The following is a 56,269-nucleotide window of genomic DNA, read 5'->3' as shown; positions in this document are numbered from 1 at the left end:
CGCCCCGCCCACATCAAGGACCGCATCCGCGCGCTCGGCCCCACCGTGCGCCCGGACCTGACCCTCAAGCCCGCCGACCCGCAGGCCGGCAGCTGGGTGATCTGAACCATGTACAAGTATGACGAATATGACGCCGGAATCGTCGCCGCGCGCGTCGAGGAATTCCGCGACCAGGTCCAGCGCCGCCTCGCCGGCCACATGACCGAGGACCAGTTCAAGCCGCTCCGGCTGATGAACGGGCTCTACCTCCAGCTGCACGCCTATATGCTGCGCGTGGCTGTGCCCTATGGCACGCTGAACAGCCGCCAGATGCACCTGCTCGCGCACATCGCCCGCAAGTACGACCGCGGCTATGGGCACTTCACCACCCGCCAGAACCTCCAGTACAACTGGATCAAGCTGGAGGACGCGCCCGACATCCTCGCGGAGCTGGCGTCGGTGGAGATGCATGCCATCCAGACCAGCGGCAACTGCATCCGCAACATCAGCTCGGACCAGTTTGCCGGCGCCGCCGCCGACGAGATCACCGATCCGCGCCCCTGGGCCGAGCTGCTCCGCCAGTGGAGCACGTTCCATCCGGAGTTCAGCTACCTGCCGCGCAAGTTCAAGATCGCGGTAATCGCCAGCGATACCGATCGCGCGGCGATGCGGCTGCACGACATCGGCATCCAGATCGTCCGCAACGACGGGGGCGAGCTGGGCGCGCGCATCTATGCCGGTGGCGGCATGGGCCGCACCCCGATGATCGCCTCGCTGATCAAGGAGTTCGTACCCTTCGCCGACTTCGTCAGCTATCTGGAGGCGTGCCTGCGCGTCTACAATCGCCATGGTCGGCGCGACAATATCTACAAGGCACGGATCAAGATTCTCATCCATGCGCTGGGGGCCGAGGAATTTGCACGCCAGGTGGAGGAGGAGTTCCAGGCGGTGAAGGCTCTTGGCATCGATCCGCCCCAGGCCGAGTTCGACCGCATCGCCGCGCATTTCGCGCCGCCGGCGTTCGAAGCCGATGCTCCCGACACCGTGGATCGGAGCGACCCGGATTTCGCCGTCTGGCTCGACCAAAACGTCCACGCGCACCAGGCGCCGGGCTATGCCGTCGTCACGATCAGCCTCAAGCCGATCGGCGGCATCCCTGGCGACGCCTCGGCCGACCAGATCGACGTCATGGCCGATCTCGCCGAACGATACAGTTTCGACGAGCTGCGGGTCACCCATGCCCAGAATATCGTGCTGCCGCACGTTCGTAAGGCGGACCTCTATACTGTCTGGCAGGCGCTGCGGGAAGCGGGGCTGGCCGAGGCCAATCTCGACCTGATCAGCGACATCATCGCCTGCCCGGGGCTCGATTATTGCAGCCTCGCCAATGCCCGCTCGATCCCGCTCGCGCAGAAGATCAGCGAACGCTTCGCCGAACCGGCGCGCCAGCGCGATCTCGGCGAGCTGAAGCTCAAGATCTCGGGCTGCATCAACGCCTGCGGCCACCACCATGCCGGCCATATCGGCATCCTCGGCGTCGACCGGAAAGGCACCGAGAACTACCAGCTGCTGCTCGGCGGCTCGGGTGCGGAAGATGTCAGCCTGGCCGACATTACCGGCCCCGGCTTCAGCGAGGACGGCGTGGTCGACGCGATCGAGCGTGCGACGGACCTCTATGTCCGCGAACGCACGCCCGGCGAACGCTTCGTCGACACCTATCGCCGCATCGGCATGGCACCGTTCAAGGAGGCCATTTATGGTTGAGTTCCTGCGCTACCGCGACGACGAGGCGCATGACGAGCCGGCCGTCACGCTCGACAGCTTCTTCGGCCAGTCCAACGCTACCGCCGTCCGGATCGAGTCCGGCGAGGATGCCCGCGCGCTCCTCCCCCATCTCGATCGCATCGCGCTGGTCGAGGTGAGCTTCCCCAGCTTTCGCGACGGCCGCGGCTATTCCACCGCGCGGATTCTGCGCGAGGCAGGGTACAAGGGCGAGCTGCGCGCGCAGGGCGACGTGCTGGTCGACCAGATCCCGCTGATGCGCCGCTGCGGCTTCGACAGCTTCGCACCCGATGCGCCGATCGACGAGGCCACGCTGGAAGCCGCGCTCGACCGCTACGACGTCCGCTACCAGGCGGCGGCGGACACCATCGTGCCGGTGTGGAAACTGCGCCATGGCTGAACCCGCGCGCCAGATCGACCGGATCGACGTGATGCCCCGCTTCACCGAGGCGGATGCGGTGCGGCTCAACACGCGCTTCCTCGGCGTGCCGACGCTGGAGATGCTGCGTACGGTGCTTTCCGAGAAGCTGACCGGCGAGACGGCGATCGTCTCCTCGTTCGGCGCGGAGTCGGCAGCGCTGCTGCATCTCGTCGCCAGCGTCGATCGCTCGGTGCCGGTGCTGTTCCTCGATACCGGCAAGCATTTCCCCGAGACGCTCGCCTATCGCGACCTGCTGGTCGAGCGGCTCGGCCTGACCGACTTCCGCAACCTCCGCCCCGACCCCGAGCTGCTGGCCAAGCGCGACGGCACCGAGCTTCGCTGGTCCTATGATCCGGACGGCTGCTGCGAAATCCGCAAGGTGCTGCCGCTCGAGGCCGGCCTGGCCGGCTTCGACGCGACGATCACCGGACGCAAGGCGTTCCAGGCGAGCACCCGCACCGCCCTGCCGCGCTTCGAGCTCGACGGCGACCGGCTCAAGATCAATCCGCTGGCGGACTGGACCAAGGCCGATCTCGACACCTATTTCACCGCGCACGACCTGCCGGTGCATCCGCTGGTAGCACAAGGCTACCCCTCGATCGGCTGCGCGCCGTGCACCAGCAAGGTCAAGCCCGGCGAAGACCCCCGCGCCGGCCGCTGGCGCGGCTGGGACAAGACCGAGTGCGGCATCCACACGCCGACCAGCGACGACGACGCCAACCAGCCGGTGTTCTAATACCGGAGGTGTTGGCGCGGTTTGATCCTGCCTCATCCAGTCATCCCGGCGGAAGCCGGGATCCATTCAGCCCTCCGTCTCAGCAAGCGCCGATAGCGAGACCGCAATGGACCCCGGCTTTCGCCGGGGTGACGATTTGGGAGCAGCGATAGGTTCTTATTTGTGCAACGTGTTCGATCTCGCCTCAGAACCCGCCGTGCAGCCGCAGCGCCAGCACGTTCGCCGGGCCGCGATCGCGATTGTAACCGGGATTGGCGACGAACTGATAATCGAACGTCACGTCGAATCCCTTGCGCGGCTGCCAGTCATAATAGGCCTCGGCGATGGCCTCGCTGCCCGGGTGCGGCAGCTTGCCGTCGCCGACCAGCACGCCCAGCCCACCAGCATCGAGATAGCGCTGATGGTCGCGCGAGATGCCGTTGACGATGCCGACCAGCCCGATGCGGTCGTTCGTGCGCCCCCAGCCCGCGCCGTTCAGCGATGTGCCGAGCTGCGCGGTGCGATCAATGTCGGTGAAGTCATAGGGCTCGATCGCGCCGTCGGCGAACCCTGCGCGCGCGAACAGCCCCAGCGTCGAGGTCACCGCCTGCTCGACGTTCACGTCCGCGCCCATGCGGGTGGTGCGCTGGCGGACGAGCGAGGTGTCCGCCGCCTGCCCCTGCGCCGCGCCAAGCGCCAGCGCATCGTCGAACCGCCCGAAGCGCCCGCGATTGCGGAAGGCGGTGATGCGGATCGCGCCGGGCTGGCCGCCGAGCAGGTGGCGATGCTCGACCTCGATATCGACCTGATATTGTCGGAAGTCGCGCTCCAGCGTCTCGCCATTGGGCACCTTCGAGAGGTTGAACAGTCCGGCACGCAGTGTCCATGCGCCCTGATACCATTCCGTCGCCACGCCGGTCGAATAGCCCCAGGCATCGGCGGCATAGTCGAAGCTGCCGGTATCCACCGCCGACCAGTTGAGGAAGTCGCTCCGCGGATCATGCGCATAGCGGTTGGTATCGAACACGTCGCCGATACCGAACTTGCCGAGCGTCAGCACTAGCCGGTTCGCCGCCTGGGTGCCGCCCAGCACGTTCATCGCCGGCGCCACCGCGCTCGCCTCGCCGTCCAGCCCGATCGTCTGGCGGAAGAACAGCCGCTGGAGCCGCAGATAGGGCTCGTCCTTGCCGACCTTGTAGGCCTCGGCGCTGGGAAAGCCCGCCACGCCCAGCGTGTTCGAGAGGCCGAAGCCCTGGTCGATCTCCGGGTTCACCCACAGTTCGCCGCCCGCCCAGGGCCGCACCCCGGCATAGAGCGTCACGTCGATCGTCTCGCGCACCTGCTCGGGCGTCAGGCTGTTCGGCCCGCGATAGGGATCGTCGAAGCCGCCCACGCCCTGCACCACCATCGTCGCCTGGCCGTGCACCGCAAAGGCCTGCGGGTCGCCCGTGTCCTGCGCCTGCGCTGCGACCGGGAGCAGGAAGAACAGCACAGCCGCAGCGGCGGCCGACTTGGGGAACGCAGAAACCATGACGTGCATCCTGGAAGGGGAACGGCCGCCCGACTCGACGGCGGCGCCCCTATAGCCTAGGCCGAAGCCTCGGTCGCGATGGCGCAGATCGGTCCCTTTGGAGCGCAGACGCGGACATGCAGACCAGCCTCGCCGACCGCGCCGCCGACCTTCTCAGGGTGCCGGTCTCGGGCGCGGCCGCGCTTTCCGGCGGCGACCTCTCCGCGGTGCATCGGCTACGGCTGGCCAATGGCGGCAGCGCGATTGCCAAGCAGGGGCCGCTGGTTTCGGAAGAAGCGGACATGCTGGCAGCCATCGCCGCGACCGGGGCGCCCGCCCCTGCGGTGCTTGCGGTAGGCGAAGACCTGCTGCTGATCGCGGAAATGCCGAACGACGGCCATCTCGGCACCAGCTGGGACAACCTCGTCACGGTGTTGCAAACCCTGCATGCGGCACCGGGCCGCGCCTATGGCTGGCTGGCGGATTACGCTTTCGGTCGCGTCGCCATTCCCAACGGCGCGACGAGCGACTGGCCGAGTTTTTGGGCCGAGCGGCGGCTGCGGACGCATCTGTCGCACGTCCCCGCGCCCCTCGCGCGTCGACTCGATCGGCTGGCCGATCGCCTCCCGAACCTGCTACCGATGCACCCCGCGCCGTCGCTGCTGCACGGCGACCTGTGGGGCGGCAATGTGCTGACCTCCGGCGGCCGGGTGACCGCGCTGATCGATCCCGCCTGCTATCATGGCGACCGCGAAGTCGATGCCGCCATGCTCACCCTGTTCGACGCGCCGCCCGCCCGCTTCTTCGATGCGCTCGCGCTGGCGCCCGGATGGCAGGAACGGCAGCCGATCTACCGGCTATGGCCGTTGCTCGTGCATCTGCGGCTGTTCGGCAGCAGCTATGCCGGCGCGGTGGAAACAGCGCTGGCCGCGGTCGAGTAATTCAGCCAAACAGCCGCGCCAGGCTGCGCTCCAACATGACCAGCTGCCACAGCGTGCGGCCATGCTCCGCGCGGCCGGCCCGGTGGTCTTCGGCGAGCCGCGCGATCGTGCGCGGCTCGAACCAGCCGCTCTGGAGGAGCAGCGGCGCGCGGGCGAGCGCCGCCGCCTCGTCGGCCAGCGCATGGCGGAACCAGGCGCTGATCGGGGTGACGAAGCCCATCTTGGGGCGATAGAGAATCTCGCGCGGCAGCCAGGGCTCCAGCGCCTTCTTCATCAACCACTTGCCTTGCCCCCCGCGGATGCGGAGCGACGGCGGCAGGCTCGCCTCGAACTCGACCAGCCGGTGGTCGAGCAGCGGCTCGCGCGCCTCCAGCCCCACCGCCATGCTGGTGCGGTCTACCTTGGTGAGAATGTCGCCGGGCAGCCAGTGGCGGATATCGGCATATTGGGCGCGATCGATCGCGTCGCGCGCGGGCGCCTGCCGCATCGTCTCGACATAGCGCGCCTCGGCGCGATAGCCGTCGAGCGCCGCCCGTGCCGTGTCGCTGTAGAGCTGGTCGCGCAACGCCGGCGTGGTGACGCCGACCGCCCTGGCATAGGCCTCCGCCCCACCCTCGGCGAGAGCGAGCAGCGTCGTCTTCGCGCGAAATGGCCGCGGTGCCCAGTCCGCCTTGGGATAGAGCGCGCCGAGCTGGCCGAACACCCGCGCCCGAACGTCCGACGGCAGCAGGCCGCGGACCCGCTCCTCGGCGGCGAAGAAGCGGTGGCGGCGGTATCCGGCCAGCGCCTCGTCGGCCCCGTCGCCCGAAAGCGCGACGGTCACGCTCTCGCGCGCCAGCTGGCAGACGCGGTAGGTGGGCAGCGCCGATGCATCGGCAAAGGGCTCGTCGAAGGCGGCAACCAGCGTATCGATCAGGCCGTAATCCTCATGCCCGACCGTGCGGGCGCGATGGCTGGTGGCGAAGCGCTGGGCGACCTTCGCGGCATGCGCGGTTTCGTCCAGCCCGGCCTCGTCGAAGCCGATCGTGCACGTCTTCACCGCCGCCTTGCTGCGCTCGGCCATCAGCGCGACCACCGCCGAGCTGTCGACGCCGCCCGAGAGGAACGCGCCCAAGGGCACGTCGGCAATCATTCGCGAGCGCACGGCGGTGCGCATCCGCTCGATCAGCTCGGCCTTGAGCTCTCGCGTGCGGCCGGCGGCACGGCGGGTGAAGTCGATGTCCCACCAGCGCACCGGCTGCGGTGCTGAGCGGGCGCGCTGGAGCAGCAGGAAATGCCCCGCCGGCAGCTTCTGCACGCCCGCGACGATGCAGGCGTCGTCGGGGACATAGCCCAGCGCCAGATAATCCTCGACCGCGCGGAAATCGGCGGCGCGGCGGAGCAGCGGGTGGGCAAGCAGGCCCTTCAGCTCCGAGGCAAAGGCGATCGCGCCATCGGCCAGCTCGGCATAATGGAGTGGCTTCACCCCAAAGCGGTCGCGGGCGAGGAACAGGCTCTGGCTGGTCGCGTCGTAGAGCGCGAAGGCGAACATGCCGTTCATCCGAGCAAGCAGGTCAGGCCCCCAGGCGCGCCAGCCGTGGAGCAGCACCTCGGTATCGCTGTCGGTGGCGAAGCGGGCGCCCAGCGCCTCCAGCTCGGCGCGGACCTCGCGGAAATTGTAGATCTCGCCGTTGAAGGTGACGGCAAGGCTCTGGTCTGGCAGCGCCATCGGCTGCACGCCGCCTTCGAGGTCGATGACCGCCAGCCGGCGATGGCCGAGCCCCACGCCCGCCACGCACCACACCCCCGAACCGTCGGGGCCGCGATGCGCCTGGGCGTCGCTCATCGCGACGATGCGGGCGGGATCGATCGGCTTGGGAAGGCAGGGATAGAAGAGGCCGGCGATGCCGCACATCAGCGCATGCCCTCGCGGTCGTCCATCCGTCCCCTATCGTCGCCGTTCATGATCCGCATCGTAGCGGCCCGGTACCAAGCGATCGCCGCGCACGCCACCCCGCTGGTGGCGCTGGCGTGCAGGAGCCTCGAGCAGCGCGTCGAGCGGTGCCAGCCGCGCGTCCCAGCTGTAGCGGGCAATCACCCGCGCACGGGCGGCGGCGCCGAGTGCCGTGGCGGTATCGGGGGCGTCCAGCAAGCGCAGCACGGCGTCGCCGAATGCGTCTGCGCCCTCGGCGACGCAGAGCGTTCCGGCATGATCGATCCCCTCGGCGGCAGCCGGCGAGGCGACGACGGCGCGCGCCATCGCCATGCCTTCGAGCACCTTGTTCTGAATGCCCCGCGCCAGCTGCAGCGGCGCGACCACCAACGCTGCGGCGGCAAGCCAATCGCGAACGTCCGGCACGGTGCCGGTCACGAGTATGCCGGGCCGCTCCGCCAACGCCTGGACGGCCTGCGTCGGCGCACGGCCCACGATCGCAAAGCGCGCCGCCGAATGGGCCAATCGGACGCGTGGGAACACCTTGTCGGCGAACCAGGTGACCGCCTCGACATTCGGCCGGTAATCCATCTGGCCGGTGAAAACGAGCAGCGGCCCCGCCCCGCCAGTCGGTTCGAAACGGCTGGCGGGATCGTAGAAGACCGTGTCGATGCCGTTCTCGATCGCATATACGTGGGAGGCGTTCGTGCGCGCCCGGAACAGCGCCGCCTCGGCCTCGCTGACGAACAGGCTGGCATCGGCCGCCCCGGCGACGCGGCGCTCATGGGCGAGCAGCAGCGACGCCTCACGCCGGTGGACCCAGGCCATCGGTCCACGCCCGCCCTCGGCATAGGCGGCGAACTTGGCCGAATCCATGTCGACGAAGTCCATGATCACCCGCTGCCGGGGTGCCGGCGGCAGATATTGCGCCATCTGGCTGGAAAAGAGGAAGATCGTCTCGATCGGCTCCGCCGCCAGCAGCGCATCCATGGCGCGGCGCGCCGCCGGATCGGCAAAGGCGACGAGCGACACCGGCCGCCGCTGCAGCAGCGCCCGCGCCCCCGTCCAGACGGTCGGCGCGTCCCGCCAGACGATCGTGCGCGTCGCGGCATAGGCCGCAAGGCCGTCCTGGTGCCTCAGGTCGTCGGGGTCATCGGCGAAGGCGACCAGATGAAGGCGATGGTTCCGGGCGAGATGGCGCAGCAGGTGATAGGCGCGGATCTTGTCGCCGCGATCCGGCGGAAAGGGCATGCGATGGGCGAGGAACAGAAGGTCGCCCATCAGCCGAGCCCGCGCGAGAGCAGCGGCCCGATGCGATTGGCCGCCCAGAGCGGCAGCCGCTTCCACGCGGCGATCTGCAGCCGGTACTTCGGATCGAGCGGGTTGATGCTGCGCGGTGCCGCGCCCTCGGCGTGGCGGGAGAAATAGACCAACGGCTCGGGCACGAAGCCCCAGTTCTTCTTGAACGCTGCCGCGCCGGTGCCGGCCTTGGAGCGCCCGAAATCGAAGCGCGAACAGCCGCGCGCGCGGGCATGCGCCATCAGCGCGAAATACATCCGGTCGTTGGCGCGCAGCCCCCGCGCCGCTTCCGCCCCGCCGCCCCAATAGGGATAGACGGTACCGCGCCAATAGAGGCTCAGCACGCTCGCCACCGCGCGGCGTTCGTGCCGCACGGTGAGGATATCCGCCTCCGCCCCGAACGCCTCCAGCACCGCCGCGAACAGCGCCGCCGGGAAGACCGGCGTGCCGAGATTGCGGACGCTTTCCGCATAGACGCGGTAATGCGTGCGCCGGGCCGCACGATCGGCACCCACCTCCACCGTCAGATCCGCAGCGAGCGCCTTGCGCAGTTCGGCGCGCTGCTTGCGGGGCACGGCGAGCAGTTCGGCCTCGTTATCGGCCGCGAGCCGGCGGACGAAGCCCAGATAGGTCGTGTGGTCGCGGACCCAGTCCTCCCCCGGACAGGGCCCGCCGCGCAGGTCGAGGCTCGGGCAGCGCAGGCGCGCGGCGAGGCTCCAGGCGGCCTGCCCGAGCGCGGCGACGGCAAGCCCCTGCTCGGCAAGAATGCCGCCAGCGACGCCGAAGCCGGTCGATACCAGCGCCCGGCCGAACAGCGGCGAGGTGATCGCCGTCAGCGGCAGCACCCCAACGATCCGCCCGCCAGCGCCCTCCGCCACCAGATAGTGGCTGCGCTGACGACAACCCTTCGCCACCGCCATGCTCCATTCGGGCAGATGGAAGGGCGTGGCATCCGCCTGCGCATCGACCCAGGCGGCAAGACGCCCGCGCTCGCTCGCATCGTGCAGGTCGGCGGTGCGGACGGACAGGGTCACGCCAGCCGCTCCGCCGCCTGTGCCGCGATCGCATCCACCCGGCCCCAGTCGTGGCGCGCCAGCAGCGTCCGCAGCTTGCCCTCCATCGCGCCCAGCCGGGCATAATGGCGCAATCGCGACTTGAACGGTGCGGCACGCACCCGCGGCTGGCCGGGGTCGATCTCCCAGGGATGGAAGTAGAACATCGCCGCCGCGCCGCCGCTATTGGCAGCACGCACCGCGCGATCGGTCACCCCCTTCGGCAGCAGCCGGAAGAACCCGCCGCCCGCGGTCACCTCGCGCCCCAGCACCCGCGCGATCGTGATCGGCAGCTCGATCAGCCGCGCATCGGGCAGCGGGCGGAACGGCGCGCGGGGCGCATCGGGCCAGCCATAATGATCATGCGCGATCGGCGCGATGCTCGAAGAGTAGCAATAGCCCGCCTCAGCCAGGACCGCATGCGCCCAAGGCGTGCGGCGGTCGATCGAAAAGCTCGGCGCGCGATAGCCGTTAACCGCGACGCCCGCGGCATCCTCCAGCGCGGCGCGCGCGCGGGCGAGATCGGCGCGGAACTGGTCGGGCGTCAGGGTGAAGACGCGGGCATGGTCCCAGCCATGGCTGGCGACCTCGTGCCCCGCCTCGGCGATGCGGCGGATCAGCCTGGGATGACGCTCCGCCACCCAGCCGAGCGTGAAGAAGGTGCCCTGCACCCCCGCGGCCGCAAACAGCGCCAGCACGCGATCGGTATTGGCCTCGACGCGCTGCTCCAGCCCGTCCCAATCGCCGCGCGCGATCGTGGTCTCGAAGGCGCCGACCTGGAACCAGTCCTCGACATCGACCGACAGGCCGTTGCGCACGCCCATCGCTCAGGCAGCACTGCCGCGCAGCGCGTCGAGGTCGATGCCGCTGCGACCATCGTCCTTCTCCACCCAGTCGACCAGCAGCGAGAGCACCCGGCGCAGCGCATCCGACTGCGAGGCGACCTGCGCCTCCAGCTCGGCGACGCGGCGCTCGAGCGCCCGAGTTTCGGCCGAGCCCTCCGGCACCGCGCGCAGTTCGGCGACGCGGCCGGCGCGCACCGGCGCCGGTTCGGGCACCGGCTCGGGCGCCGGCTCGATCACATCCTCCTGCTCGATATCCTCGATCACCGCCGCGACATCGGGCGCGCCGAAATTCTCGATCTGCTCGACGGCGCCGTAGAGCAGCACGCGGCTCGCCAGCTGGTTGAGGCGGCGCGGGATGCCGCCCGACCAGCGGTGCATCGCCGCCAGCGCATCGGCGGTGAAGCGCGGGCGGCCGCTCCAGCCGACCAGCATCAGCCGATGCATCAAATAGGCCTCAACCTCCTCCACCTCCATCGGCGCGAGGTGATGCATCGCGATCACCCGCTGGCGGAGCTGCTCGAAGGCGGGCTGCTGCAGCACCAGCCGAAACTCGGGCTGGCCCAGCAGGAAGATCTGGAGCAGCGGATAGCCGCCCGCCTGGAAGTTGGAGAGCATGCGCAGCTCGTCCAGGCTCTCGCCCGGCAGCGCCTGCGCCTCGTCCACCACCAGCAACGTGCGCCGTCCGGCGCGGGCGACCTCGTGCAGGCCACGCTCGATCGCCAGCAGCAGCGCCGCCTTGGAGAGGTCATCCCCCGGCAGCCCCAACCCCTGCGCGACCAGCCGCAACATGTCGTCGGCGCGCAGATGGGTGGAGACGATCTTGATCACGTTGAGCCGTTCGCCGTCCAGTTCGGCGAGCAGGTGGCCGAGCAGCGTCGTCTTGCCCGCCCCCGGATCGCCGGTGATGACGACGAAGCCTTCGCCCTGGCTGAGGCCATAGCCGAGATAGGCCATCGCCTTGCCGTGGGTGGCGGTATCGAACCAGAAGCGCGGATCGGGGGTCAGCTGGAACGGCCGGCCGCGCAGCCCGTAATGATCGTCCATCATGCGTGCAGTCTCTCAAAAACCATAGCGCGCTCCGATCAGCGCCTGTGCCGATGCCTGATCGGGGCCGTCGCGCATCGATCCGTAGAGGCCTGCGGTCGCGGTGAGGCTCAGGCGGCCGAGGCGGCGGGTGTAGGCGGTGTTGGCGCCCCAGCCGAACACGGCGGTGCTGCCGGGGATGTCGCCGTCATAATAGCTGGCGAGCAGGTTGAGCCCGATCGTCCCGTCGCGCCCGGCGGCGAGCGCGGCGAAGGCCTGGGCGTAGAAGCTCTCGTCCCAGCTGCCGCCGGTTGCGGTCGCGGCAACCGGAGTGAGGAAGTCGCGCCGGGCGAAGCCGCCGCCGACACCCAGCCGTGTCGTGCCCCGGCGCCAAACCGCATTGGCGGTCATTCCGCGGCCGCGATAGGCAGCCGTCGCCGCCGAGGAGAAGGCCCCCGCGATGCACCCGCCCGCCGCCGCCCCGCTGGTGCCGTAGATGCAGGCGCCCGCCTGGGCCCCGAAAGGATCCGCGGTGGTGACGAAGCCCACCGGCAGCGCGGCGAGGCTGCCGCCGACCTGCTGGCCATAGGTCTCGACCGTGTCGTACACCGCCACCTGGATGCCGCTGCCGCTATTCCGCTGGAAGGTGAAGCTGCCGGTATAGCGCATCGCTCCGTAGCGGCGGCCGATCCGCACCTCGAGCGCGGTCCTCCGGCTGGGCCGCCAGAGCACGCCGCCGTCCCAGAACATGCCCTCGAAATCGTAGGCGAGCCGCACGGGCGATGCCGGATCGGTGACATAGCGCCCCGCCCCGTCAACCACCGGCTGGCCACTCTGCCCAAGCAGCGGATCACGCTGGCGCACGGTGATCTGCTCATAGCCCGCCCCGCTGACCAGCGCGACCGTGCGGCTGATCGGCGCGATCGCATCGCCGCGCCCCGAGTTGCTGGCAAAGCGCTGATCGAGCTGGCTGGCATTCTCGCGCACCAGCCCGCCGGTGACGCTGAGCCCGATCGGCAGCACCGCGCCGGGCTTGGCGCCCACGCTGGCATTCACGGCATGCGAGGTGGAATGGTCGAAGCGATCGACCTGCGGCAGCGTCGATGCGACGCCGGTTGCGACGCCGTCGTCCACCTTGGTGAAGCCGAAGCGATAGGCGCCCTGCACGAACAGCGGCCCGGCATGGGTGTCGAGCTTGGGCCCGGCATAGCCCGAATAGAGCTGGCTGAGGTTGCGCGCAGTGGCCGCATTGCCGGTCAGCGCGTCGCCGCGCGCATCGGTGCGGGTGCGGGTGGCGACGGCACCGGCCTCCAGCGTCAGCCCGCGGGCGGCGGTGATGCGCGCCTGGGCGAGGCCGTTATGGCTGTCGCCCGACTGCAGGCTGCCCTTCTCGGTGAAGCGGTGCTGATATTGGTAGCTCACCTGCACCTGCACCCGGCGGGTGCGGATGCTGCCGTCCAGCCCCGCGCCGAGCTGCGAATAGGTCAGCGTCTCGCCGCCGTTGAGCTCGGCGGTGGCGACCCGGCTCACCTCGATATAGGGCGTGAGGGTCGCGCGGCGCTGGGCGGCCGCGGGCACGATCGCGGCGGCGCAGACGGCCAGCACGATCGCGCCACGGATCACCGGCCCGCCTGCGCGTAATAGCTGCCGAAGCGCCGGCCCGAAGGCTGGAACGACACCGCGTTGAGCACGAGCTGGATATGCTCGCACCCGTCGAGCGCGGCGACGGCGGCGCGCAGGTCCTCCTCGCTGGTGCGATCGGCGCGAACCACCATCATCGTCTGCCCGACATGCAGCGCCAGCACCGAGGCGGGCGAGGCGGCGAGCGCCGGCGGCGAATCGAAGATCACGATGCGGCGCGGATTGGCCGCGGCCAGCCGATCGAGCATCGCCCGCGCGCCGTCGCTCGCCAGCAATTCGGTATCGCTGACGCTGCGGGTGCCCGCGGGCAGGATCGCGAGCTGCGGCACGTCGGTATCGACGATGCAGGCCTCGACGTCGACACGGCCGTCGAGCGCGTCGAGCAGCCCCGGCCCCTCGCCCATGCCGAGCCGCTTCGAGACGTCGGGCTTGGCGAAATCGGCGTCGACCAGCAGGATCTCGACGTCCTTCTCGGCCGCCATCGAGAGCGCGAGATTGATCGCGCAGAAGGTCTTGCCCTCGTCGGGCTGGGCCGAGCAGACCAGGATCATCCGGGCGCGATCGGCATCGACGCCGGCGACGCCCCGCGCGGTGAGCAGCAGCTGCCGCTTCACCATGCGGAACTCCTCGGCGAGCGGCGTAATCGGCCCGCCGGGCACCAGCATGCCGGCGGCGGCAAGCCGGGCGCGGTCGATCGGCACCATCGGGCGATCCTGGGCGGGGGGCGCCGCGGGCTGCCTGGCAGGTGCCTCCTCCGTCGGAAGCCCCGGCATCATCGCGATCGCGCGCTGGATCAGCGAGCCGGTGAGCCGCTTTGGGGTGTGTTCATTCATCGCTCAGGCCCCGGCAGCGTGGTGGAGCATGCCGACCAGCAGGATCGCGGCATAGGCGACACCCAGCCCTGCGACGCCCCCGAGGAAGTGCTGGAGCTGCTTGCGGCGACGCGCACGCTGGCGGGGCGTGATCACTTCGCCGATCGAGCCGATCACCGGCATGCCGCTCGCGCGTTCCAGCCGGGTGGCGGTATCGAAGGTCGTCCGCAGCTTGGACAGCAGGAACGCCGCCGCCATGCCTGCACCAAGGCCCGCAACGAGCACCGCAGTGAGCAGCATCGGCCGATTGGGCGAACGGGGCGCGCGCGGCTGGGTCGGCGGGTCGATCACGCTGAACTTCACTGCGTCGGTCTGGCTCTGCGCCTGGCTGCTGATCCGCAGCTGTTCGCGATCGGCGAGCAGCTTGGCGTACTGGTCCTTGAGTACCTGATAGTCGCGGTCGATCTGGCCCTGCTCGGAGGCGGCTTGGGGTGCCTGGCTCAGCTTGGCGCTGAGGGCTGCGAGATCGCCTTGGATCTGCGCGCGGCGCTGGCTGAGGGCTGCGACCTGTGCGGCCTTGTCCGCCTGCATCGAGCGAAGGCTGAGATAGAGCGGGTTGGCGAAGCTCCCGCCGCCGCTGCCACCCGAGGGCTCGCGCGCCGCAGCGGCCTGCGCACCGGCGATCTGGCGCTTGAGCGCGACGACGTCGGGATGTGCCTCGGTGAAGCCGCGCGCCCGGGCATCGGAAAGCTGGGCCTGCAGATCCGCGAGACGCGCGCGCGCCGGCCCCGTTCCCACCGGGCCGCCGCCCTGGCCGGCCACACTCGCCGGTGTGCCCGCCATCTGCGCGTTGACCGCGCTGAGGCCGCTCTGCGCCGCTGCCAGGTCGCTCTCGATCTGCTGGAGCTGCTGCTGCGCCGCGCCGATGCGGTCGTCGAGCGAGCCGGTGCCCGGCAGGCTGCCGAGGAAGCGCGTCTGGAACTCCGCGCGCTTGGTCTCCGCCGCCTGCAGCGCCTGCTGGCGCTCGGCAAGCTGCTGGTCGAGAAAGGCGAGCGACTGGCTGCTCTCGTCGCGGCTGTCGGCGAGCTTGTTGTCGCGGAACAGCGCGATCAGCTTCTCCACCACCTGGCGGCAGATGGCCGGATCGGCGCCGGTTACCGCGATCTCGAACAGATTGTCCTGCTGCGCGGTGAGCTTGATCGCCTTTTGCAGTCCGGCGATGCGCGCGGCCAGATCGGCCGGCTTGGTGACCGTCTTCGCCAGATCGGTGCCGCGGACGACCTTTTCCAGGTTCACCGAGCTGGTCAGCGTCTGGCGGATGCGGTCGATGTCCTGCTGCTGGCCCGCCGCCGCTACGCCGCCGTCGCTGGGCAGCACCTGGCGCAGCTCGACGAGCACCCGCGCCTTGGATTCATAGCTGTCCGGGATGCGCGACACCGCCACCCAGCCGACCACGCAGACCATCCAGGCAGTCGCCAGCGCGAGCGTACGCCGCATCCACACCGCGTGGAGCGCGCTGCGGAGCTCGTCGAACAGGCTCCCCATCAGAACATGCTCTGCGGGATGATGATCACGTCGCCCGGCGCCAGCCGGACATTGGCCGAGGTGTCGCCGTTCTTGAGCAGGTCGGCGAGGCGCAGCTTGAACTCGCGCTTCTTGCCGGTCTGCGGGTCGTAGCGCACCAGCCGGGCGCGGTTGCCCGCGGCGAATTCGTTGAGGCCGCCCACCGCGATCATCGCGTCGAGGATCGACATGTTGGCGCGATAGGGCAGCGACGCCGGCTTCTCGGTCGCGCCGACCACGCGGATCTGCTGGCTGAACGTCCCCGAGAAATTCTCGACGATCACCGAGACGATCGGGTCCTTGATATATTCGCTGAGCGCGAGCTTCAGGTCGTCGGCAAGCATCGCGGGAGTCTTGCCCACCGCCGGCATGTCGTTGATCAGCGGCGTGGTGATGCGGCCGTCGGGGCGCACCTGGACCTTGGTCGAGATCTCGGGATTGCGCCAGACGAAGATGCTGAGCTGGTCGAGCGGGCCGATGACATATTCGTCGCTGGGTGCTTCCTTGCCGCCGACGAAGCCTGCGGCGGGCAGCTCGGGGCGCGGTCCACCGCCGCCGCACGCCGATAGCTGCGCCATCAGCGCCAGCGTCGCCGCCGCCTTCCTCCCGAACGAAACCGCCATTGCCGTGCCTCCAAGCGGCAGCGAGGCGGCGTGTCGCGCGCCCGTGCCGGACGGCGACCTATGGCGCAGGACGCGTAAATTTAGCGTTAGGCGTCAGACTCCTGCCAAAACCTCGCGGACCGGCGGGTGGCCGAGGAACCCCTGCGGGCTGGCGCTGGCGCCATAGGCCCCCGATGCGAAGATCGCGATCAGGTCGCCCACTTGCGTGCGGGGCAGCGCGACGCGGTCCGCCAGCCGGTCGAGCGGGGTGCAGAGCGGGCCGACCACGGTCACCACTTCCTCGGGCGCGTCCTGCATCCGGTGGGCGACGGCCACCGGATAGTTGCGCCGCACGACCGTGCCGAAATTGCCGGTCGCAGCGAGATGGTGGTGGAGGCCGCCGTCGACGACGACGAAAGTCTCCCCCTGGCTCTCCTTCCGGTCGATCACCCGCGCCAGATAGATTCCCGCTTCGCCGACCAGCCAGCGGCCGAGCTCGATCGCGTACTGGGTATCGAGCCGGTCCAGCTCGCCCGCCAGCGCCGCGCCGACCGCCTCGACGTCGAGCGGCAGGTCGCCGGGAAAATAGGGTATGCCGAAGCCGCCGCCGAGATTGACCAGCGGCGGCAGCGCGCCCGCTTCGTCCGCCAGCCGCGCGGCAAGGCCGATGGTTGCGGCCTGCGTCTCGATCACCGCCTCGGCCGAAAGCGCCTGCGAGCCGGCATAGATGTGGAAGCCGCGCCAGGCCGCGCCCGCCGCGATCAGCCGCCGGACGAGCGCGGGCACGCGTGCGGCGTCGATCCCGAAGGGCGAGGCGCGGCCGCCCATCTTCATGCCGGAGCCGCGCAGCTCGAAATCCGGGTTCACCCGCACCGCCAGCCGCGGCGTGGTGCCCAGCCGCTCGCCGATCGCCAGCGCGCGTTCTGCCTCGCCTTCGGACTCCAGGTTGAGCGTCACCCCCGCCCGGATCGCCGCGTCCAGCTCCGCGTCGCGCTTGCCGGGCCCGGCGAAGCTGACCGCCGCGGCGTCCATCGGCGCCAGCGCCTTGTCCATCTCCCCCGCCGAGGCGACGTCGATCCCATCGACTTGGGGCGCAATGGCGGCGATCAGCGAGGGCAAGGGATTGGCCTTGATCGCATAGTGCAGCGCGATCCGCTCCGGCATCGCGGCGCGGAAGCGGGCAATCCGCGCCTGCACCGCGCTGGCATCGTACAGATAGAGCGGCGTGCCTGCCGCCGCCCAGTCGCCGGCGCTGCGGCCGGCCACCTGCAGCATCGGCTGCCCGGCATAGTCGGCGGGGATGGGCCCGGTGGGCTTGGCGTTCATAGGATCTCCGTCTTCAGCCCGGACCGATCGAGCTTGCCATTGGCGTTGCGCGGCAGGCTTTCCCGCCAGACATAGCGCGCCGGTTGCTGGAAGCTGGGAAGCTCCCGCCGCAACCGCGCGCGCAGATCCTCTTCGCGGCTGCCGTCGCCGCGCGCGACGACCAGGATCGCCTGGCCGAGCCGCGGATCGGGAACCCCGAACGCCACCGCCTCGCTGGTCTCGCCGCCGGCGACCACCGCCTCCTCGATCTCGGTCGGGCTGATGCGGTTGCCGGAGGATTTGATCATCTCGTCGTCGCGGCCGACGAAGCGGAGCAGCCCGTCGGCATCCTCGGCCACGGTGTCGCCGGACCATACCGCCACACCCTGGTGCTCGGCGAAGCTCGGCGCCGGACGGAAGCGCAGCGCCGTGCGCTCCGGATCGCGCCAATAGCCCTTGGCCACCAGCGGCCCGGCATGGACGAGCTCGCCCTGCTGCGCGCGACGCCCCTCGGCATCGACGATCAGGATTTCGGCGAAGGGAATGGCGCGGCCGATCGATTCCGGGTGCGTGTCGACCAGCGACGGATCGAGATAGGTAGAACGAAATGCCTCGGTGAGGCCATACATCGCGTAGAGGTCGGCGGCGGGAAAGCGGCTGCGCAGCCCATGCACCAGCGGCCGCGTGAGCGCCCCGCCCGAGTTGGTCAGCCGTCGGAGCGATGCCGCGGTCTCCCCCGGCCATTCGCCCTCGAGCAGTTGCACCCACAGCGGCGGCACGCCTGCCAGGGTGGTGATGCCGAAGCGCGCCACCGCCTTCACCACGTCACGCGCCGTCAGATAGTCGAGCGGCACCACCCGCGCGCCTGCCGCCCAGGTCGAGAAAAGCTGGTTCTGGCCATAGTCGAAGCTCAGCGGCAGCACGCCCAGCACGCGATCCCCGGGCGCGATCTTGAGATACTGCGCGACGCTGATCGCCCCGAGCCAGAGATTGGCATGGCTGAGCATCACCCCCTTGGGCCGCCCGGTCGAGCCCGAGGTGTAGAGGATCGCCGCCAGCGCATCGGGATCGCCGCTAGCGGGCGGCAGCCGATCGGTGCCGACCAGCTCCTCTTCGGTGACGATCCGGCAGTCGGCGGGCACATCCTCCGGCTCCAGCGCCGCCAGCCGCGCCTTCTGCGTGACCAGCAGACGCGCGCCGCTATCCGCGAGGATGTGCGCGACCTGCGCGCGCTTGAGCGCCGGGTTGATCGGCACATGCACCAGGCCCGCACGCGGCCCGGCCAGCGGCAACAGGCAGGCGGTGCGCGTCTTCGGCAGCCAGCTCGCCACCCGCTCGCCGGCGGGCAGGCCATACGCGGCGAGCGCATGCGCCATGCCGCCCACCGCCGCCTCCAGTTCGGCATAGGTCAGCGAGCCGGCCTTGTCCTCCAAAGCAACGGCGTCGGGTGCGCCACGCAGCGGCAGCGCGTCTATAAGATGCGGGGCAGGATCGAGCGCGATCATGCACCACCCATAGTCTTGGCAGCGCCGCCGCCAAGCCTTACGGAAGCGCAAATTTCTTGCAGGGGAACCCCATTGCGGCCTGAAGCCATGCTCGACATCGAAACCACCGTCCGCGGCGTGCTGCGCGACGTGCTCGGGTTGAGCGACGAACGCGTTGCCGCGTTCGACGAGACCACGCCGCTGTTCGGCGCCCTGCCCGAGCTGGATTCGCTCGCAGTCGCCGGCGTGCTGACCGAGATCGAGGATCGCCTCGGCATCCTGATCGAGGATGACGAGGTGGACGGCGAGATGCTGGAGAGCTTCGGCACGCTCACCCGCTTTGCCGCACAAAAGGTATTGGGGTGATCGAACCCTATGACTGGGCAGGCGGCCGCGAAGCGATGGTACGCTTCGGTCCCGGCAGCGGCCCCGTCGTCATCGCGGCATTGCCGCTGTTCGAGGAGGCGAACCGGATGCGCGGCTTCGCCGCGACGATCCTGCGGTCGCTCGCCGAGAACCACGGCATCGCGGGGGTGCTGCCCGAGCTTCCCGGCACCGGCGAGAGCCTGATCCCGAGCGAACGCATCGCGATTTCCGATCTGCGCGCGGGCTTCGCCGCAGCGGCCCGCACCGCCGGGGGGCGCGCCTATTCGATGGCGCTGCGCAGCGGCGCGCTGCTCGATGGCAGCGTGGTGATCCGTCGCCGCTGGCACTTCGCGCCACAGCCCGGCGACGCGCTGCTGCGCGCACTGCGCCGCATCCACCGCACCGGCGACGCGCCCGGCTATGGCGGGCACCGCCTGCCCGATACGTTTCTGGACGAGCTGCCCGACTGCCATGTCGAGCCGGCGCGCACGCTGCGGCTGGAAGGCGACACCCGCCCGGCCGATCGCCTCGTCCCCGGCCGCGCGCTGTGGCGCGAGCCTACACCCGACAACGACCTCGTTCTCGCCACGCTGCTCGCCGACGATCTCGCCGCCTGGGTGCGCATGTGCGAAGCCTGATCGGCTTTCCCTGCCTGGGCGACATGCTGGTCGGTACGCTCGACAGCGCCTCGGGCGCTACCGGCCTGCTGATCGTGTCGAGTGGCAACGAGATCCGCAGCGGCCCGCATCGCAGCATGTCGCAGCTCGCCCACCGCATCGCGGCGGCCGGCTATCCGGTGTTTCGCTTCGATCGCCGCGGCGTCGGCGATTCGGCTGGGACCAACCGGGGCTTTCTGGAGAGCGCCGCGGACATCGCCGCTGCCGCGGGCATCTTCCGGCGCGAGGCGAAGCTGCGCCGCGTCGTCGCGTTCGGCAATGGCGACGGTGCGACAGCGCTCGCGCTGTTCCACGCGCAGGCGCGGATCGACGCGCTGCTGCTCGCCAATCCCCTGGTTGTCGGGCCGCCTCCCCCGCCCGAAGAGAAGGATGCAGCCGAGCCAGGTCGAGGCTGGATGCGCCAGATGATCGGACGCGTCGCGGTCCGGCGTCCAGGCATGCATCGCAGCCTCGGCAGCGAGCTCGCCGCGGCATTCACCGAGGCGGAAGTGCCGATGACCGTGCTGCTCGCCACCCGCGACAAGATCGCTTCGGACTTTGCCGAGTTCCTGCACAAGCCGGCCTACGCCGCCGCCGGCACCCGCGTCCGCCGCAAGCAGTTCGATACCGCCAGCCATGTCTTTGCCGGCACCGCCGACAAGGCCTGGCTCTACGAGCGGGTGATCGAGGCGCTCGCCGAGCAGCGAGCGCCCTGACCCTTCGTTACTCGGCCGCCTGGGCAACCGTCTCGAAATCGGCCGCCGCCAGGAAGCGCTCGGCGTCGAGCGCGGCCATGCAGCCGGTGCCCGCAGCGGTGATCGCCTGGCGGTAATGCTTGTCCATCACGTCGCCGCAGGCGAACACGCCGGGCACGCTGGTATTGGTCGTGCCCTTCTCGACCTGGATATAACCGTCGTCATCGAGCGCGATATGGCCGCGGAACAGCTCGGTTGCCGGGTGGTGGCCGATCGCGACGAAGCCGCCGTCGACTTCGAGCATCGACAGCTCCCCGGTGACGGTGTCCTTCAGCTCGATGGCGACCAGGCCCTCGGGCTGGCCGCCGCCGATGAAGCGGACGACTTCCTTGTTCCACGCCATGGTGATCCGCTCGTTGGCGAACAGGCGCTGCTGGAGGATCTTCTCGGCACGCAGCGAATCGCGGCGGTGGATCAGCGTCACGTCATGGCTGTGGTTGGTGAGGTAGAGCGCTTCCTCGACCGCGGTGTTGCCGCCACCGATCACCGCCACCTTCTTGCCGCGGAAGAAGAAGCCGTCGCAGGTCGCGCAGGCACTGACGCCCTTGCCCTTAAGCAGTTCTTCCGAATCGAGGCCGAGCCAGCGCGCCTGGGCACCGGTGGCGATCACCAGCGTGTCGCCGGTGTAGACGGTGCCGCCGTCGCCGACGAGGCGGAACGGGCGCTGGCTGACGTCGATCTCGACGATCGTGTCCCACATCATCTGGGCGCCGACATGCTCGGCCTGGGCTTGCATCTCCTGCATCAGCCAAGGACCCTGGATGACTTCGCGAAAGCCGGGATAATTCTCGACATCGGTGGTGGTCATCAGCTGACCACCGGGCTGGATGCCCTGGACGACGATGGGGGCGAGGCCGGCGCGCGCGCCATAGATGGCAGCCGAAAGGCCGGCGGGGCCCGAGCCCAGGATCAACATGCGGGTAGAATGGGTGGCGGTCATGCTCTGCTTTCCGACGAATCTTCGACGCCGCTTCTAGAGACAGGGCATCGTCGGAAGCAACATGGCGTCGCGCGACATATCTGCAACGCCGTGCCGCAGCGGAAAAGCTGTCACGGCACCAAGGCGAAGTTGCTGCCGCTCAGCGAAGGATCCACACCGCGACGCTCGCCCAGAACAGCACGCTGCCCATGGCCATGATCAACAGGCTGCCCGATGCGGCGGGATCGACACCCCGGCCTTCGACCTGTTCCGGCGGCAATTCATGCAATGCACGCATTATACTGCGACTCCGTTCAAGCGACCCTCTTCCTGTTCTTGCTTATAGACGATCCGGAATCGCGCGCCGTTCCGGTATTATGCCTAATTTGTTACAGCGACCGGCGGATACAAGTCCAGCGCCGGAATCGCGCTGGGCGCCTCTTCGGGCCGAACGAATCCCACGACCTTGTCGTCGGCCGTTCCCGCGCTCAGCACCAACGTCCGTGGAGGCAACGCCGCCCCCTCGGCGAAGGAGTGGAAGACGAGCAGCCGCGTTCGTGTCGCCCGCTCCCCGTTTTCAAGCACCAGGGCCAGCCGATCCGAGGCCAGCCGTACCAGCATGCCAGGCGGATAGAGGTTGATGCTGCGCATGAACTGGAACAGCAATTCGCGATCGAAATGCCCGTCCCAGCTCCACATCGCGCCGAGTGCCTGCGCTGGGAGCCATGCGCGCTTGTAGGCGCGGTGCGACGTCAGCGCGTCATAGACGTCGCAGATCGCCCCCATCCGCGCCGGCAGGCTGATGTCGTCGGCCTTCAGCCCGTGCGGATAGCCATTGCCGTCCCAGCGCTCGTGATGGTGGAGGCACACCTCCACCGCCAGCGCCGGCATGGCGCCGTCTTCTCGCAGCAGCGCCACGCCCTCCTCGGGATGGGTGCGTACCAGCGCGAATTCCTCCGCCGACAGGCGGCCGGGCTTGTCGAGCACCGCATCGGGGATCGCCACCTTGCCGACATCGTGGAGCAGCCCGGCAAGCCCGAGCGTGCGCACGGCCTCCTCGTCCATCGCGAGATGCCGCGCCAGGTTGACCATCAGCGTGCAGACAGCGACCGAATGAAGATAGGTATATTGGTGCTTGCTCTTGAGCTGGAGCACCCGAAGCAGCGCCGAGGCGTTGCGATCGAGCTGGCCGGCGATGTCGTCGACCAGCGCGGCGACCTTCTCATGCGCGACCGCCCGTCCCAGCCGAACGTCATCGAACGTGCCGCGCACGGTATCGAGCGCCCCCGCGACCAGCGCAGCGGCCTCTGCCTGATCGGCAGAGAAACGGGCGGCAGGAGATTCTGGCAGCGGTCGCTTCGCGCGGGCCGCGGACCACGTCGCGGGCGCATCGGCTTCGTTTCCGTCGCGAACCGCTATGGCCGGCGTATCGCCATCCGACGCCGTCGCCTGCGACCGCGCGACATCGATGATCACACCGCCACGGAACGCACGAAGCTTCTGCAGGTCCTCCGTCTCGGTGAGCAGGAAGCGCGTTCGCCAGAAGGGATGCTCCCACCACGAGCCCTCGAAACCGTGGATGAACATCCCCAGCCGCACCTCGGCCGCGGGCACCGTCCTCAGCGCCGCCATCGCGAACCCCCTAGCCTATCCGATTCGGGCGCCCCGCAAGAGCGCCTCTCCCCTGACACATCACCACGCCTCCCGAAGACTTATGGTTTCTCGCACGCTAAACCGCGCGACCTAATCGACAATGTGCAGATATCGTTAGCCGGGTGCTAACGGGCCATGGCGACGCCGTGGGCCGCTGCGCCCATACATGCACCTCCTTGCACCTTGCGAGGAAAGAACCGTCCCACCTGAGCGCAGCCATGCGAGAACCGCTCCTGCAGGAAATACGCCCTCAGAGAAGCCCAAGAATCAGCCAGGCGGCACAACGATCCAAAGCAATACCAATCATAGCAACCAACCAAGCACAACTATTCCGTGCTTACACCTGCGGACAGCCCCATTTCACACCACTATAGCGTCCATTTACTTTTTATCTTTCGCCACCGACGAGGCGAATCCGGCGCCGAAGTGGGAAGAAAAATTACCAGCAGAACCTTCGATAAACACCCGCTACACAAGCGATATTTTTAAACCCTCCTTAACTTCGCCGATGATAGCGCGCGCCCCGCAGCATCAGGCCCGGCCTGCCTCGAAACGACGAAAAGTCGTCGCTGCGCTAAGAGGGAAGAGCTTCAATGATTTTGATGGATTCCGCGCGTCTTCTGAACCTGCGGTATGGCATTTCGACCGCCGCGCTGCTGACCGCGATCGCCGCACCCGCACACGCGCAAACTGCGGCGCCCGTGCAGGTGGCAGACGCTGCCGCCAGCGCGGTTGAAGCGACGCAAGACCCCGCCACGCCCGATGCGCAGGATCAGGCCGCACCGGCCGATCAGGCGCCCATCGTCGTCACCGGCACGCTGTTCCGCGATTCGAACGCCAGCTCGATCTCGCCGGTAACCGTGCTGAGCGCGGCGACGCTGCAGCGCGCGAACATCACGACGGCGCAGGATGCGATCCGCTCGGTCTCGGCCGACAGCGCCGGCTCGATCTCGACCGGCTTCAAGAACGGCTTCTCGGCCGGCGGTGCCGCGGTGTCGCTGCGCGGTCTCGGCGTTTCGTCGACCGTAGTGCTGATCGACGGTCTCCGCTCGGCGAACTTCCCGCTCAACGACGACGGTCACAATTCCTATGTCGACCTGAATTCGATCCCGTTCAGCGTCGTCGACCGCATCGAAGTGCTGAAGGACGGCGCCTCCTCCACCTATGGCGCCGACGCCATCGGCGGCGTGGTCAACCTGATCAGCAAGAAGCAGTTCAAGGGCCTCGAAGGCTCGGTGCAGGCCGGCACCACCGAAAAGGGCGACGGCTCGCGCTATCGTGCGACGCTGACCGCCGGCGTGGGCGACTATCGCGAGAAGGGCTGGAACTTCTACATCAACGGTGAATACACCTATGACGGGTTCATCACCAACCACTCGCGCGGCTATCCGTTCAACACCAACGACCTGCGGCCGAGCGGCCTGACCGACCGCAACCGCAACGACGACTCGCTGACGACGTCGAACCCGCAGGCGGTCGTGACCCGCGTCTCGCAGACCGACCTCAACAATCCGCTGTCCGGCCAGGTCGGCGATCCCACCACCCGGTACCAGCTGCTCAACCCCAACGCCTGCCCCTTCGGCACCTTCACGGTGAACACCAAGGAAGCAAGCGGCACCGGCTGCGCGCACAACCTGGCGGACGAATATTCGATCATCCAGCCGAAGCAGCAGCGCTATTCGACCACCGGCCGCCTCAGCGTGCGGCTCGCGGATAACTGGGAAGCGTTCGCCACCGGCAGCTACTCGCATTCCGAAGTCACGATCACCGGCGCGCCCTCGAACATCCGCGCGATCCAGCCCTTCGGCGGCTCCCCGGCAGTCGCATCGAGCAATCCGGGTATCGTGCTGCCGGTCTATATCTGTGCGTCGGGCGTCAACTGCGCCAGCGCGGCGGATCGCAAGCTGAATCCGAACAACCCCTATGCCGCCGCCTATGCCGGCAACCCTGCCGATGGCGCCGCGCGCGTCTATTACCTGTTCGGCGACATCCCTGCCGGCAGCTTCCGCTATGTCGATGTGTTCCGCACCTCGGCCGGCATCTCGGGCGACTTGGGCAACGGGTTCAAGTTCCGCCTGAACGGTGTGTATGCGCGGGACAACTTCAGCGTCACCCAGCGCGGCTTCATCAACATTCAGGGGCTGCTGAACGCGATCAACACCGGCGCCTACAACTTCGTCAATCCGGAACAGAACACGGCGGCCGTGCGCAACCAGGTCTCGCCGGATCGCACTACGCCGTCCTATTCGACGGTGGCGACGATCGGTGGCTCGCTGCTCAAGTCGCTGCTGCCGCTGGCCGGCGGCGATCTCAACGTGGGCGGCGGCTTCCAGATCCGTCGCGAGACGCTGATGAACCGCAACCAAAATGCGGACTTGGCCTATTACGGGCTGAACACCTCTTCGGCACAGGGCCGGCAGACGGTGACGGCAGGCTTCTTCGAAATCGACGCGCCGTTCACGCGGACCTTCGATCTCAACGTGTCGGGCCGCTACGACCATTATTCGCAGGGCTATAGCCACTTCTCGCCCAAGGTGGGCGCGAAGTTCAGCCCGATCGAGCAGGTCTCGTTCCGCGCAACCTACTCGCAGGGTTTCCGCGCACCGACCTTCGCGGAATATAACCCCGCCAGCAGCTACGCCGGCTTCACGACCTTCGCGCCGCCGGCGAGCTTCGTCGCCGCGCACCCGAACAATGCTGCCTATTCGGGCAGCTACAGCATTGGCGCAGCCTCCACGGGCAATCCGGACATCCTGCCGGAAGTCTCGCGCAGCGTCACGGTCGGCACGATGCTCAAGCCGACGCGCTGGCTCAACATGACGGTCGACTATTACAATATCCGCAAGTCGAACCTCATCGTCAGCGGGCCGCTGCAGGCGAAGGCAATCGACGCCTATTACGCCCAGACCACTGCCGCCGCCGGCTGCGCCGCCGTCGCAGCGGTCGGACAGGGCTACAAGTGCAACGTCGTCGACGGCGTCGACCCGGTAAACCCGACCGCCCTGCCCCGGCTGCTGGTGCTCGACGTGCCCTACGTGAACGCCAACTATCAGGTGAGCTCGGGTATCGACATGCAGGCTACCGTCGACCTGCGGCTCGCGGACAGCGTCCGCCTGATCAGCCGCATCGACGCCACCCGGGTGCTTCGCCTCGATCTCGTCACTCCCGAGGGCGTGATGCAGAAATATGCGGGTACGCTCGGGCCGTACAACCTCTCGTCGGGCGGCGGTACCCCGCGCATCCGCGGCAACTGGCAGAACGCGGTCGAGTTCGGCAAGTTTTCGCTCACTGCGACGACCTATTATGTGGGTCGCATCAAGCAGGTGGCTGCCGACACCATCAAGGCGGTCAACGGGACGATCGACCTGTCCTGCGCCAACAACAAGGCGCCGATCGTGCAGGGTGGCGACAAGAACTACCAGTGCTACATCCGCCCGTTCATCTACGCGGATCTCAATGCCGCGGTACAGGTGAATGACCAGTTCCGCTTCTTCCTCAACGTGCAGAACTTCACCAACGCCCGCGCGCCGTTGGCGGCAGGTGCCTATGCCAGCAACCCGAACTACCTGAACGCCTGGCATTATGCAGGGCTGGTCGGCCGCAGCTTCAGCGCCGGCGCGAACTTCAACTTCTGATACCAGGCCGCTGAACACCGCGCATCGGGACGGCATTCGCCGCTCCCGATGCGTCGTTCAGCCATTGTCTCGGCATCAACGCATCCGGCGCCGACCGGCGTAGAGGGCGTTCGAAATTGGACAATGCGGAGTCGCTGGACGTGCCGGCGGCACTATTTGAACTGTCGACGCAGCATCAGCGGGACGAAAACGTCAGCGGGACATCGTGAAAGGAATCGGGAAACCGAGTAGCGCCGATCCGCTGCCTGCGCCCCCTTGTTCAAGACCGATCGAGCGCCGCGATCCGCGCCGCGCCGATACTTCCGTTCACTTCTTGAAGAGGCCGCCGATCTGATTCCCCGGCGGCAGCGCAGGCTGCTCGCTGTTGATGTAATAGGCGGGCGCGACATTGCCTTGGACGGTGGCTGGCGCCTCTACCCGGATCCAGGGCGTGAAGTTCGGCCCGGCGATCACCTGATTGTACCGAATGACGACATTCCTGGGGGCGCTGTACAGGGCGATCGCGTGCCACATGGTCATGTAGAACCGGTTGTTGCTGATCTCGATATTCTCATAGCCGCGAACGCGGTCCTCGTCCCCGAAGAACACGCCCTGCGGCTCGTGGCCCGGGCTGCCGATGATCTGGTTCCGCAGGATCCGGACATTCTTGCAGCCGGACGTCTCGCGCGTCGTCCAGCACTGCACGCCGTCGGGGTGGATCGTTGGATTGGTGCGGAAATCGTGGAGCGTATTCGCAATGATCGAGACGCCGTTCGATCCGGGAATCTCGATCGCATCCGAGCCGATGAAGCCGATATCGTTGTTCTGGATCAGGACGTTGCCGCTACGTCCTGTCTTGATGCCCGCATTGATCTCGCGGAACCGCGAGTTGGTGACGCGAAATCCCTCGACGTTCTGCGCCACCACGCCGTTGACGTCGTTGACGACCTTCCCGTCGATCACGCCATGTACGTAGAGATCGTCCAGCGTGATGTTGAATCCATTGTTGACGCGAATCATCGCCTGCATATTCCCCTCGCCGCGCGCGGGTGCGTAGGAAACCTCGAGCCCCGACAGCGTCAGGTTTCGCGCATTGTTGATCGTCAGGCGGCTGAAGAACGCTCGATGGCTGGGGTTGGCGCTGCGAATCCTGACCGAGGAAGCATAGTGGGCGCCATTCAGCGTCACCACGCCATAATGCCCGGGCTGCAACAGGATGACGTCGCCCCCTCGCGCCGTCTTCACCGCCGACTGCAATTGGGCGGGTGTCGCAACGGTGATGGCGGCAGCGATGAGCAGGAGCATGGGGTCCTCCGTGATGAGACGAGAAGGTCGAAGCGATTCGGGTCCGCCGCCTTCGGATCCCACTCGATATGGCCATCGGGGGGCGGTGTCGCGGCTCCCGCTACCGCGCTGCGGCGAAGCGTTGCTTTCGTCGCGCGCATCGAGCGGACCTCCCACGAAAGGCGCGTTTTCCGGCAATCTAGCCGCACGCGAGGATGGCAAATCCGGATCACGCGGTTGAACGTCGCGCCCTTCGATGCTGCGGTCGCGAAATCCCGAACGACCGCGACGGGCACCTCGAAATAGCGACCGCGCGGGCAAGTGCACCAAACGCAACTCCCTTCCCGGGCGTTGCGCTTGCGACTCGCCGGTGCCGCTGCGATGCTGGGGCGATGGAAAATTTGGACGCTTTCATCGCCGGCCTGCCCAAGGCCGAACTCCATCTCCACATCGAAGGCAGTCTCGAGCCCGAGCAGATGTTCGAATTTGCCCGGCGCAACGGCGTGGCGATCCCCTATGACAGCGTCGAGGCGGTGCGCGCCGCCTATCGGTTCTCGAACCTCCAGGACTTTCTCGACATCTATTATGCCGGCGCCGACGTGCTGCGCACCGAGGCCGATTTCCGCGACCTCGCGCTCGCCTATTTCGAGCGCTCCGCCGCCGACGGCGTCCGCCATGCCGAGATCTTCTTCGATCCGCAGACCCACACGCATCGCGGCATCGCGATGGCCACGGTGGTCAAGGGGCTGCTTGCGGGCATGGCCGAAGCCGAGACGCGCTTCGGCATCACCTCGCAGCTGATCCTCTGCTTCCTGCGCCATCTCGACGAGGAAGACGCCTTCAAGACGCTGGCCGAGGCCGAGCCCTGGCTCGATCGCATCGCCGGCGTGGGGCTGGATTCGTCCGAGCTCGGCCATCCGCCGTCGAAGTTCGCCCGCGTGTTCGCCGCCGCCGCCGAAAAGGGCCTCAAGCGCGTCGCCCATGCCGGCGAGGAAGGCCCGGCGGCCTATGTCCATGAAGCGCTCGACCTGCTGCAGGTCGACCGGCTCGACCATGGCAATCGCAGCCTCGACGACCCCGCGCTGGTCACCCGGCTGGCGCGGTCGGGCATGACGCTCACCGTCTGCCCGCTGTCCAACGTCAAGCTGTGCAACGTCGAGACGATCGACGCGCATCCGATCGACCGGATGCTCGAACTCGGCCTGCGCGCCACGGTGAACTCGGACGACCCCGCCTATTTCGGCGGCTATGTCGGCGAGAATTATCGCGCCGTCGCTTATGGCCGCGGCCTCACCAAGCAGCAGCTGGCCACGCTTGCGCGCAACAGCTTCCTGGGCTCGTTCCTGCCCGACGAGGCCGTGGCGACGCACCTTGCGGCGATCGACGCCTGGGTGGCGGAGGCGGCGTGATGGGCGACATCGTCTTCACCCATTTCACCCATGACCAGCTCGTCGCCGGCGTCCACACGATTGCGGGCGCAGTGGCGGACTGGTCCCCCACCCTGCTGGTCGGCGTCGGCCGCGGGGGGCTGACGCCTGCAGTGTATCTGTCGCACCGCATCGCGCTGCCGCTCGTCTCGATCGACTATTCGACCGGCATCGCCCAGTTCGCCGAGGAGCTCGTCGCGGTGCTCGCCAAGCAAACCCGCGACGGCGAGCGGCTGCTGTTCGTCGAGGACATCAACGACAGCGGCAAGACCATCGGCGCGTTGCGCGCGGCGCTCGCGGCCGAGGGGGCGGTTGCCGAGCAGGTGCGCTTCGCCGTGCTGCTCGACAATGTCCGTTCGTCACAGCGAGTGGAATATGGCGCCGAGACGATCGACCGCGCGGTGCAGAAGGACTGGTTCGTCTTCCCTTGGGAAGCGATGGCGCCGCAGACCAGCCTCGATGCCGATGCGCGCGAGGTACCCGATCGGCTGGCTTGACAGCCGCCGTTCAGCAACCGTCAATCGCGCGCATGCCACGCCTCATCGCGTGAACGCGCGGGAGAGTTTCGCCGGCTCGCGCGTTCGAGGGGCATTCGGCGACGTTTACTGTTTGGAAGTGTCGGAGGAACAATGCCAATTTCATCACAGAAGGGCCGGCGGCTGGCAGCACTCGGCCTGATGGTCGCGGGCAGCCTCTCGCTCGCATCGTGCATGACCGCCACGCCGTACCAGCCCGCTTCGGCGAGCGGCTCGGTGCGCAACGGCTATTCGGACGAGCAGATCGAGGACAATCGGTTTCGGGTGAGCTTTTCCGGCAACAGCCTGACCTCGCGCGAGACGGTGGAGCGCTATCTGCTTTACCGCGCGGCCGAGCTGACGCTGCAGAACGGCTATGACTATTTCCTGCTCGCCAACCGCGACACGGAAAAGAAGACGCAGACCTATGCGACGCCGGGTGTCGGCGGTGCGGGCTTTGGTGGTCCCTGGGGCTATTGGAACCCGTACTGGCGCTATTACAGCCCCCGTTGGGGCTGGCGCAGCTGGGATCCCTTCTGGGGCGATCCCTTCTTTGACCGGAGCGTCGATATCCGCACCGTCGACCGCTACGAGGCGATGGCCGAGATCGTGATGGGCAAGGGCCCCAAGCCCGCCGACAACATCCGCGCCTTCGATGCGCGCGAGGTGAAGGAACGGCTGGGCCCGAAGATTCAGATGCCGCAGACCCGCTGATCGCGGGCAGCGGAGAAACAGAAAGGGCGGCGCCGCTACCACCGGCGCCGCCCTTTTCTTTTGTTCTGCCGCTCCTCCCCCTTGAGGGGGAGGATAGCGTAGCTTGGCGCGGTAGCGCCTAGCGAAGCTTGGAGAGGGTGAGCGGCTGCGAAGCCGCCGCGCGAGGCAGCGCCTCGCAATGCCCCTCTCCCTCCCACCGCCTTCGGCGGCGGGCCCCACCCTCTCCCCGGTGGGGAGAGGGCTTAACAAACAGCCCTTACGCCACCTGGCCGTGGCAGTGCTTGTACTTTAGCCCCGAACCGCACGGGCACGGCGCGTTGCGGCTGACCACGCCCTCCCACTGCGACGGATCGGTGCCATAGTCGTCGCCCGCCGGCTGCGGGATGCCGAGCGGTGGCAGGCGGGTGGTGACCAGCCCGGCCGAGCCGCCGTCCCAGTCATTGGTGTTGTCCATGCCGGTCAGCGGATCGATGTGGGTGGTCAGGAACGCCGGCAGCTCGGGCAGTTCGGGCGGGGGCGCCATGCGGAACTGGGCGAAGGCCATGGTGCGCGTCACGTCCTCGCGGATCGTGTCGAGCATACGCTGGAACATCGAGAACGCCTCATGCTTGTATTCGTTGATCGGCGTCTTCTGCGCATAGGCGCGCAGGTGGACGACCTGGCGCAGCGCGTCGAGCATCGCGAGATGCTCCTTCCAGTGATGGTCGAGATTCTGGAGCAGGATCGACTTCTCGATCGAGGTCCAGGTCTCCGGCTCGAGATCCGACGCCTTCTCGGCGATCGCGGCGTCTGCGGCCGCGCGGATGCGCTCCTCCAGCATCTCCGGATCGATCGCTTCCTCGTCCTTCACCCAGTCGTCGATCGGCAGGTCGAGGTTGAGCGTGTCGGCAAGGCGCTCCTTCAGCCCGGCGACGTTCCACTGCTCGGGATAGCTGTTCGGCGGGCACGCCTCGCCGACGATCGCGTTCACCGTCTCGTGGCGCATGTCTTCGACGACCTGGCCGACCGTGTCGGCATCCATGATGTCGGCGCGCTGCTCGTAGATCACCTTGCGCTGATCGTTCATCACGTCGTCATATTCGACGACCTGCTTGCGCACGTCATAGTTGCGCGCCTCGACCTTGCGCTGCGCGGTCTCGATCGCCTTGCTCAGCCAGCGCGACGGCGGCATCGCCTCGCCGTCCTCCAGGCTGGAGCGCATCATCCGCGAGAACAGGGTGTTCGAGCCGAAGATGCGCAGCAGGTCGTCGTCCAGGCTGAGGTAGAAGCGGCTGAGGCCCGGATCGCCCTGGCGGCCCGAGCGGCCGCGCAGCTGGTTGTCGATGCGGCGGCTTTCGTGGCGCTCGGTGCCAAGCACGAACAGCCCGCCGGCGGCCTTGACCTGCTCTTTCTCGGCGGCGACTTCGGCCTTGATCCGCTCGATCGCGGCGTCGCGCTCGGGGCCCTCGGGCATGTCGCGCAGCTCGTCGGCGACGCGGAACTCGACATTGCCGCCCAGCTGGATGTCGGTGCCGCGGCCCGCCATGTTGGTCGAGACGGTGACCATGCCGAGGCGGCCCGCCTGCGCCACGATATGCGCCTCGCTCTCGTGAAAGCGCGCGTTGAGCACCTCGTGCTTCACGCCCTCGCGGTGGAGGAATTCGGACAGCAGCTCCGACTTCTCGATCGAGACGGTGCCGACCAGCACCGGCTGGCCGCGCTCGGCATGCTGCTTGATCGTCTTGGCTATCCCGGCGAACTTGTCCTCGGTCGACTTGTAGAACACGTCCTCCTCGTCGACGCGCTGCACCGGCAGGTTGGTCGGGATGGTGACGACGTTCATCTTGTAGATGTCATAGAACTCGGCCGCTTCGGTGGACGCGGTGCCGGTCATGCCGCCCAGCTTCGGGTACATGCGGAAATAGTTCTGGAAGGTGATCGAGGCGAGCGTCTGGTTCTCGGGCTCGATGTTGACGCCTTCCTTGGCTTCCACCGCCTGGTGCAGGCCGTCCGACCAGCGCCGGCCGTCCATCATGCGACCGGTGAACTCGTCGATGATGACGATCTTGCCGTCCTTGACGATGTAATCGGTGTCGCGCTTGAACATCACGTTCGCGCGCAGCGCCTGGTTCAGGTGGTGCACCACCTGGGTGTTCTCGAAGTCGTAGAGATTGGCGCCGACCAGCACACCGGCATCCTCGAGCAGCCGCTCGACCGTCTCGGTGCCTTCCTCGGTGAGCACGATCGTGCGCTGCTTCTCGTCCTTCTCATAGGTCGAGGGATCGAGCTGCTTCACCACCGCATCGACCTTCATGTAGAGCTCGGAGCGGTCGTCGGTCGGGCCGGAGATGATCAGCGGGGTGCGCGCCTCGTCGATCAGGATCGAGTCGACCTCGTCGACGATCGCATAGGCGAACGGACGCTGCACCATGCTCGCGCGATCATATTTCATGTTGTCGCGCAGATAGTCGAAGCCGAACTCGTTGTTCGTGCCGTAGGTGATGTCCGCGGCATAGGCGTCGCGGCGCTGCTGGTCGGTCAGGTTGGGCACGATCACGCCGGTGGTGAGGCCGAGGAAGCCGTACACCTGCGCCATCCACTCCGCGTCGCGGCGGGCGAGATAGTCGTTGACGGTGATGACGTGGACGCCGTCGCCCGGCAGCGCGTTGAGATAGGTGGCGAGCGTCGCCACCAGCGTCTTGCCCTCGCCGGTGCGCATCTCGGCGATCTCGCCGCGGTGGAGCACGATGCCGCCGATCATCTGCACGTCATAGTGGCGCTGGCCGATCACGCGCCGCGCCGCCTCGCGTACCGTGGCGAAGGCCTCGGGCAGCAGGTCGTCGAGCTTGGCGCCATTGGCCAGCTGCTCGCGGAACCGAATCGTCTGCTGGGCCAGCGTGTCGTCGTTCATCGCCTGGAGCGCGGGCTCGAAGCTGGCGATCTTCTGGACGATCGGGTTGAGCGACTTGACGTAGCGATCGTTGGACGAACCGAAAAGCGACTTGGCAATACCGCCGAACATGCGAATTCCTGACCTGTTTGGATGGGATGCGCGACGGCTCCCGGACGAAGCGGAGCCATCACGGGCGCACCGCGCGCGGGCGCGGCGACGAAAGGAAGCAGGGCCCGAACGCGCGGGCCGGAAAGGCTATTCGCGCCGCTGCTCGAAGGCGAGGCGAAGCGCAGGCCGCGGCGCGACGGCCAGATGGAACACCGGGATCGTGACGACCCGCACTAGCGTGGGCAGCGCCGCCGCAGCCGCCACGATGTGGCGCGACGGGGCAACCGCCGCCTGCGCTGCTTCGGCCACGCGCACCACCGCCACGCCCTGGATCGGACGCAGGCCACGCTCGCCCGACACGCCGGTCAGGCTCGCGAAAAGCGCAGTGAGGAGCAGCAGCAGTTCCAAGCGAACCCCTGTGATACACGGTGGTGATGTCGCAACCGACGGGCGGCAACGCACGACACATAGGGATCGTCGCACGGTTCGTCTAATCAAAAGCTAGGGCTTGGCCGGCGCTTCGGTGCGGAATGAGACGATGTAAGTCTGGGTACTCGCCATTTTTCTCGCCGCTTTTGCCGCTGGATCGGCAGCGATTGCCTCGAGCTGCCGAAAGGCGGCGCGATCGGCTGCCCCGCTGCCACTCGTTTCTATGATGCGGCAATTCGTTGTGACCGGATCCTCTCCAACAATGATTTCCGCTCGGACGGGCCCACGATAGTCGGCCGGCAATGCTGCGACTGTGAGATCGAGGATGTCTGGACTAGTCGGTTGCACATTACCTGAGCCACCAGCGCCCGAATTCCACAATACAACCCCCGAGAAATCCGCCGTTATCGGTTTGCCATCTGCATCCCGCGCCGGTGAAAATCGGGCCCTCTGCAACATAAGGACACACGCCTCTCGGTCGAGTTCTTCATGGCTGGAAGATCGTAAAATGCTACATTTTACGGGAAACCCCTTTGGGTCGACCTCCAGACTGTAGCGAAGCAGACCCGCTCGCCGCTCCACAGCTGCGCTTTTTGGATAATCGTCATCATTTATCCAAGTATGAGGCGGGCTCAGGGGCTTAGGCCTGGGCCTTAGGTTTTCCGCCTGCGCGACCTGCGCCGCCAGCAGCGCCATCACCAAAAACATTGATCTTTCTCCCCCCATGCACGAAGCACGCGCGCATCCTAATCACAGGCGGTTTCATGTCCACCAGCACCTCCCCGCTCGCGCAGCCCTTCCCCGCTCTGCCCGCGATCCCCGGCGTCAGCCTGCGCGTTGCCCGCGCGCGGTACAAGAACTGGGATCGCTGCGATCTCACCTTCGTCACCCTCGACGAAGGCACCAGCGTCGCCGGCGTGCTGACCAGCAGCAAATGCCCCTCCCCCGAGGTGGAGTGGTGCCGCAAGGCGCTGGTTCTCGGCAAGGCGCGTGCGCTGGTGGTGAATGCCGGTAACTCCAACGCCTTCACCGGCAATCGTGGCCGCGCGGCGGTGGAGGCGATCGCCGCCCGCACCGCCCAGCATCTCGGCTGCGATCCATCCGACGTGTTCGTCGCCTCCACCGGCGTGATCGGCGTGCCGCTGCCGATCGAGAAGGCCGAGGCCGGGCTCGATGCCGCCTACACGGCCGAACCCTGCGCCTGGGAAGACGCCGCCGCGACGATCATGACCACCGACACCTTCGCCAAGGGCGCGGTGACCACCGCGGTGGTCGACGGTCGCACGGTGACGCTCGCCGGCATCATCAAGGGGTCGGGCATGATCGCGCCGGACATGGCGACGATGCTCGGCTTCATCTTTACCGATGCGGCGGTGGACCCGGTGTTCCTCCAGCGCGCGCTCAGCGAGGCCAATGGCGCGACCTTCTCGTGCATCACCGTGGACGGCGACACTTCCACCAGCGACACCGTGCTCGCCTTCGCGACCGGCAAGGCCGGCAATGCGCCGCTGACCAGCGAAGAGGATGCCGGCGCCGACGCCTTCCGCGCCGCGCTCGCCGATCTCTGCCGCCAGCTCGCCCTGCTCGTCGTCCGCGACGGCGAAGGCGCGCAGAAGCTGATCGAAATCACCGTCGAGGGCGCCGAGAGCGACCGCAGCGCGCACCGCATCGCCATGTCGATCGCCAACTCGCCGCTGGTCAAGACCGCGATCGCCGGCGAGGACGCCAATTGGGGCCGCGTGGTGATGGCGGTGGGCAAGGCCGGTGAGCCCGCCGAGCGCGACAAGCTCGCCATCCGCTTCGGCACCACCCAGGTGGCCCGCGACGGTCTGGCGGTAGACGGCTATGACGAGGCGCCGGTCGCCGCGCATCTCAAGGGCCAGGAAATCGAAATCGGCGTCGATCTGGGTCTCGGTGAGGGCCGCGCCACGGTTTGGACCTGCGACCTCACCCATGGCTATATCTCGATCAACGCCGATTACCGGAGCTGAGCCGCTTGCATCCCCATCATGACGCGGTCTCCGCGCTGATCCGCCGCGTCGCCGAGACGGTCGTCCTCCCGCGCTTCCGCAACCTCGCCGCGCACGAGGTGCTGGAGAAAACGCCGGGCGAACTGGTCACCATCGCCGATCGCGAGGCCGAAGAGCGGCTGACCGAGGGCTTGGCCGCGATCGCCCCCGATGCAGTGATCATCGGCGAGGAAGCCTGTGCCGCGAACCCGGCGCTCGTCGACCAGGCGATGGCGGCGCGCGCCTGGGTCATCGATCCGATCGACGGCACCGGCAATTTCGCCGCGGGCGAGCCGCCCTTCGGCATCATGATCGCGCTGATCGAAGCGGGCGTCATTCAGGCGGGCTGGATCTACGATCCGGTCGCCGAACGGATGTGTCATGCGGCGCTGGGCGGCGGCGCGTTCGTCAATGGCACGCAGGTCCAAGCCCGACAGAGCGACGGCCCGCGCCCTCATGCCGCGGTGTCGAAGGTCGCCCAGTCCGAGGCCGAGCATGCCGAGCGGATGCGCCGGTTCGAGCAGGATTTCGAGCTTTGGGCGATGCCGCGCTGCGCGGCGGAGAACTACCCCCGGTTGGCGCTGGGGCAGAACGACGTCGCGGTGTTCCGGCGCACGCTGATCTGGGATCATGCCCCCGGGGTCGTCTTCCTCGGGGAGGCGGGCGGCTATGTCGCCCATTGGAACGGTACGCCCTATCGCGTCGACGGCAAGGGTGTGGGGCTGATCGCGGCCTCGACACCCGAACTGGGCCGCCGCGCTACCGAATTGCTGTTCGGCTGAAAAACGCTCCTCCCCTCTCGCGGACGGGAGGGGAGAACGCGTGACGCGATCAGATCTCGCGTTCGATCCACTGCTTGATCGCACTCTTCGGCAGCGCGCCGACCTGGGTGGCGGCCTGCTGGCCGTTCTTGAACAGGATCATCGTCGGGATGCCGCGCACGCCGTACTTGGTCGGTGCATCGGGATTGTCGTCGATGTTGATCTTCACGATCTGCACCTGGTCCGCCAGCTCCTCGGCGAGTTCTTCGAGCGCCGGGGCGATCATGCGGCACGGGCCGCACCATTCGGCCCAGAAATCGACGAGGACGGGCTTGTCCGCCTGCAGCACGTCGGTTTCGAAATTGGCGTCGGTCGTCGCCACAGTGGCCATGTCGGTATCTCCTGAACTTCGTGTTGGTCGGCTATCTATGGTCGCCGGGCCCGTTGCTCAAGCGCAGAGCCCCAAGCTTTGCTCCTACCCCGCGTAGCCCGGCTTGTGCTCGTCGAGAAGGGCCTCGGGCAATGCATAGAGCACCGGACCGGCGGAATAGAGCAAAGCCGCCTCCACGGCGCGCTCGGGGAAGATCACCCGCAGCGCCGCGACATAGGCCGCCATCTGGCGGAGGTGATAGGGCGGCACGTCGGCGAGCGACGCCGGCGCACGGCGACCGGTCTTGAAGTCGACCACCCGTACCCGCTCGGGCGTCACCACCAGCCGGTCGACCGTGCCCGAGACGACCACGCCGTCCGCCACGACCGCGGCGATCGGCGCCTCGCCCAGCGCATCGGGCCCGAACAGCTCGGCGAAGCGCGGATCTTCGGTGACCGCCAGGGCCGCATCGATCAGCGCGGCACGCTCGGCCGCATCGGCGAGCCCCCCTGCCCCCGCCAGCCAGCGATCGGCCGCCGACCGCCGCGCCTCCGGAGCGACGCCGGGCAGCCGCTCGAACAGCGCGTGGAGCAGCCGCCCGCGCTCCGCGGCCGCACGCATCGCGGGACCCGGCGGCGGATCGGCCACGCGGTCTTCGCCCAGCGACGACGGCGCCAGCGGCCGCGGCGGCCGGGCTTCCTCCGGCGCACGCGTGTGGAGCCAGTCGGGCAGGACCGGCGCGGGCGCAACTGTCATGACCGCCGGCGCTGCGACCGGCCGCACGGGCGCCTGCGGGACCACGCCGTGGAACTCCCGCACCCCGGCTTCGTCCATCGGCACGCCCAGCGCATCGAGCGCGGCGACGCTGGCGGCATACCAGCTTGCCTTGGGCGGTTCGCCCTTGGCCTGGGGACCGAGCGCTCCGGCGATCACCAGTCGCTCCTCGGCGCGCGTCGCGGCGACGTAGAACAACCGCCAATGTTCCTGCAGCTCGCGCGCATCGGCCTTCTCCAAGGCCTCGGCCAGGATGCCGTCGCGTTCAGCACTGCGGGGACGAAAGATCGGGAAGGCGTCCTGATCTTCCTCGGGCGCCCATTTGAGCACGCCGCGCGGGCTGCGCGTCGGGTCCACGGTCGCGTCTGCCAGGATCACCAGGGGCGCCTGGAGGCCCTTCGAACCATGCGCGGTCATCACCCGCACCGCCGGCTGCGGCTGCGCCGCATCGCGGACGATCTCGACATCGCCGCGATCGAACCAGTCGAGGAAGCGCTGGAGCGATGGCGTCGCCCGCGTCTCGAAGGTGAGCGCGGCGTTGAGCAGTTCCTCGATCGGATCGCGCGCCTCCTCGCCGAGCCGCAGCAGCAGCTTGCGCCGCCCCTGCATCGGCCCGGACAGAATCTCCTCCAGGAAGCGATAGGGCGTGGCGAGGTCGGCGCGGCGCAGCAGATCGTAGAGCGGCGCCAGCTTCTCGGCCGACTGGCGTTCGCGCAGGTGCCGCCAGAGCCCGCCCCGCTCGCGCACCGCCGCCGCCATCAGCTCTTCCTGGGTCCAGCCGATCAGCGGGGAGACGAGCAGCGCCGCCAGCGACAGATCGTCCTCGGGCTGGAGTGCGAAGCGGATCGCGGCGAGCAGATCCTGCACCGCCAGCGGGGCGTTCAAGCGCAGCCGATCGACGCCCGCCACCGGCACCCCCTCGGCGTAGAGCCGCGCGACGATCAGCGAGGCGAGCTCGCCGCGCCGCTTGACCAGCACCATCACGTCGCCGGGGGCAAGCATCCGCCCCTTGGCGGAAAGCGGCAGATTGCCCACCCATCCCTTGATCTGCCGGGCGATGCGGGCGGCGAGCGCGCGGGTGGCGTCGCCGATCCACTCTTCTTCGTCGGCCTCGCTGCCGCCCCCGATCACCGGCGGCCACAGGGTCACCGTGCCGGGACCGGGCACTTCACTCGCATGCGGCTCGCTGTCGCTCATGGGGCCCATGCCCGGCTCGGGCAGCAGGCCCAACGCGGTATCGACGAACTCGAGCACCGGACGGGTCGAGCGGAAGCTGTGAGTCAGCGAGAGCGATTCCAGCTCCCGTGCTTCCACCTCGTAATCCGGACGGAAGTTGGCCAGTCGCTTGAACCGCTCGAACGCCGCCTGGAAGAAGATCGGGTCGGTGCCCTGGAAGCCGAAGATCGCCTGCTTGTAATCGCCCACGGTGAACAGCGTGCGCAGCCGGTCGCCGCGCGCGCCCTCGCCCGCGAAGAACTCGTCGGCCATCGCCGAGACGATCGCCCATTGCCGCGGATTGGTGTCCTGCGCCTCGTCGATCAGCACATGCTCGGTGACCTGGTCGAGCTTGAAGCGCACCCATTCGCCCATGCCCTCCTGGCGGAGCAACGCGATGGTGCGGCCGATCAGATCGTCGAAGTCGACCGCGCCGAGCCGGCGCTTGGCAGCGGTATAGGCGCGGGCATACGCGCGTCCCGCCTCCAGCCCCCGGGCGAGCAGATCGACATAGGCGGCGCGCACCCGCATCGCGAGCAGTTCGCCGCAGCGGCCATGGAGCCGCATCGCCGCCTCGGCATAGTCCGGGTCCTGCGGCGCCTGCCCCTTGGCGAAGCTGCGCGGATCGCCCTTGGCGGTGGCCCAGACGAGGTGAAGATCGGCCAGCGTTTCCGCACGCTCCTCCGGCGAACGCGCCAGCCAGGCGGCGATCACGTCAGCCCGCTCCAGCCCGCGCGCGGTGCCCCAGGCGGCGTTCGCCGATGCGATAGCGCGTAGCGTTCGCACATCGAACCCGTCGTCGCAGCAGCTCGTTGCGAGCGATTCCGCAATGTCCCCCGCAGGCAGATCGAAGGCCCGGCGCAGCCAGGGCTGGATGCCGCTGGGCAGCCCTTCCAGTGCCTCGCCCGCGCGCGCGCATTCCTGGAGGAAGCCTTCCGCCCCGCCCTCCCCGAGCCGCAGGCTGAGCGCGCCGATTGCGTCGATCACGTCCTCGCGACCCTCCCGCCGCGCCTCGACCAGCATCTCGGCAAGCGTTTCGCGCGCCAGCACCGCCTCCTCGCGCGCTTCCAGCGGGCGGAAGCCGGGCACCAGCCCCGCCTCGATCGGGAAGGCGGACAGCAGCGACTGGCAGAAGCTGTGGATCGTCTGGATGCGGATGCCGCCGCCGGGCGCATCGAGCACCTTGGCGAACAGCGTGCGGGCGGCGGCACGGCTTTCGGGGCCGATGCTCTCGCCCAGCGCGGCAAGATCGGCGGTAAGCTCCTCGTCCTTGGCGCGCACCCAATAGGCGAGCCGACCGGTGATCCGCTCGGACATCTCGGCCGCACCGGCCTTGGTGAAGGTAAGGCACAGGATCGCCGAGGGATCGGTGCCCGCGAGCAGCAGCCGCCACACCCGCGCGGCGAGCACCTGGGTCTTGCCGGTGCCGGCCGAGGCCGACAGCCAGATATGCCGCGTCGGATCGCTGGCGCGCTTCTGGTTGCCCTTCAGCGGGTGGAGCTTGGCGGGACTGCGGCTCATCGCTGGGACACCACAAATTCCTCCCCGGTACGGGGAGGGGGACCATTTGCGCAGCAAATGGTGGGGCGGCCGCCGCGCACGCGGCGGTGTACCCTCGATCCGAGCCCGTCCCCGCGCCTGTCGGCGCGGCCCCTCCACCACGCGCCTGCGGCGCGCAGTCCCCCTCCCCGCACCGGGGAGGAATTGGGGATACCGTTACTCACGCCCATACCATTCATCCCGGCGCATCAGCTGGTCATATTCCGCATAGGGCGCATATTCCGGCACCAGCTTGGCGGTGAACGGGCGCTCCCCGGTCAGCCACTCGCCCGCGGCCGTCGCGAAATGCTCGGCGGCGATGCTGACGAAATCCTCTGCCGGCACCGGCTCGCGCTTCTTCGGATCGACCGGCGAGTCGACATAGCCGAATCCGCCGCTCCTCGGGTTGCGCGCCAGCGACCAATATTCAAACGCCCGAGCGGCGCCCTCAATGCCTTCGAACCCGCCCCGCTCGGCGATCAGCCCCAGCAGCCCGAGCTGCAGGCTGAACCCGGCCTTTACCGCGCGCGTGCTCGGCGGCTGGCCGGTCTTGTAGTCGACGATCGCGAGCGCGCCGCCCTCCAGCCGGTCGACCCGGTCGAACTTGCCGCGCAGCGTCACGCCCGCGAAGTCGATCGAGCCATCCCGCTCGACTGCCAGCACCGTGCGCCCCTTCAGGCCCTGCTCGACCAGCTCGCCGGCGATCCAGTCGATCGCCTCGATCAGCCGCGGCTGCCACAGCGCACGGATCAGCGGGTGGGTGCGCGTGTCGGCGAGCATCGCCTCGGCGCGGGCGCGAAGCAGGTCCGGGCGGCAGTCATCCTCCTCGAACCAGCGCTGCAGCACATCGTGTACCGCCGTTCCCCGCCACGCCGCGCTGGGATCGGCATCGACCGGATCGAGCGGCATCAGCCGCAGCATCCGTCGCGCGTAGAAGGCGTAAGGGTCCGCCTTGAGGCGATCGACTTCGGTGACCGAGATGACCTTGGGCCGGTCCTTTGCCGGCGGCGACGGCTCCGGCCGCGCGACCGGCGCGAACGCCCCCGGTGCGTCGATCGCCGCCATCCACGCGGCGAGGTCCCCTGCCCGCTCCAGCCCGCCCGACAGCGCCTCCAGCCGCAACCAGAAGCGCGAGGCGATGGTCGGCGCACTCGCATCGCGACGGGCGCGGGTGAGCAGTACTTGTCGCGCGCCCAGCCCGATCGCGAGATCGTGCGCCGATACGCCGATCCGCCGCTCCAGCCCGGGCAGCCCCAGCTCGGCGCGGATGCGCGGCGCCAGCCAGGGGTCTGGCGCGGGCAGTCCCGGCCAGACGCCTTCGTTGAGGCCGCCCAGGATCATCAGGTCGGCGCTGTGCAGCCGCGCCTCGATCAGGCCGAGAATGGCGAGCCGCGGATGCCCGCCCTGCGGCGGCCGCACCGCGACCTCGTCCATCAGCGTGCGGAGCATCGGCGCGAGGCTGTCGGGCTCGGCCAGCGCCGGCCCGTGCGCGGCCTCGCGCTCCAGATCGTCGAGCAGCAGCGCGGCGGCGCGGCCATCCTCGCGGCTCCACAGCATATCACCGCCCAGGGCCTGCGCGGCCTCGCGCAGTGCGGCGACCAGCCCGGCGAGCGGCTGCGCGCCGCCGGCGAACACTGCCTCCAACGGCGCGAGCAGCGGCCGCGCCGTCTCCCACCAGCGCGCGGCGGTGCGGCGCAGCGCCCCTTCCCGCCCGCCCTGCTCGGCGAGGTGCGCGTCGATGCCCGCCAGCCCCGGCGCCGGCCGCGGGCCGCGCAGCGCGAGGTCGAGCGCTCGCGCGCCATCCAGCCAGGCGGCACGGTCGCTCGGCTGCACCAGCGGGTGCTTGAGCAAGGTCAGCAGCGGCATCGGCGCGAAGGCCTGCGCCGCCGCATCGGCCAGCGCCAGCAGCAGCGTGCCCGGCGGGGTGAGCGACAGCGGCTGGCCGGCGGAATCGTCGACCGCGATGCCCCAGCGCGCGCAATGCGCCGCCACCCGCCGCGCCAGCGCGCGATCGGGGGTGACCAGCGCAGCGGTGCGCGCCGGCGTCTCCAGCGCCTCGCGCAGTGCCAGCGCGATCGCCTGGGCCTCCTCGGCGGGGGTCGCGAGCTCGAGCGCGCGGACGCCGTCCAGCCGCCGCTCGCCGGCGGGCAGGTCGGTCCAGCGATGGGTGAGCTCGGGCGGCTGCATCGCCGAGGCGATCGCCTTGCTGCGCGCGGGCGGCGCGTCGAGCTCGCTGGCGACGCGCCATTGCTGGAACTCGCCGCGCGCCACGCCCATCCGGTCGAGCAGCAGCTTGAGATGGAATTGCGGGTGCGTCTCGAGCGCGCGGCGGCGGCGCCCGGTACCGGGGTCCGGCCTGTGCGGCCCTAGCGACTCCCACTCGTCGTCGCCCATCGCGGTGGCGAGCGCAGGCAGGACCACCATCCCCTCGGGCAGCCCGGCGACCACCCGCAACAGCCGCGCGATCGCGGGCGCCGCTGTGGTGATCCCCGCGGCGCAGACGAAGCCCGACGGCGCAGCCGCCTTCCACCGCGCCGAGACGCGATCGAGCAGCCGCCGCCGCCGCTCGGGCAGGTCGACGCGGCCCAGTGCCGACAGCTCCTCGGGCCAGCGGGTCAGCACGATCTCGAACAGCGCGAGCGAGCGCTCCCAATGCGCCGAAAGCTCGGGCCCCAGTTCCAGGTCGCGCAGCCGCCGGGGCGAGACTTCCTCGACCAGCAGCTGGTCGAGCGTGGTGCCGAGGTCGCCGGCCAGCCGCACCGCCTCGGCGGCGTCCAGGCGGGCGTCATGCCCCTGGAGCAGCCGGGCGAGGATCATGCGGCGCTGGAGCGGATCGACCGCGGGCGGCACCGGCTCGGCATCGTCGACCGTCTCGAACACCGCTTCGTCGAGCTCGGGATCGCCGATCGCAACCAGCCGGGGGAGCAGCAGCCCGCCGCCGCTCTCGCGCACGAACGCGTCCTGCATCGCCCGCTTGGCGCGGTTGTTGGGCAGCAGCACCACGCCGCGCGCCAGCCGCAGCGGATCGCTGCCAAAGCGGCGGATCAGCCCGATCGCCAGCGCATCGGCAAAGGCCCGGTGCGGCGGGATCGTGTAGAGGTGCAGGGCGTGCGACATGCGGCTCGGCGAAAGGGGAACGGAGCGCGAACCTTAGCGGGGTTGGCCCGACGAGCGCAACCGCCGCGACGCGCACGAAGGCGGATCCGATCGCCCTGCCCGCAGCCATGGCGACGCCCCCATTGCCGTACGGCACACCCCCGGCCATTCTCGCGCCACCACCATCGGAGGAACTTCATGCGCCCGCACCGCGAACAGCATCTCGTATCCCGGATCGGCTGGCTGCGCGCCGCCGTGCTGGGGGCGAATGACGGCATCGTCTCCACCGCCAGCCTGATCCTGGGCGTCGCCGCCTCGGGGGCCGGGCGGCCCGCGCTGCTGGTCGCGGGCGTGGCGGGGCTGGTGGCGGGCGCGATGTCGATGGCGGCGGGGGAATATGTCTCGGTCAGCTCGCAGGCCGATACCGAACGCGCCGACCTCGCCCGCGAGCGGCAGGAACTCGCCACCGTGCCCGAGGCCGAGCTGGCCGAGCTGACCGCCATCTATGTCGGCCGCGGCGTCGATGCCGGCACCGCGCGCACGGTGGCCGAGCAGATGATGGCGCACGACGCGCTGGAGGCGCATGCCCGTGACGAGCTCCACATCACCGAGATGACGACCGCGCGGCCGGTGGTTGCCGCGCTCACCTCGGCGGCAACTTTTACGGCGGGTGCGGCGCTGCCACTACTGCTCGCCGCGCTGCTGCCGATGCGCTGGATGGCGATGGGGGAAGCGGCGGGTTCGATCCTGTTCCTTGCCCTGCTCGGCGCGCTGGGCGCGATCACCGGCGGGGCCAGGCCGCGCAAGCCGGTGGTGCGGGTGGTGTTCTGGGGCGCGCTGGCGATGGCGCTGACCGCTGGGATCGGGCGGGTTGTGGGGACGAGTGTTTAACTAAGAGGTCGCAGCTGCATAAGCTTCCCGCGGTGCTTCAGCCAAAGAGATCTCGCGCCGATATTCCTTAAGGCGGCATCGGGGGCTCTTCCTGCAACGTCGTCCGCATCTCTTCCGATATGTGGAAATCGTGCTATCGAAGCGGGATGAATGAGAGGCCCAGCTTCAAAGAGTTGAGGAATGGCGTTGAAATTTGCCGCTATTTCTTCCGGTGCAACATCATGCGTGTTCACCTTGAAGATCTAATTCGAGAGAACGGCGGCTTCACTGAAGCAGTTACAAACGAATGAGACCGCTTCTGGGCTTACTACACCTTTTGGTTGTCCGGACTCTGGGTAACGTGCGAAGGAATTGTAAGGATTAAATTCGGAGATGAAGACTACATAAGCTTCGCCAAGATGCTTATGTCAGAACTTAGATCAGTTCGACAGTCAAATTTTCACTATAAGCCCCAAATCAAAGAGATTCTCGAGCACCTCAACACAGAAAGGCTATTAGCCGATTTGTGGAAAATTCATGACAGAATAAAGGAGAGTGTTACAGAGTTCCTTCGACAACTACCGCCAGATTTTATCGAGTCGCCACCAGACTGAACCGGTTTAAAGTGCGGAAAAGCTGCCCATCGCAAGCGATGTCCCCCACTCCAACCCATCCCCTGAAGGGGAAGGGCTAGGCAGGAGGCTCAGCCGCCTGCCCCTCCCCTCAATACCCCTCCGGCGCCAGATCGCTGAACTTGGTGAACTGCCGGTCGAAGCGCATATGCACCGAGCCCGTGGCACCATGGCGCTGCTTGGCGATGATCACCGTCGCCTTGTTCGCCACTTCCAGCTGGCGCGCCTGCCATTCCTCATAGGCCATGCGCTCCTCGGCGGTCTCGGTGCCGTCGGGGATCTTCGTCGGCGCCTTGAAGTCGTGATAATATTCGTCGCGATACACGAACAGCACGATATCGGCGTCCTGCTCGATCGAGCCGGATTCGCGAAGGTCGGAGAGCTGCGGGCGCTTGTCCTCGCGGCTTTCCACCGCGCGGCTCAGCTGGGAGAGCGCCAGCACCGGCACATGCAGTTCCTTGGCCAGCGTCTTGAGGCCGCGCGAGATCTCCGAGATTTCCTGCACGCGCCCGTCGCCCGAGGCCTTGGCCGAGCCGGTGAGCAGCTGGAGATAGTCGACGATCACCATGCCGATCTTGTGCTGGCGCTTGAGCCGCCGGGCGCGGGTGCGCAGCGCCGCGATGGTAAGGCCCGGCGTGTCGTCGATATAGAGCGGCAGCCGCTCCAGATCGCCCGCGGCGCGCGCGAACTTCTGGAACTCGGCATTGCTCAGCTGGCCGGTACGCAGCTTTTCCGAGACGACCTCGGCCTGTTCGGACAGGATACGCATCGCCAGCTGGTCGGCCGACATTTCGAGGCTGAAGAACGCCACCGGCGCGCCGATGGACTTCTCCTCGGCGATGCCCGCATCGAGATCGTCCATCCAGCGCTTGGCGGCGTTGAACGCGATGTTGGTGGCGAGCGAGGTCTTGCCCATGCCCGGTCGGCCGGCGAGGATCAGCAGGTCCGATCGGTTGAAACCGCCGGTCGAGGCGTTGAGGTCGCTGAGGCCGGTGGTGATGCCTGAGATGCCGCCGCCCGAGTTCATCGCCTTCTCGGCTTGGCGGACGGCGAGGGTGGCGGCGCGGGTGAAGGACTTCACGCCGGCTTCCGAATCGCCCTGCTCGGCGACCTGGTAGAGCCGGAGTTCGGCCTGCTCGATCTGCTTGGAGGGATTGATGTCCTGGCTGGTGTCGAGCGCGCCCTCCACCATGCCGCGGCCGACATCGACCAGCGCGCGGAGCTGGGCGAGATCGTAGATCTGGTCGGCGAAGGAGCGCGCGCCGATCAGGCTGGCCGGGTTGCCGGTCAGCTGGGCGAGATAGGCCGGGCCGCCCAGCTCCTTCATCGCCGGATCGTTGGCGAACAGCGGGCGCAGCGTCACCGGGGTGGCGAGGCGGTTGTCGCCGACCAGATGCGCGATCTGCTCATAGATGCGGCCGTGCAGCGGCTCGAAGAAATGCTCGGGCCGCAGCTTCTGGAGGACGTCTTCCGCGACTCGGTTGTCGATCATCATCGCGCCGAGCAGCGCTGCTTCGGCTTCGACATTCTGGGGGAGACTCAGGCCCTCTTGGGGCTCGGGTGCAGGAAAGGGAATCGGCTGTGCCATGGCTTCCTCATCGGCTTATGTGGGAGGCACGGCAACCGGCATGGCTTGTGGAAAGCGGGGAATGCTTCCAAAGCTGCGCCCTATGGCCGATCCGCGGATCATCGACGTGACCCTCGACGAGCGCACCATCCTGTGGCGCTCGGCGGACATCGAGCAGGAACGGCGGATCGCGATCTACGACCTGCTCGAGGACAATCACTTCGCCCCCCAGCGCGCGCATGCCGATGGCTATGCCGGGCCCTACAAGCTGCACCTCAGCGTCGAGGAAGGGCGCCTCGCGCTGGCGATCAAGCGCGCCGACGACACGCCGCTGGAGACGATCGTGCTCGGCCTCGCCCGCTTCCGGCGGCCGATCCGCGACTATTTCGCGATCTGCGACAGCTATTACCAGGCGATCCGCAACGCCACGCCCGCGCAGATCGAGACGGTCGACATGGCGCGGCGCGGCATCCACAACGACAGCGCCGAGCTGCTCCGCACCGCGCTGGAAGGCAAGATCGATATCGACTTCGACACCGCGCGGCGGCTGTTCACGCTGATCTGCGTGCTCCACATCAAGGGATGAGTTTCATGACCACCGAACGCGATGCGCTGATCGCAGCCGCCCGCACTGCCGCGCGCCACGCGCACGCGCCCTATTCGAACTTCGGCGTCGGCGCCGCGGTACTGCTGACCGACGGCACGGTGGTGACCGGCGCCAATTTCGAGAACGCCAGTTACGGCCTGTCGCTCTGTGCGGAGACGGTGGCGCTGGCGACGGTCTCGGCCCAGGGGCGGCTGCGCGACGTGGCGGAGATCGCAGTCATCGGCGGGCCGATCGGCGCGGACGGGGTGCCGACGGGGACGGCGCCGGTCAGCCCCTGCGGCCGCTGCCGGCAGGTGATCAACGAGGCGGCCCAGCTCGGCAAGCGCGACCTGCCCGTCCATTGCGGCGCGGCCGAGGGCGATGCGGTGGCGAGCTACCGCCTGTCCGAGCTGCTGCCGCAGGCGTTCGGGCCGGGCGATCTCGGCATCGCCTGACCGGGCGCCTTCCCGGCGCGCCGATCCGTCATGCCGCCTTGAGCGAATAATCCTTGTAGCGCTGGCGGATCTCCATCTTGAGCAGCTTGCCGGTGGCGGTGTGCGGCAGGCTGTCGACGAAGTGGATCTCGTCGGGCAGCCACCATTTGGCGACGTGCGCGCCGAGATGCGCGAGGATCTCCGCCTCGCTCACCGCGCTCCCCGGCTTGCGCACCACGAGCAGGATCGGCCGCTCCTCCCAGCGCGGATGGTGCACCCCGATCGCCGCCGCCTCGGCAACGCCTGCGCAGCCGACCGCGCAATTCTCCAGCTCGACCGAGCTGATCCATTCGCCGCCGGACTTGATCACGTCCTTGGCGCGATCGGTGATCTGCATCACCCCGTCCGGGTGGAGCACCGCGACATCGCCGGTGTCGAACCAGTTGTCGGCATCGATCGCCGGCTGCTCCTCGCGATAATAGCGCGACACCACCCAGGGTCCGCGCACCTGCAGCCGGCCCGAGCTCCTGCCGTCGCGCGGCAACACCCTGCCCTCGTCGTCGACCGTGCGCAGCTCGACGCCGTACGGCACCTTGCCCTGTTTGCTGACCTGGTCGACCTGCGCCTCGAAGCTGAGCTCGTCCCAGTCGGGCGAGGGCGCGCCCATCGTGCCGATCGGGCTGGTCTCGGTCATGCCCCAGGCATGGTTGACCCGCATGCCCATCCGCATCAGCCGCTCGATCATCGCGCGCGGCGCCGCCGACCCGCCGATGGTGACGATCCTGAGGTGCTTGGGCGTCTCGCCGGTCGCGTCGATATGCTGGAACATCGCAAACCACACCGTCGGTACGCCGGCCGAGTGGGTGACCTTCTCGCGGTTCATCAGCTCGCAGAGGATCTTGGGGTCGTTGACCGCCGAAAACACCATCTTGGCGCCCACCGCCGGCGCCGCCCAGGGCAGCCCCCAGCCGACCGCGTGGAACATCGGCACGATCGGCATCGCCACCGATTGGGTGGAGAGGTCGAACTCGGCGGGCTGCAGCTCGGTCAGCGCGTGGAGCACGGTGGAACGGTGAGTGTACACCACGCCCTTGGGATTGCCGGTGGTGCCGCTGGTGTAGCAGAGCATCATCGGCTCGCGCTCGTCACCCTGCACCCAGGCATAGTTCCCGTCCTCAGCGGCGATCCAGGCCTCGAAGCCGTCGGGACCGAGATCGTCGAAGCAGATATAATGCTCGACGGTCGTCCAATGGGGCTTCAATCGCTCGACCACGGGCGCGAACATCCGGTCGTAGAGCAGCACCCGGTCCTCGGCATGGTTGCCGATAAAGGCGAGCTGGTCGTCGAACAGCCGCGGGTTGATCGTGTGGATCAGCGCGCCCATGCCGGTCGCGCCGTACCAGGCGACGAGGTGGCGGCTGTGGTTCATCGCCAGCGTCGCCACGCGGTCGCCCTTGCGGATGCCGAGCCGCTCCAGCGCCTGCGCCATCCGCCGCGCATCGTGCGCGATGCCGGCCCAGGTCGTGCGCGTCTCGCTGCCGTCCGCCCAGCGGGTGACGATCTCGCGGGGGCCATGTTCCCGCGCCGCGTGGTCGATCAGCGTGGATACCCGAAGCTCGAAATCCTGCATGCCGCCCAGCATATGCCTCTCCATTGCGTGGCTGTTTTGGGCGCAGGATACGCCTTCAACGCTGGAAGTCGAGGGGTGCGGGCGTTACATTGCGTTTCCGGCAGGTTCCATACCCGAACGACGGCAGGCCTGGCTCAGGCCGCCGCCGCCAGCTTCATGCTCGCCGGCATCAGCGACGCCGCCTTCACGCCCGGCATGCCCTCGATCCGCGCCGCCAGCTCGGTATCGAGCCGGAAACCCCGGCCGAGCATCACCGTCGCCTCGCCGCCGTCGATCGGGGCGTGGAGCAGGATCTCGCCCCTGCCGCCACCGCGCAGCTCGCCGACCAGCGCAGCCAGCTGGGCCGGGACCGTCGGATCCTCGATGCGGATCTCCAGGATCAGCTGGGTGGTGCCCGCCAGCGTGTCGAACGGCTGCACCCGCTTGACCGCCGCGCGCGGCGTATCCTCGCCGGGGCGCTTGTCGAGCTCCAGCGTCAGGATCGCGCAGCCGGTGCCGGCGGCGCAGGCCTCCATGTCCTTGGCGATCAGCTCCTCGAAACACGAGGTCTGGATCTGCGCGCTGCGGTCCGAGATCGTCGCCATCAGATAGCGGTTGCCCCGCGCCGAGGTGCGGTAGCGGCAATCCTCGATCAGCGCGGCGATCTGCGCATTGACCCGCGCGCCCTCCGGGATCTGCATGTCGGGCAGGCTCGCGATGTCGCGTACGCCCTGGCCGCGGAACAGATGCTCGTAGCGATCGAGCGGATGTGCCGAGAAATAATAACCAAAGGCATCCTTCTCGGCGTTGATCTTGTCGGACATCGACCAGACCGCATCCTTGGGCACGGTGATCCCGCCGCCCGCCGGCTCGGCATCGCCGAACAGCCCGCCCTGCCCGCTCATCCGGCTGGCATGGTCGCGCTGGGCGACCGCGAGGATCGTCTCGGCGGCGGCATGGACGCCTGCGCGGTTGGGCTCGATGCTGTCGAACGCACCCGCCGAGGCGAGCGTTTCCAGCTGCCGCTTGTTCAGCACGCGCGGATCGACACGCTTGGCGAAATCGTCGAGGCTCGCGAAGCGACCGTTCTTCTCGCGCTCCTCGACCAGCAGCTCCATCGCCCGCTCGCCTACGCCCTTCAGCGCGCCCAGCGCATAGCGCACCGCCAGCCCCTCGCCATGCGCCTGCACGGTGAAGTCGGCCTCGCTGGCGTTGATGTCGGGCGAGGTCGCCTCGATGCCCAGCCGCCGCATGTCGTCGGCGAACACCGCCAGCTTGTCGGTCTGGTGGATGTCGTACGCCATCGAGGCGGCGAAGAATTCGTGCGGATGGTGCGCCTTCAGCCACGCCGTCTGGTAGGCGAGCAGCGCATAGGCGGCGGCGTGCGACTTGTTGAAGCCATAGCCGGCGAACTTGTCGATCAAGTCGAACAGCTCGTTGGCCTTGGCCGCCGGGATGTCGTTCACCTCCTTGCAGCCCTTGACGAAGATGCTGCGCTGGGCGTCCATCTCCGCCTTGACCTTCTTGCCCATCGCGCGCCGCAGCATGTCGGCGCCGCCCAGCGTATAGCCGGCGAGGATCTGCGCGGCCTGCATCACCTGTTCCTGATAGACGAAGATCCCGTAGGTCTCCTTCAGGATCGGTTCGAGCAGGTCGTGCGGGTAGATGATGGGCTCGCGGCCCGCCTTGCGCGCGCCGAAGCTCGGGATGTTGTCCATCGGACCCGGGCGGTAGAGCGAGACGAGCGCAACGATGTCGCCGAAATTGGTCGGCCGCACCGCGGTCAGCGTGCGGCGCATGCCTTCGGATTCCAGCTGGAACACGCCGACCGTGTCGCCGCGCTGGAGCAGGGCATAGACGCCCTCATCGTCCCAATCGAGCCGGTCGAGATTGACCTCCACGCCGCGCTTGGCGAGCAGCACCACCGCCTTCTTGAGCACCGACAGCGTCTTGAGGCCGAGAAAGTCGAACTTCACCAGCCCGGCGCCTTCGACATTCTTCATGTCGAACTGGGTGACCGGCATGTCCGAACGCGGATCGCGATAGAGCGGCACCAGCCGCGCGAGCGGCCGGTCGCCGATCACCACGCCGGCGGCGTGGGTCGAGCTGTGGCGCGGCAGACCCTCCATCCGCATCGACAGGTCGACGAGGCGCTTCACATCCTCGTTGCCGTTATACTCGGCGAGGAATTCGCTGACGCCGTTCAGCGTGCGCTCCAGCGTCCAGGGGTCGGTCGGGTGGTTGGGGATCTGCTTGGCGAGACGATCGACCTGGCCATAGCTCATCTGCAGCACACGGCCGACGTCCTTGATCACCGCGCGCGCCTTCATCGTCCCGAAGGTGATGATCTGCGCCACATGATCCCGGCCGTATTTCTCCTGCACGTAGCGGATCACCTCGCCGCGCCGGGTTTCGCAGAAGTCGATGTCGAAGTCGGGCATCGAGACGCGTTCCGGGTTGAGGAAGCGTTCGAACAGCAGGCCCAGCTTGAGCGGATCGAGATCGGTGATGGTCAGTGCCCAGGCCACCGCCGAGCCCGCACCCGAACCACGGCCCGGCCCCACCGGAATGTCGTTCGACTTCGCCCATTGGATGAAGTCGGCGACGATCAGGAAGTAGCCCGGGAACCCCATCTGGATGATGATGTCGAGCTCGAACTGGAGGCGCTTGTTGTATACCTCCACTTCCGATGGATCGGTGATGCCGGCGAAGTCGAGCCGGTCCTTCAGCCCCTGCCAGCTGCGCTCGCGCAGCATCGCCGCCTCGCCCTCGCGGTCGCCGGCGAGGCTGGGGAGGATCGGCTTGCGCTTGGGCGCGGCATAGGCGCAGCGCTGCGCCACGACGAGGGTGTTCTCGATCGCCTCGGGAAGGTCGGCGAAATTGGTCTTCATCGTCTCGGCCGGCTTGAGCCAGGCTTCGGGCGAGGAACGCGGGCGATCATCGGTCTCGAGATAGGTCGAGTTGGCAATGCAGAGCATCGCGTCGTGCGCGTCGTAGAAATCGGCCTCGGCGAAGCATGCCGGGTTGGTGCCCACCAGCGGCAGGCCCCGCGCATAGGCGAGGTCGACCAGCTTGTCCTCGGCGCGAGTCTCCACCTCGTTGTTGCGCCGGGCGATCTCGACATAAAGTCGCTCGGGGAACAGCGCCTCGAGCTGCGCGACATAGGCTTCGGCGGTCTTGTCCTGCCCCTCGGCATAAAGCCGGGCGAGCGCGCCCTCCGCCCCCGCGGTCAGGCAGAGCAGCCCATCGGTATGCCCGGTAAGCGCCGCGAACGGGACATGCGCATCCTCCTCAATCGGGCGGTCGAGATGCGCCTGCGAGACGAGGTGGCAGAGATTCTCATAGCCGGTCTGGTCCTGCGCGTAGAGCGCGAGCCAGTCGATCGGCACGTTGAGGCCCTCGGCGAGGTTCGAGCGCTTCACCGCCAGCAGCGTGCCGACGATCGGCTGGACGCCGGCCTTCTTGGCGGCGTCCGAAAAACTCATCGCGGCATAGAGGCCGTTGCGATCGGCGACGGCGATGGCGGGGAAGCCGTGGCTCTTGGCGTGCTTGGCGATCGCCTTGGGGTCGATCGCCCCTTCGAGCATGGTGTAGCAGGAGAAAACCCGAAGCGGGACGAAACCGGAATGCGCCATGCCCGAACCTAGGAGCGCACACGCCCAATTGCCAACCCACAGCTCCGCTTCTCCACAGCTTTTGCGCCCGGCCGAGCGATACCGCCGAAACGGATCGATCTACACCTGCACCACCATGCAGATATGGTAAACGAAGCGTGCGGCCGGGGCATCCACACACCTCCCGCTCCGGCCGTGCTTTTTTTTCGACATCTCCGGCTTACACCAAGTTGCGCTGCGATCATCCATTCTGCCGCAACGCCGTCATCCCGGCGGAAGCCGGGATCCATTCACCTCTCGGTCTCCGCAAGCGCCGAAAGCGAGACCCCAATGGACCCCGGCTTTCGCCGGGGTGACCGCCAGGGGCGCAGGAATGGGTTCTTGTCCGTGCGGCGTCGACTTAGAGCAGTGCCTCGATATCGGCGCCGATCGTGCTCGGCGCCGTCGTCGGGGCGTAGCGCGCCACCACCTCGCCCGCGCGGTTGACCAGGAACTTGGTGAAGTTCCACTTGATCGCCTCGGTCCCGAGTACCCCCGGCGCCTGCGCCTTGAGCGCCTGGAACAGTGGCGCGGCGTTGCTGCCATTGACGTCGACCTTGGCGAAGATCGGGAAGGTCACATCGTAAGTGAGCGAGCAGAAGCTGGCGATTTCCTCGGCATTGCCCGGTTCCTGCGCCCCGAACTGGTTGCACGGGAAGGCCAGAACCGAGAAACCGCGGTCGCGATAGGCGCGCCAGAGCTGCTCCAGCTCCTTGTATTGCGGGGTGAACCCGCATTTCGACGCCGTGTTGACGATCAGCAGCACCTGGCCCGTGAACTTGGACAGATCGCTGGTGGTACCGTCCGGCAGCGTCACCGGCAGTTCCGTGATCGCCTCGCTCATGCCATTTCCTCCAGGCGCCCCTCGTGGAGCCGCACCACGCGGTCCATGCGTGCCGCCAACCGTTCATTGTGGGTCGCTACCAACGCCGCCGAACCTTCGTTGCGCACGAGGTTGAGGAACTCGCCGAACACGCGGTCCGAGGTCGCCTCGTCGAGATTGCCGGTCGGCTCGTCCGCCAGCACCAGCGGCGGCCGATTGGCGAGCGCGCGGGCGACGGCGACGCGCTGCTGCTCGCCGCCCGAAAGCTGGTTGGGCCGGTGCATCAGCCGGTGGCCGAGGCCGAGCTGGGTGAGCAGCTCGGTCGCGCGCGCCTGCGCCGCCGCGCGCGTCGCGCCGCGGATCAGCTGCGGCAGCACGACATTCTCGGTCGCGTCGAAATCGGGCAGCAGATGGTGGAACTGGTATATGAAGGCGAGCTTCTCGCGCCGCATGTCCGTGCGCCCGCCTGCGGGCAGCTGGGCCGCCTCTTCGCCGCCGATGCGGATCGATCCCTCGAACCCGCCTTCGAGCAGCCCCACCGCCTGGAGCAGGGTCGACTTGCCCGAGCCCGAGGGCCCGAGCAGCGCCACGATCTCGCCGGGCTGCACCGCCAGGTCGACCCCGCGCAGCACGTCGATGCGCACCCCGCCCTGCTCGAAGCTGCGCCGCAGATCGCGCGTCTGGAGGACCGGTTCATTCATAGCGCAGCACCTGGACGGGATCGGTGCTCGCCGCCTTCCACGCAGGGTAGAGGGTGGCGAGGAAGGTGAAGAGCAGCGCCATCGCGCAGATCGCGATGGTCTGCAGCGGATCGGTCTTGGCGGGCAGCTCGGTGAGGAAGCGCATCTGCGGGTCCCACACCTTCTGGCCGGTGACCAGGCCGATGAAGGTCGCCACGCCCTCGCGATAATTCACGATCAGGAAGCCCAGGATCATGCCGGCCAGCACGCCCAGCGCGCCGATCGTGGTGCCGACCGTCACAAAGATGCGCATCAGCCCGCGCTTGCTCGCACCCATCGTCCGCAGCACCGCGATGTCGCGCCGCTTGGCCTGGACCAGCATGATCAGCGACGAGATGATGTTGAACGCCGCGACCACGAGGATGATCGATACCACGGTGAAGGTCACGGTCCGGTCGAGCGAGATCGCCTCGAACAGCTCGCGGTTCATCTGCCGCCAGTCGGTGATCTGGCCGATATTCGCCACCTTGTCGGCGAGCGGGCGGATCACCTCGTCGATCTTCTCGGGCTTGTTGGTGTCGATACGGACCATCTGCACCGAATCGCCGAGCAGCAGCAGCGTCTGCGCGTCCTGCATCGGCATGATGATATAGGCCTTGTCATAGTCGTACACGCCCACCTCGAAGATCGCGGCGATGCGGTACTGAACGATGCGCGGCATGGTGCCGAAGGGCGTTGCGGAGCCCTGCGGGTTGATGATCGAGATCTGGCTGCCGATCGATGCGCCCAGCGCCTCGGCCAGCCGCGATCCGATCGCGATCTGCTCGCTGCCGGGCTTGAGGTTCTTGAACGAGCCGAGGATTTCCTTGCCCTTCAGCGTCGGGTTGTTGAGGATGTCCTCCAGCCGCAGCCCGCGGACCAGTGCGAATTCGACCCGGCCGTTGTACGACGCGAACAGCGGCTGCTCGATCAGCGGGGTGGCGGCGGTGACGCCGGGGATCGCCTTCGCCTCGTCGGCGATGCGGCGCCAGTCGCGCAGCTGGCCGTTATAGCCCTGCACCACGGCATGGCCGTTGAGCCCGGAGATCTTGTCGAACAGCTCGGCGCGGAAGCCGTTCATCACGCTCATCACCACGATCAGCGCGGCGACGCCGAGCATCACGGCGACCAGGCTGAAGCCGGCGACGACGGCAATGAAGGCTTCGCTGCGCCCGGGCAGCAGATAGCGGCGGGCGATCATTCGCTCGTAGCGCGAGAGTAGCATGGGGATCCTCTAGGGCCGGTTGTGCGGCGTGGGAAGCGTTCTGTTGCCAATTCGACACAGGCTTGCCGCAATCTGCTGACGCCAAGCTGTCGACCGGTGACAAAGGCGCTCCGGCCTTCTACCAAGAAACCGTCGAAGCGCAGGCGCAAAAAGGCCACGGTTCGGGGATGGTTTCCAGCTCCACAGGCG

44 protein-coding genes and 1 pseudogene are annotated in these 56,269 nt (G+C 68.2%); 17 read left to right on the top strand and 28 right to left on the bottom strand.

What is annotated here, in order from left to right:
• From CA234_RS24755 to CA234_RS05940, 4 genes and pseudogenes are all read left to right on the top strand, one after another.
• A pseudogene (locus CA234_RS24755) lies at positions 1-105 on the top strand (DUF2849 domain-containing protein); the annotation flags it as partial.
• A gap of 3 nt (positions 106-108) precedes the next feature.
• Positions 109-1,743 carry a nitrite/sulfite reductase gene (locus CA234_RS05950; RefSeq protein WP_126001122.1) on the top strand — a complete coding sequence of 545 codons (1,635 nt, stop codon included), beginning with the start codon at positions 109-111 and terminating at the stop codon, positions 1,741-1,743.
• The gene (locus tag CA234_RS05945) at positions 1,736-2,161 is read left to right on the top strand and encodes a DUF934 domain-containing protein (RefSeq protein ID WP_125976148.1); all 426 of its coding nucleotides are present in this window, start codon (positions 1,736-1,738) and stop codon (positions 2,159-2,161) included. Before CA234_RS05950 ends, CA234_RS05945 begins: the two co-directional genes overlap by 8 nt.
• A complete protein-coding gene (locus CA234_RS05940; protein ID WP_126001121.1) occupies positions 2,154-2,918 on the top strand; it encodes a phosphoadenylyl-sulfate reductase in 765 nt (254 codons plus the stop codon). The genes CA234_RS05945 and CA234_RS05940 overlap by 8 nt, the downstream gene beginning before the upstream one ends.
• A gap of 184 nt (positions 2,919-3,102) precedes the next feature.
• Here the strand turns inward: CA234_RS05940 and CA234_RS05935 are convergent, their stop codons facing one another.
• Complete coding sequence (locus CA234_RS05935; protein WP_126001120.1) at positions 3,103-4,428, bottom strand: carbohydrate porin; 1,326 nt, start codon at positions 4,426-4,428, stop codon at positions 3,103-3,105.
• A gap of 116 nt (positions 4,429-4,544) precedes the next feature.
• Here CA234_RS05935 and CA234_RS05930 point away from each other — a divergent pair, with 116 nt between their 5' ends.
• Positions 4,545-5,348, top strand: a complete 804-nt coding sequence (locus CA234_RS05930) for a fructosamine kinase family protein (RefSeq protein WP_126001119.1) — start codon at positions 4,545-4,547, stop codon at positions 5,346-5,348.
• Between the two features lies 1 nt (position 5,349).
• Here CA234_RS05930 and CA234_RS05925 read toward each other — a convergent pair whose 3' ends face one another.
• The 11 genes from CA234_RS05925 to CA234_RS05875 form a co-directional block, all read right to left on the bottom strand.
• Positions 5,350-7,242 (bottom strand): XrtA/PEP-CTERM system amidotransferase, encoded by a 1,893-nt coding sequence (locus CA234_RS05925; protein ID WP_126001118.1) that lies wholly within the window; start codon positions 7,240-7,242, stop codon positions 5,350-5,352.
• A gap of 33 nt (positions 7,243-7,275) precedes the next feature.
• Entirely contained in the window at positions 7,276-8,541 is a 1,266-nt protein-coding gene (locus tag CA234_RS05920) for a TIGR03087 family PEP-CTERM/XrtA system glycosyltransferase (protein ID WP_126001117.1), read from the bottom strand.
• A complete protein-coding gene (locus tag CA234_RS05915; RefSeq protein WP_126001116.1) occupies positions 8,541-9,593 on the bottom strand; it encodes a FemAB family XrtA/PEP-CTERM system-associated protein in 1,053 nt (350 codons plus the stop codon). Before CA234_RS05915 ends, CA234_RS05920 begins: the two co-directional genes overlap by 1 nt.
• Positions 9,590-10,435, bottom strand: a complete 846-nt coding sequence (locus CA234_RS05910) for an XrtA system polysaccharide deacetylase (protein WP_126001115.1) — start codon at positions 10,433-10,435, stop codon at positions 9,590-9,592. The genes CA234_RS05915 and CA234_RS05910 overlap by 4 nt, the downstream gene beginning before the upstream one ends.
• Before the next feature lie 3 nt (positions 10,436-10,438).
• A complete protein-coding gene (locus CA234_RS05905) occupies positions 10,439-11,503 on the bottom strand; it encodes an AAA family ATPase (RefSeq protein WP_125976132.1) in 1,065 nt (354 codons plus the stop codon).
• A 12-nt stretch (positions 11,504-11,515) separates the two neighbouring features.
• On the bottom strand, positions 11,516-13,102 hold the full coding sequence (locus tag CA234_RS05900; RefSeq protein WP_125976130.1) for a hypothetical protein: 1,587 nt from the start codon (positions 13,100-13,102) through the stop codon (positions 11,516-11,518).
• Positions 13,099-13,953, bottom strand: coding sequence for an AAA family ATPase (locus CA234_RS05895; RefSeq protein WP_125976128.1), 855 nt, complete (start codon positions 13,951-13,953; stop codon positions 13,099-13,101). Before CA234_RS05895 ends, CA234_RS05900 begins: the two co-directional genes overlap by 4 nt.
• A gap of 3 nt (positions 13,954-13,956) precedes the next feature.
• Complete coding sequence (locus tag CA234_RS05890; protein ID WP_126001114.1) at positions 13,957-15,477, bottom strand: XrtA system polysaccharide chain length determinant; 1,521 nt, start codon at positions 15,475-15,477, stop codon at positions 13,957-13,959.
• Positions 15,477-16,073 (bottom strand): XrtA/PEP-CTERM system exopolysaccharide export protein, encoded by a 597-nt coding sequence (locus tag CA234_RS05885; protein ID WP_125976227.1) that lies wholly within the window; start codon positions 16,071-16,073, stop codon positions 15,477-15,479. The genes CA234_RS05890 and CA234_RS05885 overlap by 1 nt, the downstream gene beginning before the upstream one ends.
• 138 nt (positions 16,074-16,211) lie before the next feature.
• Positions 16,212-17,423, bottom strand: a complete 1,212-nt coding sequence (locus CA234_RS05880; RefSeq protein WP_126001113.1) for a pyridoxal-dependent decarboxylase, exosortase A system-associated — start codon at positions 17,421-17,423, stop codon at positions 16,212-16,214.
• Complete coding sequence (locus CA234_RS05875) at positions 17,420-18,907, bottom strand: acyl-CoA ligase (AMP-forming), exosortase A system-associated (RefSeq protein WP_206431093.1); 1,488 nt, start codon at positions 18,905-18,907, stop codon at positions 17,420-17,422. Before CA234_RS05875 ends, CA234_RS05880 begins: the two co-directional genes overlap by 4 nt.
• Before the next feature lie 87 nt (positions 18,908-18,994).
• Between CA234_RS05875 and CA234_RS05870 the strand changes: the two genes are divergently transcribed.
• From CA234_RS05870 to CA234_RS05860, 3 genes are read left to right on the top strand one after another with little or no spacing between them, the layout of a single operon-like run.
• The gene (locus CA234_RS05870) at positions 18,995-19,252 is read left to right on the top strand and encodes a phosphopantetheine-binding protein (protein WP_093295256.1); all 258 of its coding nucleotides are present in this window, start codon (positions 18,995-18,997) and stop codon (positions 19,250-19,252) included.
• A complete protein-coding gene (locus tag CA234_RS05865; RefSeq protein WP_125976122.1) occupies positions 19,249-19,890 on the top strand; it encodes a hypothetical protein in 642 nt (213 codons plus the stop codon). Before CA234_RS05870 ends, CA234_RS05865 begins: the two co-directional genes overlap by 4 nt.
• The gene (locus CA234_RS05860; protein ID WP_164521723.1) at positions 19,878-20,624 is read left to right on the top strand and encodes an alpha/beta fold hydrolase; all 747 of its coding nucleotides are present in this window, start codon (positions 19,878-19,880) and stop codon (positions 20,622-20,624) included. Before CA234_RS05865 ends, CA234_RS05860 begins: the two co-directional genes overlap by 13 nt.
• A gap of 7 nt (positions 20,625-20,631) precedes the next feature.
• On the opposite strand, the gene trxB is transcribed toward CA234_RS05860, so the two are convergent.
• The 3 genes from trxB to CA234_RS05850 all read right to left on the bottom strand — a co-directional run bounded on the left by trxB (position 20,632) and on the right by CA234_RS05850 (position 23,214).
• Positions 20,632-21,603: a thioredoxin-disulfide reductase gene (gene trxB / locus CA234_RS05855; RefSeq protein WP_125976120.1), complete on the bottom strand. Its 972-nt coding sequence runs from the start codon at positions 21,601-21,603 to the stop codon at positions 20,632-20,634.
• Between the two features lie 139 nt (positions 21,604-21,742).
• Positions 21,743-21,880 (bottom strand): hypothetical protein, encoded by a 138-nt coding sequence (locus CA234_RS24260; RefSeq protein ID WP_164521722.1) that lies wholly within the window; start codon positions 21,878-21,880, stop codon positions 21,743-21,745.
• Between the two features lie 83 nt (positions 21,881-21,963).
• Positions 21,964-23,214 carry an HD-GYP domain-containing protein gene (locus tag CA234_RS05850; RefSeq protein ID WP_125976118.1) on the bottom strand — a complete coding sequence of 417 codons (1,251 nt, stop codon included), beginning with the start codon at positions 23,212-23,214 and terminating at the stop codon, positions 21,964-21,966.
• Between the two features lie 623 nt (positions 23,215-23,837).
• Here CA234_RS05850 and CA234_RS05845 point away from each other — a divergent pair.
• Entirely contained in the window at positions 23,838-26,870 is a 3,033-nt protein-coding gene (locus CA234_RS05845) for a TonB-dependent receptor (protein WP_125976221.1), read from the top strand.
• A 306-nt stretch (positions 26,871-27,176) separates the two neighbouring features.
• On the opposite strand, the gene CA234_RS05840 is transcribed toward CA234_RS05845, so the two are convergent.
• On the bottom strand, positions 27,177-28,460 hold the full coding sequence (locus tag CA234_RS05840; RefSeq protein WP_126001112.1) for a right-handed parallel beta-helix repeat-containing protein: 1,284 nt from the start codon (positions 28,458-28,460) through the stop codon (positions 27,177-27,179).
• A 65-nt stretch (positions 28,461-28,525) separates the two neighbouring features.
• Between CA234_RS05840 and CA234_RS05835 the strand changes: the two genes are divergently transcribed.
• The 3 genes from CA234_RS05835 (at position 28,526) to CA234_RS05825 (ending at position 30,789) form a co-directional block, all read left to right on the top strand.
• Positions 28,526-29,542: an adenosine deaminase gene (locus tag CA234_RS05835; RefSeq protein ID WP_125976114.1), complete on the top strand. Its 1,017-nt coding sequence runs from the start codon at positions 28,526-28,528 to the stop codon at positions 29,540-29,542.
• Positions 29,542-30,057, top strand: coding sequence for a phosphoribosyltransferase family protein (locus tag CA234_RS05830; RefSeq protein ID WP_126001111.1), 516 nt, complete (start codon positions 29,542-29,544; stop codon positions 30,055-30,057). Before CA234_RS05835 ends, CA234_RS05830 begins: the two co-directional genes overlap by 1 nt.
• 132 nt (positions 30,058-30,189) lie before the next feature.
• A complete protein-coding gene (locus tag CA234_RS05825) occupies positions 30,190-30,789 on the top strand; it encodes a hypothetical protein (protein WP_125976110.1) in 600 nt (199 codons plus the stop codon).
• A gap of 256 nt (positions 30,790-31,045) precedes the next feature.
• Here CA234_RS05825 and secA read toward each other — a convergent pair whose 3' ends face one another.
• The 3 genes from secA to CA234_RS05810 form a co-directional block, all read right to left on the bottom strand.
• Complete coding sequence (secA, locus tag CA234_RS05820; RefSeq protein ID WP_126001110.1) at positions 31,046-33,790, bottom strand: preprotein translocase subunit SecA; 2,745 nt, start codon at positions 33,788-33,790, stop codon at positions 31,046-31,048.
• A gap of 126 nt (positions 33,791-33,916) precedes the next feature.
• On the bottom strand, positions 33,917-34,177 hold the full coding sequence (locus CA234_RS05815) for a hypothetical protein (RefSeq protein ID WP_126001109.1): 261 nt from the start codon (positions 34,175-34,177) through the stop codon (positions 33,917-33,919).
• 93 nt (positions 34,178-34,270) lie between these two features.
• A complete protein-coding gene (locus tag CA234_RS05810; RefSeq protein ID WP_164521720.1) occupies positions 34,271-34,906 on the bottom strand; it encodes an energy transducer TonB in 636 nt (211 codons plus the stop codon).
• Positions 34,907-34,962: 56 nt separating this feature from the next.
• Between CA234_RS05810 and argJ the strand changes: the two genes are divergently transcribed.
• Both argJ and CA234_RS05800 read left to right on the top strand, forming a co-directional pair.
• Positions 34,963-36,189 carry a bifunctional glutamate N-acetyltransferase/amino-acid acetyltransferase ArgJ gene (gene argJ, locus CA234_RS05805; protein WP_126001107.1) on the top strand — a complete coding sequence of 409 codons (1,227 nt, stop codon included), beginning with the start codon at positions 34,963-34,965 and terminating at the stop codon, positions 36,187-36,189.
• A gap of 5 nt (positions 36,190-36,194) precedes the next feature.
• A complete protein-coding gene (locus CA234_RS05800; RefSeq protein ID WP_126001106.1) occupies positions 36,195-36,989 on the top strand; it encodes an inositol monophosphatase family protein in 795 nt (264 codons plus the stop codon).
• 49 nt (positions 36,990-37,038) lie between these two features.
• On the opposite strand, the gene trxA is transcribed toward CA234_RS05800, so the two are convergent.
• From trxA to addB, 3 genes are all read right to left on the bottom strand, one after another.
• Complete coding sequence (gene trxA, locus CA234_RS05795; protein ID WP_125976098.1) at positions 37,039-37,359, bottom strand: thioredoxin; 321 nt, start codon at positions 37,357-37,359, stop codon at positions 37,039-37,041.
• Positions 37,360-37,443: 84 nt separating this feature from the next.
• The gene (gene addA / locus CA234_RS05790) at positions 37,444-40,848 is read right to left on the bottom strand and encodes a double-strand break repair helicase AddA (protein WP_126001105.1); all 3,405 of its coding nucleotides are present in this window, start codon (positions 40,846-40,848) and stop codon (positions 37,444-37,446) included.
• Positions 40,849-41,043: 195 nt separating this feature from the next.
• Positions 41,044-43,983 (bottom strand): double-strand break repair protein AddB, encoded by a 2,940-nt coding sequence (gene addB / locus CA234_RS05785; RefSeq protein WP_126001104.1) that lies wholly within the window; start codon positions 43,981-43,983, stop codon positions 41,044-41,046.
• Between the two features lie 177 nt (positions 43,984-44,160).
• Here addB and CA234_RS05780 point away from each other — a divergent pair, with 177 nt between their 5' ends.
• Complete coding sequence (locus CA234_RS05780) at positions 44,161-44,853, top strand: VIT family protein (protein ID WP_126001103.1); 693 nt, start codon at positions 44,161-44,163, stop codon at positions 44,851-44,853.
• 702 nt (positions 44,854-45,555) lie between these two features.
• Here CA234_RS05780 and CA234_RS05775 read toward each other — a convergent pair.
• Positions 45,556-47,052, bottom strand: coding sequence for a replicative DNA helicase (locus CA234_RS05775; protein WP_126001102.1), 1,497 nt, complete (start codon positions 47,050-47,052; stop codon positions 45,556-45,558).
• Positions 47,053-47,134: 82 nt separating this feature from the next.
• Here CA234_RS05775 and CA234_RS05770 point away from each other — a divergent pair, with 82 nt between their 5' ends.
• Positions 47,135-47,617 carry a UPF0262 family protein gene (locus CA234_RS05770; RefSeq protein ID WP_126001101.1) on the top strand — a complete coding sequence of 161 codons (483 nt, stop codon included), beginning with the start codon at positions 47,135-47,137 and terminating at the stop codon, positions 47,615-47,617.
• A 5-nt stretch (positions 47,618-47,622) separates the two neighbouring features.
• Positions 47,623-48,072, top strand: coding sequence for a cytidine deaminase (locus CA234_RS05765; RefSeq protein WP_126001100.1), 450 nt, complete (start codon positions 47,623-47,625; stop codon positions 48,070-48,072).
• 28 nt (positions 48,073-48,100) lie between these two features.
• Here CA234_RS05765 and CA234_RS05760 read toward each other — a convergent pair whose 3' ends face one another.
• The 5 genes from CA234_RS05760 to CA234_RS05740 form a co-directional block, all read right to left on the bottom strand.
• On the bottom strand, positions 48,101-49,693 hold the full coding sequence (locus CA234_RS05760; RefSeq protein WP_206431096.1) for a long-chain fatty acid--CoA ligase: 1,593 nt from the start codon (positions 49,691-49,693) through the stop codon (positions 48,101-48,103).
• 122 nt (positions 49,694-49,815) lie between these two features.
• Positions 49,816-53,295, bottom strand: a complete 3,480-nt coding sequence (gene dnaE / locus CA234_RS05755) for a DNA polymerase III subunit alpha (protein ID WP_126001098.1) — start codon at positions 53,293-53,295, stop codon at positions 49,816-49,818.
• Positions 53,296-53,674: 379 nt separating this feature from the next.
• On the bottom strand, positions 53,675-54,157 hold the full coding sequence (locus CA234_RS05750) for a glutathione peroxidase (protein ID WP_126001097.1): 483 nt from the start codon (positions 54,155-54,157) through the stop codon (positions 53,675-53,677).
• Positions 54,154-54,837: an ABC transporter ATP-binding protein gene (locus CA234_RS05745; RefSeq protein WP_125977119.1), complete on the bottom strand. Its 684-nt coding sequence runs from the start codon at positions 54,835-54,837 to the stop codon at positions 54,154-54,156. The genes CA234_RS05750 and CA234_RS05745 overlap by 4 nt, the downstream gene beginning before the upstream one ends.
• On the bottom strand, positions 54,830-56,080 hold the full coding sequence (locus CA234_RS05740) for a lipoprotein-releasing ABC transporter permease subunit (protein ID WP_125977120.1): 1,251 nt from the start codon (positions 56,078-56,080) through the stop codon (positions 54,830-54,832). The genes CA234_RS05745 and CA234_RS05740 overlap by 8 nt, the downstream gene beginning before the upstream one ends.
• Positions 56,081-56,269: the final 189 nt, after the last annotated feature.

It is taken from the genome of Sphingomonas sp. ABOLE, assembly GCF_003950455.1.
GTDB lineage: Bacteria > Pseudomonadota > Alphaproteobacteria > Sphingomonadales > Sphingomonadaceae > Sphingomonas > Sphingomonas trueperi.
Note: the sequence above shows the minus strand (reverse complement) of the source record. Positions and strands in the feature narration are given on the sequence as shown.

Excerpts from the sequence above, each read along its gene's own strand:
- CA234_RS05940 (WP_126001121.1), top strand. The coding sequence starts at position 2,154 with ATGGCTGAACCCGCGCGCCAGATCGACCGGATCGACGTGATGCCCCGC.
- CA234_RS05760 (WP_206431096.1), bottom strand. The coding sequence starts at position 49,693 with ATGCTGGGCGGCATGCAGGATTTCGAGCTTCGGGTATCCACGCTGATC.
- CA234_RS24260 (WP_164521722.1), bottom strand. The coding sequence starts at position 21,880 with ATGCGTGCATTGCATGAATTGCCGCCGGAACAGGTCGAAGGCCGGGGT.
- dnaE (WP_126001098.1), bottom strand. The coding sequence starts at position 53,295 with ATGGCGCATTCCGGTTTCGTCCCGCTTCGGGTTTTCTCCTGCTACACC.
- secA (WP_126001110.1), bottom strand. The coding sequence starts at position 33,790 with ATGTTCGGCGGTATTGCCAAGTCGCTTTTCGGTTCGTCCAACGATCGC.
- CA234_RS05950 (WP_126001122.1), top strand. The coding sequence starts at position 109 with ATGTACAAGTATGACGAATATGACGCCGGAATCGTCGCCGCGCGCGTC.
- CA234_RS05780 (WP_126001103.1), top strand. The coding sequence starts at position 44,161 with ATGCGCCCGCACCGCGAACAGCATCTCGTATCCCGGATCGGCTGGCTG.
- addB (WP_126001104.1), bottom strand. The coding sequence starts at position 43,983 with ATGTCGCACGCCCTGCACCTCTACACGATCCCGCCGCACCGGGCCTTT.
- CA234_RS05835 (WP_125976114.1), top strand. The coding sequence starts at position 28,526 with ATGGAAAATTTGGACGCTTTCATCGCCGGCCTGCCCAAGGCCGAACTC.
- CA234_RS05885 (WP_125976227.1), bottom strand. The coding sequence starts at position 16,073 with ATGGCGCAGCTATCGGCGTGCGGCGGCGGTGGACCGCGCCCCGAGCTG.
- CA234_RS05825 (WP_125976110.1), top strand. The coding sequence starts at position 30,190 with ATGCCAATTTCATCACAGAAGGGCCGGCGGCTGGCAGCACTCGGCCTG.
- CA234_RS05750 (WP_126001097.1), bottom strand. The coding sequence starts at position 54,157 with ATGAGCGAGGCGATCACGGAACTGCCGGTGACGCTGCCGGACGGTACC.
- CA234_RS05830 (WP_126001111.1), top strand. The coding sequence starts at position 29,542 with ATGGGCGACATCGTCTTCACCCATTTCACCCATGACCAGCTCGTCGCC.
- CA234_RS05945 (WP_125976148.1), top strand. The coding sequence starts at position 1,736 with ATGGTTGAGTTCCTGCGCTACCGCGACGACGAGGCGCATGACGAGCCG.
- CA234_RS05870 (WP_093295256.1), top strand. The coding sequence starts at position 18,995 with ATGCTCGACATCGAAACCACCGTCCGCGGCGTGCTGCGCGACGTGCTC.
- argJ (WP_126001107.1), top strand. The coding sequence starts at position 34,963 with ATGTCCACCAGCACCTCCCCGCTCGCGCAGCCCTTCCCCGCTCTGCCC.
- CA234_RS05925 (WP_126001118.1), bottom strand. The coding sequence starts at position 7,242 with ATGTGCGGCATCGCCGGCCTCTTCTATCCCTGCCTTCCCAAGCCGATC.
- CA234_RS05905 (WP_125976132.1), bottom strand. The coding sequence starts at position 11,503 with ATGATGGACGATCATTACGGGCTGCGCGGCCGGCCGTTCCAGCTGACC.
- CA234_RS05845 (WP_125976221.1), top strand. The coding sequence starts at position 23,838 with ATGGATTCCGCGCGTCTTCTGAACCTGCGGTATGGCATTTCGACCGCC.
- CA234_RS05935 (WP_126001120.1), bottom strand. The coding sequence starts at position 4,428 with ATGGTTTCTGCGTTCCCCAAGTCGGCCGCCGCTGCGGCTGTGCTGTTC.
- CA234_RS05740 (WP_125977120.1), bottom strand. The coding sequence starts at position 56,080 with ATGCTACTCTCGCGCTACGAGCGAATGATCGCCCGCCGCTATCTGCTG.
- CA234_RS05880 (WP_126001113.1), bottom strand. The coding sequence starts at position 17,423 with ATGAACGCCAAGCCCACCGGGCCCATCCCCGCCGACTATGCCGGGCAG.
- trxA (WP_125976098.1), bottom strand. The coding sequence starts at position 37,359 with ATGGCCACTGTGGCGACGACCGACGCCAATTTCGAAACCGACGTGCTG.
- CA234_RS05765 (WP_126001100.1), top strand. The coding sequence starts at position 47,623 with ATGACCACCGAACGCGATGCGCTGATCGCAGCCGCCCGCACTGCCGCG.
- CA234_RS05875 (WP_206431093.1), bottom strand. The coding sequence starts at position 18,907 with ATGATCGCGCTCGATCCTGCCCCGCATCTTATAGACGCGCTGCCGCTG.
- CA234_RS05745 (WP_125977119.1), bottom strand. The coding sequence starts at position 54,837 with ATGAATGAACCGGTCCTCCAGACGCGCGATCTGCGGCGCAGCTTCGAG.
- CA234_RS05895 (WP_125976128.1), bottom strand. The coding sequence starts at position 13,953 with ATGAATGAACACACCCCAAAGCGGCTCACCGGCTCGCTGATCCAGCGC.
- CA234_RS05890 (WP_126001114.1), bottom strand. The coding sequence starts at position 15,477 with ATGGGGAGCCTGTTCGACGAGCTCCGCAGCGCGCTCCACGCGGTGTGG.
- CA234_RS05920 (WP_126001117.1), bottom strand. The coding sequence starts at position 8,541 with ATGGGCGACCTTCTGTTCCTCGCCCATCGCATGCCCTTTCCGCCGGAT.
- CA234_RS05770 (WP_126001101.1), top strand. The coding sequence starts at position 47,135 with ATGGCCGATCCGCGGATCATCGACGTGACCCTCGACGAGCGCACCATC.
- CA234_RS05810 (WP_164521720.1), bottom strand. The coding sequence starts at position 34,906 with ATGTTTTTGGTGATGGCGCTGCTGGCGGCGCAGGTCGCGCAGGCGGAA.
- CA234_RS05850 (WP_125976118.1), bottom strand. The coding sequence starts at position 23,214 with ATGGCGGCGCTGAGGACGGTGCCCGCGGCCGAGGTGCGGCTGGGGATG.
- CA234_RS05775 (WP_126001102.1), bottom strand. The coding sequence starts at position 47,052 with ATGGCACAGCCGATTCCCTTTCCTGCACCCGAGCCCCAAGAGGGCCTG.
- CA234_RS05930 (WP_126001119.1), top strand. The coding sequence starts at position 4,545 with ATGCAGACCAGCCTCGCCGACCGCGCCGCCGACCTTCTCAGGGTGCCG.
- CA234_RS05910 (WP_126001115.1), bottom strand. The coding sequence starts at position 10,435 with ATGGGCGTGCGCAACGGCCTGTCGGTCGATGTCGAGGACTGGTTCCAG.
- trxB (WP_125976120.1), bottom strand. The coding sequence starts at position 21,603 with ATGACCGCCACCCATTCTACCCGCATGTTGATCCTGGGCTCGGGCCCC.
- addA (WP_126001105.1), bottom strand. The coding sequence starts at position 40,848 with ATGAGCCGCAGTCCCGCCAAGCTCCACCCGCTGAAGGGCAACCAGAAG.